This window comes from Huijunlia imazamoxiresistens, from assembly GCF_037132455.1.
In the GTDB taxonomy this organism is placed as follows: domain Bacteria; phylum Bacteroidota; class Bacteroidia; order Chitinophagales; family Chitinophagaceae; genus Flavisolibacter; species Flavisolibacter imazamoxiresistens.
Genome location: NZ_JBBBEI010000027.1, coordinates 1 through 57,671, shown reverse-complemented (window position 1 = coordinate 57,671; position 57,671 = coordinate 1). Strand labels below are relative to the sequence as shown.

The following is a 57,671-nucleotide window of genomic DNA, read 5'->3' as shown; positions in this document are numbered from 1 at the left end:
CAATACGCAGGACCACAACATCTCGATGACCGGCGGCGGTGCCAAAGCGCGGTACTTCGCTTCGCTGGGCTTCCTCAACCAGAAGGGCATCACCGTGGGCACCGACCTGACAAGGATCAGCACCCGCATCAACCTCGACTACAACGTGTCGGACCGCATCACCTTCCGCACCGACCTGTCGTTTGCCCACTCGGAAAACAACAAGAACTACTCCGACGGGGTGCGCAGCGTGGCCTATATCCGCATGCCCAACATGGGGATCTACGAATACGACGAGTACGGCAACCTTACGCCCAACTATTTTTCCCCGGCCGAAAACATCCAGGGAAAATACCCCGGCACCTACAACCCCGTGGCCCTAGCCTACAGCGCCACCAATAAAGTGGTCACCCAGCGCGTGATTCCTAAGTTCAACCTGCAGTACCAGATCATTCCCAAAGTACTGAACGCCACCGCCGACGTGCAGTTCGACATCAACAACACCAAGAGCAAGAACTTCCTGCCCCAGATCGCCACCGGGCGGCCCTGGACCGAAAACACCGTGAACGTGGCCTACGACGGCGACAACGACGGCTTCAACGTGCAGACAAAAACCTCTTTGGTGTACACCCCCCAGCTGAAAAACGACAAGCACAGCTTCATGGGCCTGTTGAACTTCATGACCTTCGACGGCAACTCGGTTTCGTACCAGGCAAAAAGCACCAACACGGCTTCCTCGGAGCTGCAGGACCCTGCCAGTGACAGCCGCGCCACCAGCAGCGGCGCCAACCTGACCGCCACCACCGGGCAAACGGCCAACCGCAGCGCCCTGCTCTCGGCCCAGTACGGCTACGACGACCGTTACATGGTAAACGTGGGCGTGCGCGGCGACGCCACTTCCAAGCTGTCGGCCGCCCATCGCTACGGCGCCTTCCCCTCCATCTCGGGAAGATGGCGCATCTCCGGCGAAAAATTTTTGCAGAAATCCCGCATCAAGCCCTACCTGGATGACCTGAGCGTGCGCCTCAGCTACGGCCGCAGCGGCAATGCCCCCCGCAGCGACTACAGCTTTTACAACACCTACGCCAACTTCGGCTGGAGCTACCTCGGCCAGGCCGGCGTTTACTCTTCCGACATGGAGCTGCGCAAGCTGCGGTGGGAAACCGTCATCGGCCAGAACCTCGGCTTCAACCTCGCGATGTTCAAAAACCGCATAGTGGTGGACGCCGAAGTGTACAAGAACCGTACAAAAGACCTGTTCTTCAACGGCCTCCAGATCGCCTCGCTCAACGGCTTCAACGACGTGGACATGAACGTGGGCACCATGGACAACCAGGGCTGGGAAGCTTCGCTGCAGACCACGCCGCTGAAAACCAAGACCTGGACCCTGGACGTGAACTTCAATATCGCCCGCAACGAGAACGTCATTCGCGAAATTTCGGAATTCTACCCCCTGGAAAAAGGCAACATCACCACCAACGGCCAATACAAGACCTATATGCAGGTGGACAACCCCTTCGGCTCGTTCTACGGCTTCCGCTACAAGGGCGTGTATAAGGATATGGACGCCACCATCGCCCGCGATGCCGCCGGCAAGCCCATCGTGCGCCCCAACGGCGAAACCGTGTACATGCGCTTCAACTACCCGGCTATCGACTACACCTTCCAGCCCGGTGATGCCATGTACGACGACATCAATAAAGACGGCACCATCGACTACCGCGACATCGTGTACCTGGGCAACTCCAACCCGCAGTTCACTGGCGGCTTTGGCCTGAACGCCGCCTACAAAGGCAAGTGGCGCCTATCGACCTTCTTCAACTTCCGCTACAACTACGACATCATCAACGGTACGGAAATGAAGAGCACCGCCATGTACAACTACGACAACCAGAGCACCACCGTGCTGAAACGCTGGCGCAAGGAAGGCGATGTGACCGAGATCCCCCGCGCCCTGTACAACAGCGGCTACAACTGGCTGGGCTCTTCCCGCTACGTGGAAGACGGCTCGTTCCTGCGCTTCCGCACCGTGACGCTGCGCTACAACTTCGACAAGAGCCTCGTCACCCGCCTGCGGATCAAGAACCTGAGTGCCTACGCCACCGCGGAGAACATCTTTACCCTGACCCGCTACACCGGCCAGGACCCCGAAGTGAGTGTTCGCGGCAGCGACCCTTTCCGCGTGGCCACCGACAACTCGATGACCCCGCCGGTACGCATGTTCACCCTCGGTCTGACCGGAACTTTCTAAGGCAACTAAAAACTTTCGAAAAAAATGTTTACGCAGAATATACTCAAAAAAACCCTTTGCGCCGCGCTGGTCGCCCTTTCCTTTTCTTCCTGCAAGAAGGGCCTCGACCTGAAACCCACCGACGGCATCGTGCGGGAAGATTACTGGAAAACCAAGCAGCAGCTGCACGCCGCCGTGATCGGCGCCTACTCCTCGCTGCTGGGCGACCCCAAGGGCAGCGACCGCTCCCTGGCCGAATTGCTGTTCCTCTGGGGTGAGCTGCGGGCTGACATGCTGGCCCCCTCGCTGGGCACCACCAACCAGGAACTGGAGGTGATGAACGTCAACACCGTGGCCAGCAACACCCTCGTGAACTGGCGTCCCCTCTATCGTACCATCAACTACTGCAATACCGTGCTGGACTTCGGTCCCCTGGTACGCAATACCGACCAGACCCTGAGCCAGGCCGAGCTGGACAGCTACATGGCCGAAGCCAAAACCCTGCGCGCCCTGATGTACTTTTACCTGGTGCGCTCCTTTGGCGACGTGCCCCTGAAGCTCACCTCCACCTCCAGCGACGAAGAGATCGCCACTATTCCTAAAACCCCGCAGGCAGAGGTGCTGGCCCAAATCGCCAAGGACCTGGCCGAGGCCGAGCCGAAGACACCCCTCACTTATGGCGACAACGCCTCCGATAAAGGCCGTCTTACCCGCTATGCCGTCAACACCCTACAGGCCGACGTGTACCTGTGGATGGACCGCTACCAGGACGCCCTGGAGGCTTGCAACAAGGTGATCGCCTCGCGCCGCTATGGCCTGCTGGCCCCCGCCTCTTCCTGGTTCAACGCCCTGTACCGGACCGGCAATACCCCGGAAAGCATTTTTGAATTCCAGTTCTATCCCCAAAAGCTCAATACCTTCTTCGACATGTTCGCCTCGGGTAAGAAGCGCTTCCTGGCCGCCAACCGCGTGCTGGACCAGGTGTACGGCGGCGATGATGCCGGCCAGCGCGACCTGCGCTCCGACGGCGCCTCCGTACGGGCCGAGGACAACGTGATCTGGAAATACGTGGGCCAGAACACCAAGGACCTGATCGCTTCCGGCGACTCTTATACCCACTGGTTCGTGTACCGCTACGCCGACATCCTGCTGATGAAAGCCGAAGCCCTGAACGAGCTGGACCGCGGCGCCGAGGCCCTGGAGCTGGTACAGTTTGTCCGCAACCGTGCCAACGCCCTGCCCGCCACCAACACCAACCCGCAAAACAAGGCCGGCATCGCCCAGTTTATTTTGGAAGAGCGCGCCCGCGAGTTCATGTTCGAAGGCAAGCGCTGGTACGACGTGCTGCGCTACGCCAAACGCAACAACTACGAGCACCGCGACTACCTCGAGGAAATGGTGTCCAACACGGTTCCGGCCAACATGGTGCGGACCGCCCGGCTGAAGATGCAGGACCACAATAGCCACTACTTCCCTATCTACGAATACGAACTGCAAACCAACAAGAACCTCGTTCAAAACCCCTTTTATAAATAGCAATTGCCTGTCATCATGAAAAAATACATTTTTATTATCCTGGCATCTGCCTCCGCCCTCCTGGCCGCCTTTGCCGGTTGCAAGAAAACCGAGCTCCGCGAAACCACCACCTCGGACGTGAACCTGCTGGAATACCTGCAACAGGATTCGCTGCAGCGCTTTTCTTCGCTGCTGTCCGTGATCCAGAAGGCCGGGTACGAGTCGGCCCTGAACGTGTACGGTACTTACACCCTGTTTGCGCCCACCAACGCGGCCTTTGACGCCTACCTGAAGCAAACGGGAAAAACCTCGCTGGACCAGTTCACCTCCGCCGAGCTGCAGGAGCTGCTGAAGTTTCACCTGCTGGAGGAGCAAATCCGCACCAGCGACTTTAACGACGGCAAGCTGCCGTCGGTGACCATGCAGGGCCAGTTCCTGGTGACCGGCATCACCAACAGCAACGGAACCTCCTCGTTCCAGGTCAACCGCCAGGCCGCCATCACCCAGCCCAACGTAGTACTGGGCAACGGCATCCTGCAAGTGATCGACCATGTGCTCACCCCTTCGCGCAGCTCACTGGCAAACCTGCTGGAGCTGGACCCCGAATACTCCATCTTCCTGCAGGCCGTAAAAGAAACCGGTTATTACGACCAGTTAAACGATACCGCCGGCGGGAAGAACCGCAAATGGTATACCCTCCTGGCCCAGACCAACCAGTCGCTGCGTGATTCGGGCTTTGCCAGCTACGACGCCCTGAAAGCCCGCTACTCCAAAGGCGACCCCAAAAGCACCACCGACAGCCTGAACATCTTCGTGGCCTACCACATCCTGCCGGATGTAAAATACCTGGCCGACATCGTGATGGCCGGTTCCCATGAGACCCTGGTGCCCCTGGAAGTGGTCACCAGCAAACAGGACTCCATCAAGCGCGTGCTGGTGAACGATGACGAATACACCACCGGCATGAACGAAAAGATCCACGAGACTGGCTTTGAGCTGGAGCAATCCACCAGCGACGTATCGGCCATCAATGGCGTACTGCACCGCGTAAAAGGCGTGCTGCAACCCAAGGTGCGCGCACCCTACGCCGTGTACTGGGACCTGTGCGCCGAAGTGCCCGAGCTGACCCGCCTGAGCGCTGTTTACCGCAAAAAGACCTTCCTGTTCGACTACAACGACGGCAATGCCTTCAAGGACATCAAATGGGAAAAAAGCTGCTTGCGCTACAAAACCGGCGTCAACGGCGTTTACGGCGACTACTGGCAGATGGGCATGGGCACCTCCGGCTCCGTTTTCGAGGGAGGCTCCTGCGAGGGCAACTCCTGGATTGAGTTCAACACACCGCTGCTGGTAAAAGGAAAATACAAGGTATGGTTCTGCTATTATGTACAGAACTCCACCCAAAGCGCGGTACAGGCCTCCTTTGACGGCGTGCCGCTGACCAGCGCCCTGATCCAGTTTCACCAGAAGATCGCCAAAGTGACGCCAGTGGAAACCTCCGCTCCGGAAATGGAGGCCTTGGGCTGGAAATGGTGGGGATCCGAATCGCTCCGCTCCGGATCCACCTCCGGCCGCATGCTGGGGATCGTGGATGTGAAAGCCACCGGTCGCCACAAGATCCGCTTCGACCTGGTGTCGGGCAAGAACGGGGACTGCAACTTCGACATGATCCACTTCATTCCCGTAGGCATGAACCAGCTCAACCCACGCTTCAATAAAGACGGCTCGAAGGAGTACAGAAATTATTGATGCTGCAGAAACCTGGCGGGTTATTAAAACCTGCCAGGTTTGGCAAACCGCCAACCAATATCTAAAGACCAATGACTATTGTCCCTAACTAATTTTTCCAAAATGCGTTCGATAAAAAATAACTTCCTGCTGTGGGGCCTTTGTGGCCTGGTGGGGCTGGCATCCTGCAAAAAGTGGGACGACCACGTGGCTGCCGGCGAGCAGGCCTTGAATGAAAACCTGATGGAGCACATCCGCACTGTGCCCGATCTGAGCACCTTTGGCCAGTACCTGGTAAAAACCGGGCTGGACCAAGAGATCAGCTCTTCGAAAACCTATACCGTCTGGGCGCCCTCCAACGAAGCGCTGAAAAGCCTGCCGGCCGAGGTGGTGGCCGATACCGCCCGCCTGAAGGCCTTCCTGCTGAACCACATCTCCGGCCAGCTGTTCTTTACCCGCCAGGCGACCGACTCCCTGCGGGTGCCGATGCTCAACGGCAAGCGGGTGGTCTTTTACCGCGGCCACTTCGACGAGGCCGTCCTCAGCAAAGCCGACGTGTACGTACGCAACGGCGCCCTGCATGTGATCGACAAGGTGATCGCCCCCCTGCCCAGCATCTGGCAGTTTGTCGACAGCACCAAAAACACTTTTCTCCAGAATGCCTACCTGGCCTCCCGGGTATATACCGCCCAGGATCCCACAAAAGCCGAACTGGACAGCATCAACCCCGCCACCGGCCAGCCCGTGTACAAGCCCAATACCGGCATCGTACGGCTGAACACTTTTCTGGACAAGGTCTATAACCTGGCCAGCGAAGACAGCCTGTACACCTACATCGTCCTGTCCAACAATGCCTTCCTGGCAGAGACCAACAAGCAGCGGGCGTATTTCAAGAGCCCGGAGCCGGCCTACAACAACAGCAACAGCCTCTGGAACGTGGCGAAGCACCTGGCCATCCGGGGCTACTATGGCCCCGAGCAGCTGCCGGCAGCCCTGCAGTCGAAATTCGGCGTGCGGGTCCCCATCAACAAGGCCGCCATCCTGGAAACCCGCAAACTGAGCAACGGTATCGTCTACGTGCTGGACGAAGCCCTCTTCAACCAGCAGGAAATGGTGCCCGTTACTTATGTGCAGGGCGAAAATCCCCTGGGCTTCAGCGCCACCATCGTGGATAAGTACCTGTCGAAAGTGTTTTACCGTAACCGCTTCGACTCGCTGAACAATAAACCCTTCAAAGACATTTACCTCAACCTCGGCAGCTCCGGCGCCAGCCAGTTCGTCGACTATATTTCCAACAACCTGTACTCGGTCAAATACAAGGTTTACATGGTGGCCTACAGCGATCGTACGGCTTCCGGCAACAGCCGCGACGACGCCTACGGCTCCGACTCCACCCTGACCCAGTTGATCCGCATCGGCGCCGATACCAGCAGCATGGCTACGCCCCCCTTCAGCATCACCACCAAGGTAAAGTCCCGGGATTATTCCGAAGTGTACCTGGGCGAGTATACCAACGACAGCTACAATTGGGATCTGTCCTACCCCGATCGGACACCGGACGGCAGGAGCTATACCCGCACGCCGGCCACCCGCCGTATCCGCCTGCAGGCCCCGGCCACCACGGTCAACAGCATTCCCTATAACCTGACGCTGGACTATTTGAAGTTTGTGCCGGTTATTCCTTAAAAGTTTACGAGTTCACGAGTTTACAAGTTCACGAGTTGGTTTCCGAAAGCGGACCCTTCACGATTCACGTTTAAATTATCCGACTGATGTTACGAAAAAATAAAAGCCTTGCGGCCGTGCCCCTGTTCCTCCTTGGTTTGTCGCTGCAGGCCCAGTCTCAAGATATCGCCGGCAAGCCCGCCTCCGAGCAGGCCGCCGGCAAAGCGGTCACCGGCACCATAAAAGATGCCGCTACCGGCAAGCCCGTTGCCGGCGCCCGCGTCACCTACGGCCGCCTGTTTGCCGCCATCACCGATGCCGCCGGCAACTTTACCCTGAAAGTGCCCCATTACGGCGTGGCCGTACGCGTGGAGGCCGAAGGCTACGGGGCCTCCGAGATCGCCCTCAAAGGCCGCAAAACGGTCAGCACCGCCCTGTTCGAAGCCGACTACCCCTCCTTTTACCAGGACGTGACGCTGCCCTCCGGTTCCGCACCCAAAAGCCAGCTGACCGCCGCCGCCGCTACGGTGCAAACCCGCGGCAACTGGAACGGTATCAGCGAAACCCCGGATGCCTACCTGCAGGGCCGGGTGGCCGGCCTCAATGCCGTGCGCCGCTCCGGTACCCCCAACGCCGGCGCCAACCTGTTCCTGCGCGGCACCTCTTCGCTCTATGCCACCAACCAGCCCCTGGTGGTAGTGGACGGCGTGCTGTACGACCAGGACAGCTACAACGGCTCCATCATCCCGGGCAACACCAACAATCCCCTGGCCTTTATCGACAGCAAGGATATCGACAACATCAGCGTGCTGAAGGACGGCTCGTCCATCTACGGCGCCAAGGGCGCCAACGGCGTGCTCCTCATCACCACGGCCCGCGCCCGCCAGGAGGCCACCCAGATCGACGCGGCCGTGTACGGCGGCGTGAACTTCGCCCCGGCGCAGCAGCCGGTAATGAACGCGGCCGACTACCGGGTATACCTGTCCGAAATGCTGCAGTCCAAAGGCCTCTCCTCCAGCCAGGTGCAGGCCCTGCCCTTCATGAACGACGACAAGAGCAGCCCGGATTATTACGCCAACCATTTTGACAACAACTGGCAGGACAAGGTGTTCCGCAACGGCAGCGCCCAGAACGCCTATTTGAAAATTACCGGCGGCGACAACATCGCCAAGTACGCCCTGACCATGGGCTACCTCAAAAACGACGGCTCGGTGCGCAGCACCAACCTGACGCGGTACAATACCCGCTTCAATGCCGACCTGAACCTGAGCAAACGCCTGACCGCGTCCACCAACCTCAGCTTTACCTACTACCAGCAGAACCTGCGCGACGGCGGGCCCGGCATCAAAACAAACCCCATGTACGCGGCCCTGGTCAAGGCGCCCTTCTTCGGGGCCAACCAGGTCACGGCCTCCGGCGTCGAATCGCCCGAAGTGGCCGACAAGGACACCCTGGGCGTGAGCAACCCCGCGGCCCTGATCCGCTATGCCCAGGGGCTGAATAAAAACTACCGCTTCAACGGCGCGGTGACCTTCAGCTATGCCTTCACGCCCAGCCTGTCGCTGGCCAGCACGCTGGGCGTCAACATCGACAAGATCCGCGAGTCGTTCTTCACGCCCGAGCTGGGCGTGGTGGCCGACACCCTCGACAATGCCGTGGCCCGCAACCGCTCCGGCGCCCAGGTGATGCGCGTGTTCGGCCTGAACACCGATACCCGCCTGGCGTATACCAAAACGTTTCACCATATCCACCAGCTGTCGGCCCGCCTGGGCGTGCGCTACAGCCGCAGCAGCTCCGAGCAGGACAACGGCCTCGGCTTCAACTCGGCCACCGACCAGCTCAAAGGCGTGGGCTACGGCCTCAACTCCCTGCGCCGCATCGGCGGCTCGCTGGGCGAATGGGCCTGGCTGAACACCTACCTGGGCGCCGACTACAGCCTGCTGGGCAAGTACTTCGTGTCGCTCAACATGGCGGCCGACGGCTCCTCCCGCTTCGGAAAAGAAATCGCCCCGGGCAACCCCATGACCGCCACCCTGGGGGAAAACGCTTTCGCCCTGTTTCCCTCCCTGGCCGGCTCGTGGCTGGTATCGTCCGAAAACTTTATGGCCAGCAGCCGCTTCATCAACCTGCTGAAGCTGCGCGCCTCCGTGGCCCTGACCGGCAACGACGATATCGGCAACTTCACCGCCCGCCCCTACTATGTTCCGCAAAACCTGCTGGGCATTTCCGGGCTGGTGCGCGGCAACATCAGCAACCCCGCCCTGCAATGGGAGTCGGTGACCAAGCTGAACGGCGGCCTGGACCTGTCGGTCTGGAACGAGCGCATCAACCTGTCGGTGGATGCCTACCAGCACCAGACCGACAACATGATCGTGTACCTGCCCGCCCCCACCGGCAGCGGCATGGACTTTACCCTGTCCAACGGCGGCGGCATGAAGACCACCGGCTGGGAAGCGGCCCTGAACGCCCGCCTGGTGAACGGCAAAAACCTGAAATGGGATGCCGGCTTTACCGTGGGCTCCTACCGGTCGAAAGTGACCACCCTGCCCGCCGGCACGGTGCTGACCGACTATTCCGGCGCCACGATGATCACCGAAGTAGGCGGAGCACCCAACCGGTTCTACGGCTACCAGACCGCCGGCGTATACGCCTCCGGCACCCAGGCAGCGGCCGAGGGCCTGAACCACCGCAAAGCCGACGGCTCGCTGGTGCCCTTCGGCGGCGGCGACCTGCGCTTCGTTAATACCAACAGCGACAACGTGATCGACGCGTCCGACCGCCAGGTGATCGGCGATCCCAACCCCGACTTCTTCGGCGGCGTGCACACCCGTGTCGCCTACAAACGGTTTTCGCTGGAAGCCCTCTTCTCCTTCAGCCAGGGCAACGACGTGTTCAACTTCACCCGCAGCCAGCTGGAAGCTATGAGCGGTTTTGCCAACCAGACCGGGGCCGTGGTGAACCGCTGGCATACCGACGGCCAGGTCACTTCCGTGCCGAAGGCCACCTGGGGCGACCCCATGGGCAACAGCCGCTTTTCGGACCGCTGGATCGAGGACGGCTCGTACCTGCGCCTGAAAACGGTGTCGGCCGCCTACAACCTGCCGCTGAAACCGGGCTTTCTGAAATACGCCACCGTGTACCTGAACGCCAACAACCTGTTCACCCTTACCCGCTACAAGGGCTACGACCCCGAGTTCAGCGCCACCTCCTCCTTCTTCGGGCAGGGCGTGGACGCCTTCGGCGAACCGCAGTACCGCAGCGCCCAGGCCGGCATCCGACTGGGATTGTAATCTTATTCATCTAATTATTGCCATTTTACTATGCGAGTTTTGAAATTTTTGAAGAATATCCTGCCCGTGGTGCTGGTACCCGTGGTCCTGGGCTCCTGCCGCAAAATGCTGGAAACCGATGCCGGGGATGTGCTGGAAGAGAAAAACATGTACCGCGACGTGTTCGACGCCGATGCCGCCGTGCTGGGCGTGTACGGCAAGTTCATGAACCTGGCGGAGCGCTACGTAGTGCTCAACGAGCTGCGGGCCGACCTGATGGCCCCCACCGCCAACGCTGACGAATACCAGAAGCAGCTGAGCGAGCACAATGTCAGCGAGTCCAGCCCGTATGCCAACCCGAGGCCCTTTTATGAAGTGATCCTCAACTGCAACGATGTGCTGTACCACCTCGACGGGATGCTGCGCGACAAAAAGCTGAAAGAGGACCAGTACGCCATGCGTTATTCCGACATCGCGGCGCTGCGCAGCTGGGTGTACCTGCAGCTGGGCATCCAGTACGGCAAGGTGCCCTACATCACCGCCCCCCTTTCCACCGCTGCGGAGCTGGAAAGCATCAACCGCCTGCCCCGCATCGGGCTGACCGCCCTGATCGACTCGCTGCAGAAAACCGTGGAGGCCCTGCCGACCCGCGAGCCCTACAGCGCTACGGCCAGCCTGGTGACCACCGTGGACGGCTACAAGACCAACAAGTTCTTTATTAACAAAAAAGTGCTGCTGGCCGAGCTCTACCTCTGGCAGGGCCAGTACAACAAGGCCGCCCGCCAGTATAAGGAAGTGATGGAAACCGGCACCGGCCAGCTGTACAACTACCGCATGACCGGCCTGTCGGCCGGCGACAACGACGACCTGGCGGTCTGGTACAAGCGCTACCGCGAACAGGACGAGACCCAGATCATTGACAACAACACCCAGGGCTGGCGCTCCATCTTTGCCCGCAACGACGATGCCCTGTTCAACTACGAGTGGCTGTGGTACCTGCCCTTCGACAGCCGCTTCCAGCCGGTGAACCCCTTCATCAACCTGTTTTCCAACCGCGGCGGCCACTACAAGGTAAAGCCGTCCGTAGCCGCCATGGAAGCCTGGAACAGCCAGAAGCAGAAGAACGATTTTCCCTTTGATGCCCGCGGACCCGTGTTCAGCTACCGCCAGCTCGACGGCCAGCCGGTGATCATGAAGTACCTGTACAACTACCTGACCGGTACCGGCTTCGCGCCCGCCAACCTGTTCGACAAGGGCGGCAAATGGTTCCTGTACCGCGCTGCCTCCCTGCACCTGGGGTTTGCCGAAGCCGCCAACCGCGACAACCAGCCGGCCGTGGCCTATGCGCTGGTGAACCAAGGGATGACCACCGTTCCCAACCGCATCACCAGCCTGCCGGCTCCCTACGATTTTGACGCCCGCAAAACCGACAACCCTTCCTATACCGGCGACTGGGCGCTGAACGTGGGCCTGCGCGGACGCGCCAACCTGTACTCGCAAAAGATCGACACCTTCAACGTGCTGCAGGTGGAAGACGGCATCATCAACGAGTCGGGGCTGGAACTGGCCTATGAAGGCCGCCGCTGGTCCGACCTGCTACGGGTGGCCCGGCGCCGCAATGACCCCGCCTTCCTGGCCGACAAGGTGTACACCAAGCTGCAAAAGGAAAACAATCCGCAGGCCGGGGCCGCCCGTGCCCGCCTGATGGACCCCGAAAAGTGGTACCTGCCCTTTAAGTGGCAATAAGCGGGGGGGAAGGAACAATGGAATTGGTTAATTGGTTAATTTGGGAATTGGGAATGTCCTTTCTGAATTTGCCTTACTTCATCCGCTCCATGGTTCCTTTACTGTTCACTTTTAACTATTCACCCTTAACCGACAAAACCAAACAATGAAATTATTCTCCCAAACTTTGGGCCTGCTGGCCGCAGCGCTCCTGGGCTCCGCTGCCGGCGCACAGGCACAGCAGCTGGCCTTTCCCGGGGCCGAAGGCTTCGGCCGGTTCGCCACCGGCGGTCGCGGCGGCAGCACTTATCATGTCACCAACCTGGCGGATTCCGGCAAAGGTTCGTTCCGCGATGCCGTCAGCCAGCCGGGCCGCATCATCGTATTCGATGTCGGCGGCGTCATTCACCTCAAAGAAAAGATCCGTGCCGCCTCCCGCCTCACCATCGCCGGGCAGACCGCTCCGGGTGAGGGCATCGTGCTTTACGGCAACGGCGTTTCCTTTTCCGACAGCACCATTGTGCGCTACCTGCGCTTCCGCGGCAGCGCGGGCATGCCCCGCGGCGCCTGCACCGTGGTGGCCGACAACCTGAAGGACATTATTTTCGACCATATCTCCATCCAGTGGGGCCGCTGGGACGACCTGCACATCAAGAACAGCAGCAACGTGACCATGCAGTACTGCCTCATTGGCGAATCCATCGACCCCCAGCGCTTCGGCGCCCTGTTCGAGGGACCGACCAATGTGACCATCCACCACTGCCTGTGGGCCGGCAACCAAAGCCGCAACCCCAAGGCCAAGGCCGGCATCGAGTACATCAACAACGTGGTGTACAACTGGGGCAAGAGCGGGCTGGTAGGCGGCCATTCGGCAGCCGACCACCACCAGGATGTGATCAATAACTACTTTGTAGCCGGACCCAATTCCAGCACCGACTTTATCAGCATGTTCTCCGCCACCGACCACGTGTTCCACGGCGGCAACTACGTGGACCTGGATAAGGACGGCGTGCTGAACGGCCGCCTGGTGGCCGACTCCGACTTCGTGCGGGAAAAAGCCACCCTGGTACCCCAAAAGCAAAACAATCCTTCCGTGGCCGTGGTAGTGGAAAGCGCTGCCGATGCGTTCTCTAGGGTGGTGGCCGAAGCCGGCGCCTCGCTGCACCGCGACGCCATCGACACCCGAATCATCGGTTATGTGCAATCGAAAGGAAAACAAGGACAGATCATCAAAAATGAAGCGGATGCCGGCGGCCAGGGCACCGTCAACGGCGGCCCCTCCCTGAAAGATACGGACCGCGACGGCCTTCCCGACGCCTGGGAAAAAGCCCACAAGCTGAACCCCAGGAAGGCAGGCGACGCCACCGCTATCGTCAAAGAAAGCGGCTACACCCGCCTGGAAGAATACCTGAACGAGCTGGTGAAGAAGCCTGCTGCGGACAGCAAGGTGGCCGGCAGGTAACGGCCCCTGTTTTTATAATTTGAAATGCAAAAGGAAGACTGCCCGCAAGGCGGTCTTCCTTTTTGGGGGCCGGGGAATTATCCACACCGGAAATAAATCGGCGGGATCACCGTTATGGGTGCTGGTTTTCCATTTTTTCACCGGTGCCGTGAGGATATTTGTTTTATGAAAAGTCAGCTTTGTCTCCTGTTCCTGTTCGTTCTAAGCACTTCTTTGCAGGCGCAATATTCCTTTGCCGGCTATGACCCGAAAGCGCCTGCTTATGCGTATCGTCCTTATTCGGAGGACCTGCTCCCACCCGGCTATAAAAGGAAGCTGTACCAGAGGAACAAGGGTGCCATCATCGGCTTGCAAAAAGGGTCGTCCACCTTTTTTGAAATGGGCGTCGAAGCCCACTGGCGGAAACTCGCGTTGACCAAACCCATTATCACCGGCGCCACGGCAAATCTCGAATACAATTTCGGCAACCATATACTTGGGTATAAAGCCGGCTTATGGCGGAAAAGGGGCCGGATCAACCTGACTTATGGCGCCAACATCGCCTATTTTACCGACTTTGACGGTAACCACAAGTACGGGATCAACCCGGCCGTGGGTTTCCGCTTTCTGGGCTTCCACCTGATCAACGGCGTCAACCTGCTGGTGGGCGACAAGGAACTGGACAAGGTCAACACCCTCTACCTTTCCCTGCGCTATTACTTCCCCATTGAAAACAAGTTTACCTGGGACCGCAAAACGATGCGGAAAAAAGAAAAGGCCAGAAAGGAACGGGCGAAGGCCAAAGAAAAAAAGCGGAAGGAACGGGAGGAACGCATGGAGGAAAACCCCACGCTCTGGGACCGGGTCCGGAAGCCTTTTATTAAAAAGTAAAAAAACAGTTGCCGAAGGGCAAGCCCCTTCTTTATGGCTACAGTGCCCTTCCTTTTTTTCGAATAAGGCCGAATCACGTACCCCGGAATTGCATTCCGGGTAAGGACGCTTCGATCTGTTGTTACTATTTAGGATGAAGTGTACTTCCCCGGGAATGCAATTCCGGGGTACGTTGTCCCTCCGTGCTGTGAAAAGCTTCTGAGACCATAGAGAAAGACTTTTTGTAACACCCCCAAAGGAGGGCAACAGGAAATAAACGCAAGACATAACTGAGGCGACCCAAGTACCCCGGAATTGTATTCCGGGGAAGGGCGCTTCGACCTATAACACTTCAGGATGCATGCCTTTCCCTGAATACAATCCTTAGGTGCATGATCTTACCATAAATAGATGGTGCATGGCACTACAATTCCGGGGTACAGGGTCAGGTCTGTCAATAATCCACGGAAAATTCATTGATCACATTCCGTTCAATGAATACGGAGTCGCGGCATTCTTGGGTGATACCTGCCTTTCTTACTGTCCAGAAAATATGGGTCATTTGCCCGGCGACAGCCTGTGCGGTATTGATGCCGCAGACGTCCTTGCCGGTCCAGTAATGCCCCCCATTGGACGAGACGGTACCGCAGTTTTCTTCCTTACGGTCCCATGGGCCTCCTGCCTGAAAATTACGATAGCCGTTGCATCCAAATCCCCCGACAGTTAGCAGCGTTATGATTTTCCGTTCGAAAATTGAAACAGGCTGTAGTCGTGGGTATTCTTTACTTTGCCTTATTTTCCACCGCTTTCCTATCGGTATCGTATGAATAAAGTCATCTTGTTTTTGGCACTTTTAATTGATCTGGCTGGTGCCGCCCAGTCCTCCAAAGGTAAATGGACCAGTAAGGTTACGGGTAAGGAGATTGTGTATACCGCCACCGAAGCCCCTCACCCCCTGCGGGATTTTGCGGGCAAATACCCCACCGTGGTGTACCTGGAGCAGCTGCAGGTAAAAAAGATCGGCAGGAACAGCAATGCCAAAAACGTGGCCTGGTTGCTTGCCCAGGGGTACCGCGTCATCGAGCTGAAGTATGCCCACCATGCCAACACGATCAGCCCGAAGATCAATGAGGACATCGTTGCCATCAATGATTCCATTGCGGCCGGGTCGTTTTGCGGCTTAACCAATTGCTCTACGTTTCAATCCTACGTGCTGTTTGAAGGGTACCGCATCCGGCGCAACCTGCCTTACTTCAGGGATGATCCAACGGTCTACAACACCCCTGCGGAATATACTACGGGAGATTCCTTATACATGGACATTATCTACCCGGCAAATGCAGCAGTGGCCGTTCCCGTTATTTTATCGTTCTCGTATTCCAACAGCTATGCGACTTACGATGAAGCGAAAAAGATGCTCACGGATGTCAACAAGCACCAGCGGTTAAACCTGGGAAATAGCCTAGCCGGTTTCAACGATTCGTTTTTGGAAGGTGCGCCCGCCAACGGCATTGCCTGGGCCATAGCCGACCATCCCAAATACTGTCCCTGGGGAAAAGGAAAGCCTGCACAGGGGCCTAACGACACCTACAAATCCTACCAGACCAATCCCGATGCCGCAAGAAAAGTAAAATCTGCCGTTCGGACACTTCGTGCCCAGGGCGCCCGCCTGGGCCTGTCGGGTAAGATCGGCATCTACGGATTCTCGCGGGGCTCCACAGCCGGGTCACTGGCCATCGGCGATAAGTCCGTTCCGGACTTTGAACAGGCAGGTTTTCATACCGGCACTTCCGATAACGTGCAGGCCGCGGCCCTGGGCCCCGGCGTATTTGATTACACCCAGATCTATAATGTTTTGGGAGATGGGGATACGAACCTGGAGACCCGGTGCCCCTGGGCCTGGGGAAAGCTGGAAGAAAATAAAGCCTTATGGCAATCCATGGGAGCTGCCCACCTGGTTCAATCTTCCGCTACCGCTCCTGCCCTGTTTTTCTACAACACTTCCGATGAACGGTACTACCAGGACCAGGTAGCGCACTTCAAAACCAGGCTGGACTCTATAGGAGTGCCTACAAAGGAGCTGGTTAATTACGGCAACGGTCATTCCGTGCCGCAAACCGGCGAATCATTAACCAGCCTCTATACGTTCTTTAAGCAATACCTAAAGCCTCCGAAAATGTAAGGAATTATAACCAACGGGGCATACAGCCAATCAGCCGCATGCCCCTTTGATCTGTTCACACAATTGGTTAACCGAAATTACGTTTGGCCTTACCGGGTAACGATAAACCGGGTACCCGGCAGAGGATCCTTTCCTTTCATTTTCAGAAAATAGGTGCCGGAAGGTAGCTGGCCGGTTTCCAGCGAGGCAAAGCCCCGGAAGCGCAGGGTGCGGACCACCCGTCCGTTCTGATCCACCACCAGCAGCTCATAGGAGTCCGGCGAGCCGGAACGGATGCTGACCCTTTGGCCCCGTTCAACCAGGTTGGGATACACCCGGAAGGCAGGTGCGGCGGTCACCATTTCGGCTTCGGCTTCCGCCCTGTCGGCGGTAAGCGATGCCGCCCCTCCTATTTCCACCAGGAAGGAATCGGCAATGCAGCCGTACTCGTCCACTACGCTGTAGGCGGTGGTGGCGCCGGGATTCACCCGGATGCTGCGGGAGGTTTCGCCGGTGGACCATTTGTAATTGCCCCGCCAGGAGGCCGTTAACTGGGTGGCATGTCCCCGGGCTGCAGGCACTTCCACGCTCCTGTTGACGCTGTGCATGAGGGTGAAGCGGTCGGCCGTAGTACCGTCCATGCGCAGGAACTTTCCATCCAGGCGGTTTCCTTCCACTTCCAGGAACAACGAGCCGCCATCGGCAAAGGCAAACGGCTGCGCCTTGTGCGGAAAATCCTTCTGCACAGCGCTGTAAGCGCCCGCCGAACCCGCCACTACGTACACGATGCCTTTGTCTTTGCCCGGCCCCGCATAGGTAACATAGGGACAGGAGTTGGACGAGCCGTTGTATTTAGCCGAGGAGTTGCTGGTGGCATGCTTGGAGGCCTTGAAGCTGGAGGACTGGTCGTAATGGCCGCGCAGCAGAAAGGAGCGTTCGTAGTTGTGGCTGTGGGCGCCGACCACCAGGTCCACGCCGTAGCGCTCCCAGATGGGCACCACCCGGGCCCGGATCCGCTTCAGGGCGCCTTCGACATCACTGTCATGGTCGCCCTTGGAGTAAGGCGGATGGTGCAGGATCACCACCACCCATTCGCGGGTGTTGGCCGCCAGGTCCTTTTTCATCCACGTGGCCTGCTTGCCCGTGGTATCGTAGAGGTAACTATCATCCGACTCCATGCCGTACGAATCCAGGCAAAGCACATGGATGTTGCCCCAGTCTACGGAATAATAATTTTTGGCCCCTGAAGGCACCCCGCCGCTTTCGCCATTAGTAGGAAAGGTGAAATTTTTGAAATATGGAGCGGTGCGGGCCGTATTGCTGGTGGTGTGGTAGTCGTGGTTACCGGGGGCGGGAAAGAGCACGTGGTTGCGCAAAATGTTGGGGCTGTAGACGTTGAAAAAGTATTTCTGGAATTCGGCGTCCTTGCCGTCGTCATAGGCCAGGTCGCCGGGGATGAGCAGCAGCTCGCCGGGTTTATTGCCTACGTAATCCTGGTAGGCCTTCAGGGTGCCGGTCTGGCGGTTCCGGGCGTTCTGGCCGCAGTCGCCAAAAACGGCAATGCGGATGTTGCGGTTGGTGTTGGCCGGCGGGGCGGTGCGGAAAAAGTGGGTGCTGTCGCCCTGCAGGATGGAGGCAGTGGAGCCGAAGCGGTAATAATACTTCGTGTCGGGCTTCAGGCTGTCGATGCGCAGGATGTGCTCGACGGTTTTGGTGGCATCGGTGGCCGACAGGGTGTAGACGCCGACCTTGGTGCCCACCTCTATTTTGGAGTCGGTGGCCTTGTCGGTGCGCCAGCGCAGGGTGACGCCGGTGGCATTGCCCACCTGCAGGTAGGGGCCGCGGGTAAGCTCGGCACCATCGCCGCCCGGGTTCTGGGGCTCTTCCTCGCCGCTGCCCCCTTCCCCGTCATTTCCTCCCGGCGGCTGGGACGAAAGCATCGTGGCGGCCAGTTCCAGGTCAAAGAACATATCGGCACTGCTGTTGGTGGCCTGGTGCACTTCCACCGCTATGGTATTGCGGCCGGGAAACAGGATGCCGGCGGGCAGGGATTTTTTGACCGGGCTGGCCCCATCGCCTACCGCATGGTCATTGGCCTTCGTGGTATGCGTGATGACACCGCCGGGCATGTTGGTGCGGTACACCTCTTTGCCATTGATATAGACCACGGCGCCATCATCGCGTTTTACACTGACGCGGTAGCCGGTAATGCCCGCCGTGTCGGCTACGGAAAAGCTGTAGCGAAAGTAGGAGGTGGTATGCTTTTGGGATTTGCTGCCGCCATAGCCGATGACTTTTTCCTCCTCGCCGCTGCCATAACCCAGGGGCGCCCGGCCGGTTTTCCAGGCGGCATCCGAAAAAGAAGACTCCTTCCAAAGGGTACCCTGATCGCTACCGTTATCCAGGTATTTCCAGTTGGCTCCAAAGGGAACCAGCGTGGTTTGCGCCGGCAGTTGCCGGCCCAGCAGGAACAAACAAATAATTGTAAAGATCTTTTTTTTCATAAAAATAGATTTAGGTGAGGGGCTTCCTTGGTCCCGCCTGTTGAGAAGCAAGGCATTAAAGACCGTGTAGTGGGGATGCAACTCCTATGCAGTAATGCATGCCCTGGAAAAAGCGAAAAACAAGCGGAAGAAAATAATAGCCGTGCAGCGGTTTTTTCGCCCGCACAGATAGGTATTTCCACTGAATATCAAGACAAACACATGCACAAAGCATTGATGCTGAAGATTCTGCAAGAATTCTGAACCGAAGCGATTCTTCCTCGCTTCAAAGTCCCTCCAGAATTCAGATTTTCTTCAGAAAGAAAGGAAGGAAGAAGGGAGCCGGTTAAAAGCGGCCTTGGGAATAAAGGAAAAAAGCAGGCGCGGCAGGCGCAGGAACCGGCTATAACGAAAGCCCTCCCAACTATTTTCAGAATGTATGTTTACGTTTATACAGCAATAGGATGCCACCTGTCCGGAAGTGAAGAGACTTCCGGACAGGTGGCATCCTATTGGCGTATTATCTTTTCAGGGTGATGGCCCGACTGCTTTTTTTGCGGGGAAGCGATAAATGCGCTTATGCATCATCGTTATAACAGGAAGCGGTGGCCGGTACGGCGCCGGGCAACATGAAGGCAGGCAGGAAACTTTATTCTTCGTTCTATTGGCTTTGGTTCGGCCCCCTGTATCCACCGGGGGCCTTTTTTAGGCTGCAACCTACCAGGCGTTTTTCAGCCCGTCGTTGGTGCGTTCGGCCGCCACCACGTCGCCTTTATGCCAGTCGGGACTGTAGCGTACGAAAAACCACAGCCAGATAGTGCGGGACAGCCGCATCAACGGGGGCTGCAGGGCCACCAGCAGCAAGGCGTTGAAGCCCATCCACCAGAAAAAGCGGTTGTCGGCCAGCGACAGCCCGATGATCACCCACCAGGCCAGGAAGGAAGCCACGGTGACGGCGATGGCCAGGGCATAGCTCACATAGCCGGTGCCGTAATAAAAGCCCACTTCCATGTCGATGGACTGGCCGCAGACCGGGCAGTGGGCATTCATCTGCATAAAGCCCTTGAGCTGGTAGGCGCTTTGGTGCTTATAGAGCTTACCCCGGCGGCAGCGCGGGCATTTATGGGTGAGCAGGGAGGACAGCAGGGCGGGTTTTTCAGAATGGGTTTGGGCACACATAGCGGTAAATTTTAGGCGTGGATAAATTGTTTGCGGAACTCTTCGGGGGTCTGCCCCGTTTCCTTTTTAAAAAAGCGGTTGAAATAGCTGTTGTCCTGGAAGTTCAGGTCGTAGGCGATCTCCGTCACCGTCTGGCCGGCATTGGTCAGCAGGCGGCGGGCTTCCAGCAGCACCCGGTCGCGGATCACCTCGCCGGCGGTCTTGCCCAGCAGGTCCTGGCAAAGGGCGTTTAGGTGGTTGGGCGTCACGTACAGCAGCGCGGCATACTCTTTCGGCAGGCGCAGGAGGCGGAAGTTGCGGTCCACCAGCTTTTGAAAGCTGCGCAGCAGGGTGGCCTTTTGGGGCGGCACCGATTTGCGGCCGGCGGAGCCGCAGCGGCGGTCCACCGCGATAAAGAAGTCGAGCAGGGCCAGCCGTACCCGGTCGAGGCTGAAGGGGTCGCTGCCGGCGGCTTCCCCTAAAATCGTCTCCATCAGGGGGAACACCTGCCGCAAGCCGTCTTCCGGCAGCTGGCACACGCCCTCGGCGCTGTTGCCGCTGAAAAACGGGAAGCGTTCGAGGTAGTAGGGATCCTGCAAAAACGAGCGGAACAGCTGGTCGGAAAAGTGGATGATGTAACCGTCCACCTCGCCTTCGAAATGCCAGCTGTGCACTTGCCCCGGCACCATAAAGTATACCTGCCCCGGCTGCACGGCAAACCGCTCGAAATCGATGGTGTGGCTGCCCCGGCCGCGGGTAAAGAGCACCAGGTGGTAAAACGAATGGCGGTGGGGCCGGTGTAGGTGCTCCGTATGCCGCTTCAGGTAGGCGCCGAAGCGCTCCGCCAGCAGTTCCTGCCGCGGGTCCTTGCTCTCGCTCAGCGAGCAGAGGTCGTAGACCGGGATGGCTTCTTTGGGGGCGCTGTGGTTCTTTCTGTTCACCTTACAAAAATACAGCAGGGAAGCCCCGCCGGTATGGCACTGTTTGCCGCCCTTATGGTACTTTTTACCGGCAGAGCTAAAAAATGGCAAGAAAATTTCACGGTATGCGTAAAGAAGCAACCGATGCTGGGAGCGCTTACTGCCTGGATATTGTCGCTGGCTTTCATACTGGTCACCCTGCTTCCGCTGGTCCGGAACGACTATTGGACTTTCCGCATCCTGGAATACCCCCGTTTCCAGAAGCTGGTGCTGGGCGGCATCTGCCTGGCCCTGCTGTATTTACTGCGTCCGCAGGTGGAAGGTGCCTTTCCTTACCTGTTTGGGGTGTGCGCCGCCTGTTGTGTGTACCAAATTGTAAAAATATTTCCCTATACCACCCTGGCACCGAAGGAGATGCTGCGGGCCCGCGAGCTGCGGCCGGAGGCCGCGCTGAAAATTTTTACCGCCAACGTGCTGCAGAGCAACCGCAAATTCGACAACCTGCTGCAGCAAATAGGGCAAACCGGCCCGGACCTGGTTTTTTTGGTGGAAACCGACCCGCTATGGGCGGAAAACCTGCAGGTCCTGGATAAAGACTACCCCTTCAGCATCAAGCTGCCCCTGGACAATACCTACGGGCTGCTGTTCTACAGCCGCCTGCCGCTGCGCCATTCGCGGGTGCTGTTCCGTACCGATCCGGAAGTGCCGTCGATCGAAACGGAGGTGCAGTTACCGGCCGGCCCCTGGGTAAAGGTGTTCGGCCTGCATCCCAAGCCGCCCGTACCCGGCGAGGCCCTTTACTCCACTGCCAAGGATAAAGAGCTGATGAAGGTGGCCTTTGCCGTGGAGCACGAACAGGAACCCTGCGTGGTGATGGGCGACCTCAACGACGTGGCCTGGAGCCATGTGACGCGGCTGTTCCGCAAGGTGAGCGGCCTGCTCGACCCGCGCCGGGGGCGGGGCTTTTACAGCACCTTTTCGGCCAACAACCCCCTGATGCGCTTCCCCCTGGACTATATTTTCTGTTCGTCCCATTTCGGGCTCGTCCGCATGCAGCGCCTGCCCCACAACGGGTCGGACCACTTTGCCATGTTCATCCATTTGCAGTACCACCCCGTCTTTGAGCGGGTACAGGACACCCCCGAAGCCAGCGCCGAAGAAAAGGCCGAGGCCGCCGATAAGGCCACCGACACCGTTCCGGCCGACTCATAGGCAAGCGCACTGCGCTCATCGAAAAAGCCGATCGGCTAATCGGCTAAAAGCCAATATTTTTGCGCGGTAATTTTTCGTTCATCATCTATTCAATCCAACGCATGTCCCGGATCGTCCTGAGCCTGTCGCTGCTGGTGGCCCTGTTTGCCCTGTTGAGCCTGACCACCCTGCAGCCCAAATCTTTTGAAGAAGTCAAAAAGCCCAACATCATCGTCATCCTGGCCGACGACATGGGGTATTCCGATATCGGCTGCTTCGGCTCGGAGATCCGCACCCCGCACCTTGATGACATGGCCCGCAGCGGCCTGAAGCTGACCCAGTTTTACAACGCCTCCCGCTGCTGCCCCTCCCGCGCGTCGCTGCTCACCGGGCTCTACCAGCACCAGGCCGGCGTGGGCGATATGGTGAACACCCGTCCCCAGCCCGCTTACCAGGGCTACCTCAACGACAGCTGCGTCACCATCGCCGAAGCTCTGAAAGCCGGCGGCTATGCCACCTTCATGACCGGCAAATGGCACGTGGGCGAAAAACGGCCCCACTGGCCCCTCGACCGCGGCTTTGACCGTTATTTCGGGCTCATCAACGGGGCCAACAGCTATTTCAGCCTCCGCCCCTACCGCCCCCGCCAGAAGCTCACCATCGCCCTGGACAACGAAGAGTTCGTGCCCGGCAAAGGCTTTTACTCCACCGATGCGTATACCGACTACGCCCTGAAATTTTTGGAAGGCAACCGCAACAGCAACAAGCCCTTCTTCCTCTACCTGGCCTACCAGGCGCCCCACTGGCCCCTGCACGCCCTGCCCGAAGACATCGCCCGCTACCGCGACCGCTACGCCAAAGGCTGGGACGCCCTGCGCCTGGAGCGCTTCCGGCGCATGCAGCAACTGGGCGTGCTGGACAAAAACGCCCAACTGTCGCCCCGCGACGAGCACGTGCCGGCCTGGGAAACCGCTTCCAAAGAAGTACAGCACGACTGGCAGGAAAAGATGGCCGTTTATGCCGCCATGGTGGACCGCATGGACCAGAACATCGGCCGCCTGCGCCAGTGGCTGCGGCAGTCCGGCCAGGAGAAAAATACCCTGGTGGTGTTCCTGTCCGACAACGGCGCCTCTTATGAAAACGTGGACGGCCCCGGCTTCACCCCCGAAATCCTCGAAGCCCGCACCAAACCCGCCTCCGACTCCTCCTCGTTCACGGCTTATGCCTATCCCGGCGCCAACGTCAGCAACACGCCCTTCCGCTACTACAAGCACCTCGTATACGAAGGCGGCATCGCCACGCCCTTCGTGGCCTCCTTCCCGGGCTTTATCCGGCCCGGCCGCTCCAGCAGCCAGCCCGCCCACGTGGTGGACCTGATGGCTACCTGCCTGGACCTGGCCGGCGTGGCCTATCCCCGCACCTTCCAAAACCGGCCGGTGAAGCCCACCGAAGGCATCAGCCTGAAGCCGCTGCTGAAGGGCACCGCCTGGAAAGGACACGACGCCCTCTTCTGGGAACATGAAGGCGCCCGCGCCGTGCGCCAGGGCAACTGGAAGCTCGTATCGCTTTATCCCGAGAACGTATGGCGGCTGTACGACCTCAAAACCGACCGCTCGGAACTGCGCGACCTGGCCGCCCAAAAACCCCAAAAGGTGCAGCAGCTGGCCGCCCTGTACGACAGCTGGGCCACCCGTGCCGGCGTCATTCCGTTCAAACTCATTGACAGGGGGGAAAACTGATGAAAGCACGTTGGATTCTCTGGCTGTTGCCGCTGCTCCTGGCCTGTGCCGGGCACCAGGCCCCGGGCAAAGCCACGCCGGTGCCCGAGGGTATGCTGCTGCTGCCCGCCGGGGAATTGCACTGGGCGGGCGAAGAGCGTACGAACGGGCTTCCCATCGCTTCCTTCCTGCTGGACCGCACGCCGGTGACGGTGGCCCAGTTCGGCAAATTCGTCAGGGCCACGGGCTACGTGACGGAGGCCGAAAAAGCGGGCAGCGCCGGCGTGCTGGACCCGGGCAAGGGCGAATGGACCCTTGTGCCCGGTGCCTGCTGGCACCATCCCCTGGGCCGGGGCAAGGCGCCGGCAGGGGCCGACTACCCCGTGACACAGGTGAGCGGGCGGGATGCCGAAGCCTACTGCCGCTGGGCCGGCAAGCGGCTGCCGACGGTAGCGGAATGGGAATACGCCGCCTCGGGCAACGGCCGCGTCACCACCCGCTATGCCTGGGGCGACGAGCTGGTGGTCAACGGCCGGTACGCGGCCAACGTCTGGCAGGGAAAATTCCCGGAAAAGAATACGGTAGCAGACGGCTATGCCCTAGCCGCCCCGGTGGGTATTTTCGGCAAGACCACTACGGGCCTCACCGACATGGGCGGCAACGTGTGGCAATGGACCGCCGACTCCACGGCCACGGGCGACCGCGTGCTGAAGGGCGGCTCCTTTCTCTGCGACTCCACCACCTGCAACAATTACGGCATCGCGGGCTTTACCACCTCCTCCCCGGAAACGGGCCTGTTCCATATCGGCTTCCGCTGCGCCAAAAACATCCACTAAGAGAAAAAGAGGGAAAAGAGACGAAGAGAAAGACGGCTTTTCCGGTGAAAAATGTCGCAATGACCACACTGACTACCAAGATCCAGTACCACCCTTTTGAAACGGGCGAGTTTACCGATGAAAGGGGCCGGACCTTATCCGACACCATAGACCTGATCCGGCAATTTCCCTGGAACGACCAACGGGCCAACAGCACCGTCGGCCTTACCGGTCCTTCGGTAACCATCGAAGGAAAACACGGCGATTACCTGAGACTGTCACCTTATTACCATGGGAAGTATGTCCTGCATTACTTTGACGCCGGGAAAAGGCTTTTTCTGAAAAGCTTCCACCAGCTTTCGGAAGCTGACCCCTACCTGGAGCGCTTCTTTGCCGCACCTTCTTTTGACCCGGGGGACTTTCGAAAGGAAAACACCTGGCCCCGGCGCCTCCTGCCGCATTTTATCAGTCGGGACTTTCACTACAGGGTTACCCCGGCCGTTGCCTGGAAGTACCTGTGGTCGACCTGCGGCCTGATCCTTGGTCTTTGGTTGTTCATGATTTTTAGCTTTCTGAATGTGGGCCGGGACCACTACGAGTGGGGCATCTTGATGGTCCTGGCCCCCTACCTGTTTCTGGTTGGTACGCATCTGCGGTTATTTTGGAACTATTACCGGTATGCAAAGGACAAGCTACTCATCATGTCCAAGGGAAATGAGGTCTTTTATTTCGGAACCCGGGACAACCCCGTCCGGTACCATAAATCCGATATCGCCCGTGCCACCTTTTGCCGGATAAAACACGGCAAAAGTTCGCTGGCCGCTTTTTCCCTGGTGGAATTGTACCTGAAAGACGGTACTGAATTCAGCCTTCCTAATATCCTGATCCCTGATTTTGAGCTGAGCGCTAAATTAGAGGGCATCGCCCGGGTCACCGTGCACGGCTATCCCCTGCTGCGGCACTGATGCCGCCGGGTTACGCCCGTTTCAACGCCACGCGGCGGCGCTTTTTCCGGGACCGCCTGACGAGCCCCAGGGCCAGGTTGACAGGATAAAGCAACTGCACGGCCAGGAAGGCCGCCAGCACCAGGGGCGGCAGGTGAATGGCGCGCAGGAAACCGTACACATCGGAAAAACTCTCGGCCTCCTCGGGCGTCCGCCCCAGCCCGCTTCCAAACAAATTCAACAGGAAATAAAGGACGGTAACAATGGTCAGGACCACATGAACCCAGGAAAGGACCCGCGCATACAGGTACTTCCGGGTGAGCCGGTACAACAGCCAGAACAACAACAAAGCCGTACCCGCGGAGCCGAACGCCAGGAACGCGTCCATGACCACCAGGCTGTCCTGCAGCCGGATATCCACGGGCCGCTGGGCGTCGAAAAAGGAAAACAGGATCAATACAAGCCCGCTGATAAAAAGCCAGGTGTAGGATTTCGAAAACAGTTTCATAAACAGAAATTTCCAGGTGACCGTAAAGAGGTCTGGGCTCCATTAGCGGGTGACCGGCCTGTCCGTCGACAGCAGGCAGGCTTCGTTCGATGGGGCACAAATGTAGAAAAAAACCCTCTACAAAATTCGCCCGCCCCGGCCGGTAGCCGACGGGCGAAAGCCACCTTCCCGACAGAGGTCGGCGGCTTACGGAACCGAACAATTACCTTTGCCCCGGAAAAGAAACCGGAGGCAATTTTACGTTTATGAAGAGAAGGCATTTTATCAAAACACTGGGAGGCCTGGCCGGGATGGGCCTGGCGGGCGGACTGTACGCCTGGCAGATCGAACCGTTCTGGCTGGAATTCGTGCGCCTGCCGCTGCCGGTAAAAAACCTCCCGGAGCATCTGGCCGGCAAGACGCTGATGCAGATCAGCGACATCCACGTCAGCAAACTGATCAACCGTTCCTTCCTGCTCCGCTCCTTTCAACGGGCAGCGGCGCTGCAGCCCGACTTCGTGGCGTACACCGGTGATTATATCAGCATCGTAGACGGCCATGTTCCCTACCGCGAGCTGGATGCCGTGCTGCAACATGCCGTGAAAGGAAGGCTGGGCACCTTCGGAATCCTCGGGAACCACGATTACGGGATCAACTGGAAGCAGCAACAGGTAGCGGACAACATTTCGGACCTGCTGCACCGCCGGGGCGTTATCCTGCTGCAAAACGACCAAAAAGAAGTTTCCGGCCTGAACTTTATCGGCCTGGATGATTTATGGGGGATCAACTTCGCCCCGTGGCGGGTGATGCAGCGATACGATCCCTCCAAAGCCAACATCCTGTTGTGCCACAATCCCGATGTCTGCGACCTGGACGTATGGAACCGTTACGAGGGCTGGATCCTGGCCGGGCACACGCATGGCGGGCAATGCAAACCGCCCTTTCTCGAACCGCCGGTGCTGCCGGTCCGGAACAAACGATATACCGCCGGCAAATTCGACCTCGCCGCCAACCGTACGCTCTATATCAACCGGGCCCTGGGCCACACCGTGCAGGTGCGGTTCAACGTCCGCCCGGAAATCACCCTGTTCGAGCTCCAGCGGGCATAACCTTTTCCGCCGGCACTAATTCCCCTTCACCACTACCTCGTACTGCGGTACCACGCTCATCTCCCGGATCTCCGCCGCGATCCGGTGCAGCAACGGTTCGCGCACCCCGGGTTCGAAGTAGATCTGCTTGTCGTCGGTCAGCGGGGTCACCAGCATCACCAGCTCCCGGGCGGCGGGGCCGCCCGCCAGCTGCCGCAGCGAAAGGGTGGCCGGCAGCCCGCAATAAAAATCATCCTGCACCAGCTTTTTATCGAGGTAGGCAGCATAGGTATCGCCGCGGTAATCCACCTTCAGGAAGGCGTCGGACAATCCCTGCAGCGCGTTGGCCGGCACAGTTGCCCGCCAGTACCGCACCTGCGGCAGGGCCTGCAACTCCGCCCCGTACAGGGGCATGGAGACCAGCGAAGAGGTATCGTAGATCGTCATCAGCGCGGTGTCGCGGTGGATGCGTTCGTCCTCGTAAAATCGTACAGCGATCTTCCGCTCCGGCAGCACGGTGGCATAGCGGGTAAAAATGCCGTTGGCGTCTTTCTTTACGACGCCCTTGCTGAAGGACACTTTGGCCGGGGCGGGATAAACCGACAGGCTGAAGGCCGGCGAACCGGTGCTTTGCAGGCGGACGCCTTCCGGAGAAAAGACCAGGTCGCGGTCGCTCAGGAACAGCCGCTGGGCACCCCAGGCCGCTCCCTTCCAGCAATGCTCCGCCTGCTGGTGGGTCAGCGTCAGCACCCTCACCCGGCTGCCGTTGGCCAGCCGCAGGCGCATCAGGCAGGAAGTGCCCGGCGCCGTGACAGCTACCCGGGTGGTGGTGCTGCGGCGGGCGGTAGTGCCGCCGGTTACCTGGATCTCCTGGATGTTTTTATGGGCAAACACATATTCGGGAAGCAGGCCATCGGGAGCAAAAAATACGTACAGGGGCTCCGCTCCTTCCAGCTTGCACAGGGGCTGGGCGGTGGCATACTGCAGCAGGGCGCCCCCCAGGTCGAAGTTGAACGGCCAGATCGCCTGGACGCCGGTTTTGATCGACACCTCGTTCTCGGGGAGGCCGAGGATGTTGCCGTCCTTCAGCTTCATGAGCAGTTGCACGTCCTTCTGGCTGGTGGTGGCCACCTGCCGCTGGTAGTTGTTGATAAATACGAATCCCCGGCCCTGGTCGTCGGCCCGCACCGCCCAGCGCAGGGTGTTGATGTCGTCGGGCCCCGAAGGCTTCTGGTCGGGGAAAGAGGCATAGGTGGGGGCCAGCCGGTCGCCAAAATCGTTGAGGAACAGGTGCAGCGTTTTAAATCCCCGGTACGAAGGCCGCACTTCGCCCCACTGGCCCAGGGGGGAAAAGAAGTCGTAATTGATGATCGGGTAGTCGTTGGGATAGCGCGTGGCTTTCGACTCCTGCAGGGTAGAGTTTTTGCCCAGGCCATTGGAGCCGCCATGGAACATGTAGTAGCCCATCAGGTTGGCACCCGAGCCGGTTTTGGCATAGGCCATGGCCACCACGTCGGGAGCGGCAATGAGGGGGCGGCGGTGGTAGGTCACCTGGTTACCTCCACCCATTTCCGCCGTGGCATAAGGGTACTGGTAGCCGGAAAAGTTGGTGGTATCGGCGGGGGCATCGCCGAAAATGTCGTTGCCGATGGTGCGGTCGACCCGCAGGGGGCCGAAGAGGTAATTTTCCGAAAGCGGCAGGCGGGTGGTGCGCTTGTCCCAGGGCGCCTCGGGATAGCCGCCCCAGACGGGGATCAGCTCGCGCTGGCGCGTATCCGAGCCGGGCCAGCCGGTGGCCGTATAATAAGGCACGTCCATGCCGGCAGCGCGGGCCATCCTTTTAAGGGTCAGGATGTGGTCGAGGCCGGCCGGGTTGTTGAAGCGGAATTCGTTTTCGATCTGGGCGCCGATCACCGGGCCGCCGTCTTTAAAATACAGCCCCTGCAACTGTCCGTTGATTTTTTGGAAAAAGCGGTCGACATAGGAAAGGTAGGTGCTGTCGTTCCGGCGGACGGCCGTTTTCTTCAGCAGCCAGTCGGGGAAGCCGCCGTTGCGCACCTCGCCATGGCACCAGGGGCCGATGCGGGCGAACAGGTAGATGTGGTGGCGGGCGCAGAGTTCGGCAAATTCCCGCAGGTTGCGGTTGCCGGTCCAGTCCCAGGCGCCCTCCTCCTCTTCGTGGTAGATCCAAAAAACGTAGGTGGCGATGACGTCGATGCCGGCGGCCTTCATTTTCAGGATGGATTCCTCCCACTGCTCGCGGGGGTAGCGCGAAAAATGGAATTCGCCCATGACCGGGAACCAGGGTTTGCCGTTGCGGGTAAAATACAGGCTGTTGGCGTCGAGCACTTCGCCCCCGGGGCTGCGGTTGGCGCCCAGTTTCAGGTGACCCGTCAGGATGCGGGGCACGCCGCCCGAAAGGTCGATGCTGTAGGTGCCCTGCGGCGGCCTTAAGCCGGAAAGAACGGCCCAGGCCAGGCAAAGAACAGCGAAAAGTACGGAACAATGTTTCAGCCACTTCATATATGCAGAGTTAATCCAATAAAGGGGATGGGACAAGATACAAACTAGCGGCAGAAAAGTTGGAGGTTTGTCGTTTGTGGTTTGTCGTTGGCGGAACGGCCTGAAAAAATTGTGCATAAAAGCGGCGCCACTTGCGTGCCGCTGCCGTTTTTTTATAAGTTTGTACGCGTCCGTTTTCAAAACCAACTGCTTTATCATGAATCATTCTGAAATCACTCCTCCTGCGGAAGCGGAGGGAATACTTGCCTCCCTGCTGCACAAATGCCGGCAACTGGCCCCCTTCCGCCGGTACTACCTCGTCTTCTTCCTGTATGCGTTGCCCTTCCTGTTCCTGGCGCTTTTTATCCTGGACGAGTACACGCTGAACAAGACCGGCATGTTGTTCTGGCTGCTGTTCCTGGTAAGCCCGGTTCCCTGCGGCACGCTGGGATTTGTGCTGGGCCTCACGGGCTGGATCAGGGCCCGGAAAAAGAAAAGCCGGGTGAATAAGGTCATTGGAATGATCGCCATGCTGCTGGGAGCCGGCGGCCTGATTGCCGGCATCTTCGGCATCCTCCTCATCATTGTGGTGATCAGTTAAACCTGCCCGCTCCCAACAAAAAGGCGTAGCCCTTACGGCCACGCCTTTTCTATAAACAAAAAACTAAATAATGCATTCACCACTTCCGAACCGAACTCAGGAACTTTGGAACTCTGGAACTTCTCAGACCACCCACTCCTGCCGTTTCTCCTTAAAGTGGATGTCGCTGAGGCTGCGGAGGCGTTCGGCTGCCCATTCGGGAGTAACGTCGCGCTGGGGGTTGGCCAGCATTTCGTAGCCCACCATGAATTTTTTGACGGTGGCCGACCGCAGCAGCGGGGGGAAGAAGTGCATGTGCCAGTGCCATTCGGGATGGTCGCCGTCGTTGACGGGCGCCTGGTGCATGCCCGCCGAGTAGGGAAACGAGATCTCGAACAGGTTGTCGTAGCGGGCCGTGAGCTTTTTGAGGAGGTCCGCAAAGGCGGTCTTTTCTTCCGGGCTGAACTCCTGGATGTTGCGGACATGCCGTTTGGAAACGATCATGGTCTCGTAGGGCCATACCGCCCAGAAGGGCACCAGGGCCACGAAGTGTTCATTCTCCAGCACGAGGCGCTCCTTTTGTTCCAGCTCCAGCTGCACGTAGTCCGACAGCAGGCTGCGGCCCTTTTCGTCAAAGTACTTTTTCTGCTGGATAGTTTCCTTGACGACCTCCAGCGGGAGGGAGGAGGAGGCCCAGATCTGCCCGTGGGGGTGCGGGTTGGAGCAGCCCATGATCTCGCCCTTGTTCTCAAAGATCTGGATGTATTTCAACGAGGGGTCGGCCGAGAGGTCGGCGTATTCCTGCTGCCACAGCTCGATCACCTTTTCGATGCCTTCCTGGGACAGCAGGGGCAGCGTCAGGGAGTGGTCGGGTGAAAAAGAGATTACCCGGCAGGTGCCTTTTTCGCTTTGCGCCTGCAGCAGCCCGCCCACGTTGAGGGCGCCCGGAGGGGCGTCGGGCAGCAGGGCGGCAAAGTCGTTGGTGAATACGAACGAATCGGTATAAGCGGGGTTCTGGCTGCCGTCGGCCCGGCTGTTGCCGGGGCAGAGGTAGCATTTGGGGTCATAGGAAGGGCGGTCGTCGGGGGGCACGCTCTCCACCTTCCCCTGCCAGGGCCGCTTGGTGCGGTGCGGCGACACCAGGATCCATTCGCCGGTAAGCAGGTTCAGCCGCGTATGGGGGTGTTCCTTCGGATCAAATGCCTGCATATGCTTCGGATTTGATGACGGAGGTACCTTCTTCGATGCGGGCCACGATGGGGGTCAGTTCCAGGCCCGTGGCGGCCTTGTATTCTTTGGAAAGGCGCTCCACCAGCGGCTGGATGGCTTCTTCCCGGATGAGGTTAATGGTACAGCCGCCGAAGCCGCCGCCCATCATGCGGGCGCCCAGCACCGCCGGGTTGTCCTTAACGGCATCCACCAGGAAGTCGAGTTCTTTGCAGCTCACTTCGTATTCCTGCGACAGGCCGTAATGGGTCTGGAACATCTTTTTGCCCAGGGCGGCCACGTCGCCTCTTTTCAGGTCTTCGCAGCCTTCCAGCAGGCGGATGTTTTCTTCCACCACGTATTTGCAGCGTTTGTAGATCAGCTCGTCTTTGGGCAGCACGTGCTGGATCAGCATTTCGGGGGTCACGTCCCGCAGGCTTTTCACTTCGGGCTGGTGTTCCTTTACCCAGGCCACGCCCTGCTCGCACTGGCTGCGGCGGGTGTTGTATTCCGAGGAGGAAAGGGAGTGTTTTACGTTGGTGTTGAGCAGCAGCACGACGATGCCGGCCATGTCCAGGGGTTCGTATTCGTATTCCAGGGAGCGGCAGTCGAGGCGGATCACGTGGCCGGCTTTGCCGAACATGGAAGCGAACTGGTCCATGATGCCGCAGAGTACGCCGGCAAAGGTATGCTCGGCTTTCTGGGCCATTTTCACCATCCGCATTTTATCGATGCCCAGGCCGAACAGCTCGTTCAGGGCGTAAACGGTGGCGCATTCCACGGCGGCGGAAGAGGACAGGCCGGCGCCGATGGGCACGTTGCCGTCCAGCACCAGGTTGAAGCCGCCAACGGCCAGTCCGGCTTTCTGGAATTGGTCCACCACGCCCAGGATATAGTTGGGCCAGCCTTTATCCGAGGGCTGGATGGCGTCCAGGCCGGCTTCAAACGATTCGGAAAAGTCTTCGGCGTAGAGGTGGATGCGGTTGTCGGCGCTCTTGCTGACGGCCACGTAGATGGCCTTATCAATGGCGGCGGGCAGCACAAAGCCTTCGTTGTAGTCGGTATGCTCGCCAATAATATTTACACGGCCGGGGGAACGGACGATCAGGGGTTCGGCATTAAATTGCTCCTTAAAGCGGTTTTGAATGCGGGTCACATCGTATGACTGTAACATCGTTTGAGGGTTGTTATAATTTGAAATGGGGTTTGCTCGTTCATAAATCATCCCTGGGCAGGCAGGGTGGCCCCTTGCAGCGCCTGCTGCCCTGCCGCGAAAATATGGGAATTGCCGCAGAGCGGTGCAATATTAAGCGGAAGGGAGCGGAACCCCAAGGGGCAAAATGGCTTAAAATGGGGGTAAACTCATCCACATATCCATTCAGAAGGACTCTGACCTAACCCATAAACCCGTAAACTGGTAAACACGTAAACTCCGCCGCCCCGGCGCCGGACAGCGCTGAAATTTTACCGGAAAATGTTAAAATTCAGCGGGCGACCCTTCGCTTTGGCGGGATTTTTTCTTTACAAAACGCGTCGGCAACCGCAGGCGGAGGGCATGAAAAAAGGACGCATCCCAGGAAAGAAGGCCGGCCTGCTTTTCCGCTCCCGCTGAAATCCTATACGAAAAAAAAATTGTGGCCATTTTGGGGCCATTTTCGTTCCTGCTTTCCTATATTACTGACGCGGCAAAGCGTTGTTCCCGAACGGGAAGTTACTGGTACCGGCAATAGAAAAAGGGAAGCGATTATTAAACTCATCATATGCATAAGGTGTATTTACTTCTGCGCAACAACCGGCAAAGCGGGCCCTACAGCCTCGAGGAGCTGCTGCAGGCAGGCCTCCGCCCGATGGACCTGATCTGGATCGAAGGGAAAAGCTCGGGCTGGTCGTACCCGTCCGAGATCGAAGCGCTCCGCCCCTACGTGCCGGCTGGGTCTTCGCCCGCCTCCGGTCCCGCCCAGCCGGCAGCCCAGTCGCCGGCGGCTGCCGTTGCGTCGCGGACCAACACCCCTCCGGCCGGGGGCAAAAAGATCCACGTGATCCTGCCCGGCGGCAGGACGCAGCCGACCGCACCGGCCGCATCGGCTCCTGCCCGCAGCCGGGAGACCTCGCCCGAACGGGAACTCGAGCGCAAGGCCGAGGAGCTCCGCCAGCGGGCCCAGGCTTATAATGCCACCCGGACGGAAGCCGCCCCTGCGGCCGCTGCGGCAGGCGCCGCCCTCAGTGCCCCGGAGGACAAGGGTACGCTGGAAATGAAATACGCCCGCCCGATCGAGGAAGTGGAAGAAGAGTATACCGACTGGGTTTTTGCCCAGAAGTCGCGGAAGAAACGGCTGCCCATCCAGGAGATCGGCACCCTGCTGATGGTGGTGGTGCTGCTGGCCGGCGGCTTCGTGGTGGTGCGTTCGCTGCTGGATAAAAACAAGGAACCCGATTCCGCCACTGTGGAAGCCATCCCTTATACCGAACCGGCACCCGCCCCGCAACAGGAGGCCGCCCCTTCGGAAGACCAGGGCGCTTCGGAAGTGCCCGCGTACTATGATGAAACCACCCCGGCTTCGCCCCAGGGCAACGGTAACCTGCCCGGCGCTGCCGCCGGCAATACGGCCGCTGCCGCCAAAAACATCGATAACAAACCCGCCGCCGGGCCGGAAGCCCAAAAAGCAGCCCCGGTGACTGCCGGCGTGAAAACCCCGGCCAACGCCCGCCCCGAGCCGAAGGCCGCTACAGGATCCGCAGAGCCGGCCGCCGCCCGGACCGAAAACAAAAAAGAACCCGCGAATGCCACTGCCGCTTCCGGGGAAAAGAAAACCCTGGGCCAAAAGCTCGACAATTTCCTGGGCAAGTTCAAGCGGGATAAAAAAGAGGAAGCCGTAGTAGCGGCTCCCCGGGAAGCCCACCCACCGGCCGCCGGCAGTGTTAGCCCGGCCACCGAGGAACCCGCCCGGCAGGAACCCGCAGTGCCGCTGAGCGAAATGGTGGACCTCACCTCCAACCAGGCCGCCGGTGACGGCTGGATGATGGGCGTGCAGGGACTGAAGCTCACCCTGCACAACCGCAGCAGCCAGACCGTTCAGAATGCGGCCGTGGAAGTGCGGTATTACAATGACCAGAACAGCGTAGTCAAACGGACCACGGTCCGCTTCGGCAATATCCCGGCGAAAAAGTCCGGCACCGTTGCCGTTCCCGACGAGCGCATTGCCGACCATGCCGATTTCCGGATCGTGTCGGTCAGCGGGGCGGAATAGCCTGGAAACAGCTATTCCAAGCCGGCTTAAAGGAATAATAAACCCAAAACGCGACAAAAACTTCTTGTAAGGCGCCACTTGTTTAAGGCGCTTTTTCATAAGCCCACAGGCAACTCCTCTGTTTTGCCTGTGGGCTTCTTTATTACCTACGTTATATTAACTTTAGCCGCCTAACGGAAATGAGCTGTGCCTCAGGTGGCGAAGCTTTGACCGGCTCCCAGGAAAACTTGTGCCTTTTTCGATTCGCGTATTGGGTATTTAATTTAGTGAAGATGAGTTTCCGGTATAAAGGATTGGGATGCATATGACAGGAACTGAAAATAAGAACGGAATTAAAGTAATCAAAGACTATTCAGGGGTTGGACAGGACAGAGTAGTATTTAAGATGAAGGTTGAGCGCAAAAAGTCCGAACCGCGAACATCTGCTCTTGCTCCTTAAAGCTGTTTATGGCAGTGCTTAAGCCGAAACCGGTAAAACGTTAGCCGAACTTGGTCGGTCTTTTCTGAATTTAACCAGATAATTTTGTTTCTGTATAATCAACTGCACATGAGACGTATTTTAGGTTATTGCATCTTTACCGTTTTGTTCTTCACATCCTGCGGTTCCCAACATCCGGGTGAAACAAAACCCACACTTGCTTCCAATTTTTTGAACATCACCGATAACGAAGACAAAGGAATTAAAGAGATTACCGGGCTTTATGGCGGCGAATGCGAATATGGATTTTCCAAATCCGCCGGGATTAACAAAGAGACAAAAAACGCATTTTGGTTAGAAGTCCGGAAAAGCCGAACAATCGACAACTCCAAAGTCCACCCGGAATTAATTGGTTCCAATATAGCCTATCTCTTTTATCGAAATCTGAAGGACGGCGAAAAAGACAAGTACACCGAAATCCAAGTGAAAGCAAAACGAACGAATGGCGAAACTTTTGATTTCACTTTTCCGGTTTCCGAACTCGAACTTGTAACAAGACGAAGAGCGGTCGTAGAGCAAATTTATTCTTATGTCAAGAACAGGGACTTTAAGAACTTAGGGGACCATATAGAAACAGTCCCCGCTATTACACAAACATCACCGGAGGAAATGGTTAGCAACATAAAGCAGGCTGAAATTAGCTTTGGAGCAACAAAGGAATTAGTCCCCTACGGTTTTCGTTTCATTAAATCCAATGACGGACAAGAGCTTCTTTATTTTGCCGGAATTATGTTAAGAGAAAAGGAAAATGTCAAAAATCCCTTTATAGTACTTTTGGATCCAAAAGCCAATGATGACAAAATTTACGCACTCAACTACGATTTTTAAATAAACGTCCGGCGGAAGCTCTTTAAAGTAATATCTTTTAGGTTAAATTTTCTTATGGCCACCAGGGGTGAGTTGCATTTGGTTTTTCTGGCAGCTTTGTTTTTGCCCTGCTTTCCCGCTTTAGGGCAAAGAACCGGCAGCACGGAATTTTTCGATAAATCAAACTTCTACGGGGATACCTTGTTCATCAAAGCAAGATTTATGGAATGTGGTGAATGGGGCGGCCATTTAGAAACAACAAAGGTTTTTCTAAGGGGCGACAACTTTCATTTTTCTTATCGGAAATACAGAACCGATTGCAGTAAAGTCAACGATAGTAATGCAGAGCCTCCCCAAATATTGGAACAATCGGAGGAAAGACGGCTTTCTGACAAAGGAAAGCAGGTGATAAAGCAATATGCTTGTTCGTTGATTGCTGCCAAGTTTAAAGAACCAGCCACGATGCACGCTGGCTATATCTTCGAAATGAAGAATAAGGAGGAGACTATAAATATTCATGTATATACGTGGGGCAGAACTACGAAAAATGAATATTTAATCTTTATAGCAGAACTGCTACACTGATGCTGCTGTCACGCGGAAAGCGGTCTTACACGGGATACAATAATATATTCCCTACAACCAACAACAAACACATTATGGGACTATTCAATAAGATTTTCGGCAAAAGAAAAACAAGCCATAAAACGCAAAATTGGGCAGAACCAGAGACGGTTCAATTGCAAAAAGACGAGGTAATTATTCCGACAGGAGACCATTATGGCTTTAAAGTTATCCGACCACTTACGGAAGAAAAAAGGGAGCGAATTGACAAATCAACAATCCTGCTGAGAACTGGTCAGCTGTACACGCACTACTGGACAGACAATTTGGTTTGCACCGACAGGAACGACCCGGAATGGCAAAATAAAGTGATGTTCTTTTGGAAAGCAGAAGAACAATTTCCTCAGAAGTCATTGCCGCCAATTTTTGAGACATTTAAAGTGAAGCACTTTCTTTTTACAACCGGCACTTCAGGTATTTCATTGCGGGTGGGTAAAGCCATGCCCTGGTTTGGCATGCCGGGACTAGGCGAAAAGCACGCCTGTGAAATGAATGGAGAAAAAATAACCATTCCAGAGCTTTACAAGCTTGGATTAGTGGAGTACCTGGAGCCAGTAGAACTTACCCCTGACAACCTGGACATCCTGACAAACAGAGAAAACTACTTCTTCCTGATTGACAATAGGATAACGTCTTTCCAGAATGGCAATTTTTATCTAAAAGACAAACCAATTCCTATTGACGTTGCCTACAGCATTGGCGGAATTCACCTACTTAAGAAAAGTACCTTAGAATAATAAGAAGGACAAAAATACTATCGTCCATTAAAGCTATAAATCGCTGACTTCAAACTGCCAATAATATGACGCCAATAAGTTACATGATCCTCCTTACGACCTCCCATCAAAGCGCCGAATTAACACTGAAGATTCTAAACACAGCAGGACGGGGATATGCTTTTTACGGAGAAACAAACGGCAATGGCACCTCGGAATTCTGGATCATTCAGAAGGGCAAGAACAACCAACAGGAGGTAACGACGCAACTACAAAGGGTACCATCCATTCGAAGCGTGTCGGTTGTTGCGCTCAGCAGGCCGGTTACATCAACGGAACTAATCCAAATAAGGAAACTGTTCGCTGTTGTTGGCTGGGATACCACCAGCGTTAGTGAGGAGGAATTGGCACTGTTTGTTAATGGCGAACTTCAAGGGAAGAACGCCTATTTTATTGAATTTGTCCCTAAAGAAAGAAGCAACGCCCCTGTTAAGATAAACATCAGGAGAATAGAAGAACACCCTCATTTTTCTCCCGAATGGCTGAAGGAGCAGGATTCCGCCCAGGAAGAAATAGAGGACAGGGAACTTACTATGGATGATTTGGAAATATGCTCCGTGGTAGTTCAATCGGTGGAGCACGAACCGCTACCACCGCCTCCTCCACCCCCATCTGTACCTGGTAACCCTAATGAGATGACGGACGAATAAATAAGGATGATGCCCCCATCCTCCGGTCACTTCGCTGAATCCATTGTTATATAGAGACAGGCGATGCCAAATACAACCTTATAGCAGGCAAATTATTACCAACAGCCCATAAGGCTTTGAAAAAATGGGACCGAAAGTTTATCTTAAAGCTTTAAAACAATATTCAACCGGGATGCAGCTGTGAAGGAACAAAGTATGTGCTGCGTACAGGCATCATGTACCGGCTGAATGAACCTCAATAAGAACCCCTGGGCGGCAAACAAAAGAGCGGCGCTCAATAACTCTTTTCCAGCAGGTGGGGCACCAGCTGCATCAGGTCCGGCACGGCCACTTTGTGGTAGCTGCGTAGCGATGGGTGCATGACCACCAGGTAGAGGTCGCGTACCTTCAGGCCGTAGTGCTTTTCCAATATGTACCGGTACACGTTCTGCTGCAGGCAATAGCGGTTGTAGGGCGTATCGGGCAGCCCGGAAAAAATGCCGATGCCGGTAGTGCCGGAAGGATTGGTGGTTATAGGCCGGCCGGTAACGGGATTGACCACCTTTTTCGACCGCTTCCAGTCGTACAGGTCCACGGTGCCGTTGCCGTTATCGGCCACGAAATCCACGATGCCGCTCACCAGGAATTCCTCGTCATAAATACGCCAGCGGGTGCGGTAGGGCCGCAGGTTCAGGTGGCTGGAATGAAAGGCCAGGAACTGGTAAAACTCCGGCGCCGGGGTGAACTTCGCCCCCTGGAAATGCTTTTCTACGGACTCATGCAGGGCCGTGCTCAGCTGCCGGGCGTCCTCGGCATCCGTCTTCCATTGGGCCCGCAACTCCTCCTGGCAACAGTTGACCTGGGCGGACCGGACGGCGGCCCAGTATTCCTCGTCGAATACGGGGAAGCCGGCTTCCACCAGGTCCGTTACCTGCCGGGCCGGCACGCCGGCAATGAAGCCCTGCCCCCCGGCATCCTGGCGAAGCTGCCCGTCGCGGGGATGGCGGTTTTTTTCATTGATCTTCAACAGTGCCTTTTCCTCCACCAATGCATTTTGGCTTTCCGCCAGCAAGGCTTCCACGGCCCGGTCCTGCCCGCTAAGGCCGGGAATCTCCCCTGGCGGCGGCGCCTGCCGCTCTTCAATATTATCAACACCTAAATATTCCTCCCGGAAGCGGGCCTGCTCGCGCTTCTGCGCCTGCAACACCGTCCACTGGTGCTCCGCCAGCGGTTCGGGCAGCAGCTCCAGGGGCGCAGGCACCACGTAAGCCGGGTAGACCGAACGGATCAGCCGCGCAATCAGGGCCAGGCAGTTCTCGGGCTGCAGCGCTACCTGCCGCTCGGTCAGACGCACCACCACCCAGCCGCGGTCGGTAAAATAGGCGTCCCGGCTTTCGTTCGCGCCCTTCCCATTCAGGGGCAGGCGCTTCACGGCCGCATACGGCTCGTCTATTTCAATATCCAGCAGCAGGTGGATCGGACCATCGTGGACCACCAGTGTAATGTCGGGCTCGTAAGGCAGGCTGCCGGCGGCCGTGGGCAGGCACAGGCTGCCGGAAACGGTAAAGCGGGGAAAGGCCGCCTGCAGCAGCAGCTGGAAGCTGTCCTCGGTATAGCCGCGCAACTGCCGGCGAAGCGGCTGCGGCAAGCGCACCGAGGCACCCGCCCGGGGCATTTTTATAAGGGGGTAACTCCAGTTGCTGCCCTGCGAAAACTGGCTGCTGGGGGTATAACCGATAGAGACGATTCCCGGGCCGGCGGGTTCCTCCGGGACCTCCGGGGCAACAGGGGATCCCGGTTCGGCTTCGGGCAGCTCTTCCGGCACCGGCAATGCCGGCGGTTCCTGCTCCAGCACTTCCGTCCTCCCCTCCGGCACCGTTGCCGGCACCGCCAGGGTCCGGGCCGGGGACACCAGCACAGGGGCGTTTCCCCGGGCAATGACCACCACACCCGACGTACGTTCCCGGGCGGGCCGGGAAGGCGGGAGCAATGCGGCCGTTTCGGTCGCCAGGGACGGGACCATCAGTGCCTCTTCTTCGGCCCCGGGCACTGCCAGCGCCCTGCCGCCACGCAGGCGGCGAAAGCCGTCAAAAAGAAGGTAGAAGAGCAGGACCACCACTACAAAGCACAGGAAAGCAGTGCCGTAGAATAAGGGTTGATTTTGTCGGAAGAAGGCCTCCCAGTGGTGCAGGTCCATAACGGTCGGTTTTGGTTGTTGGGGTAGCAAATGCCCGGATGCGGGCTTACAGGCTTCAAAGTAAGGGAAATTTGCCGTACCGCCCTGAGCAGCAGGTAGGTTTCGGAAAAAATAATCCCGTTCTAATAGGGATAAATGAATAATTTGCCCCCGATCGAACCACTATGAAGCTGACTGCCGTTGCCCTTACCCTGCTTTTGGCCGCCCTGCTGCCGGCCACCGGCCTTTTGGCCCAATCCAGCAGGCCCCGCATTGAAAAAGAACCTTCCTGGATCACCTCCCTGCCGGTGAACTACCTCCAGCATTCCCTGGACGCCGAAGCCGAGGACGGTGTAGTGGACCTGGCCTTCGAACAACAGGTATCACTGGCCGAAGAAGCCGAATACTGCAAAAAAGCGGTGCGCCTCCTGACCGAGGCCGGGGTACAGAACAATGCCCAGGTTTCTGTTTCCTTCGACCCCTCCTACCAGCAGCTGGTGTTCCATTCCCTGTGTATCGTACGCAACGGGCAGGTGCTCAACCGGCTGGATCCCGCCCGCATGAAAACCATCCAGCAGGAAAAGGACCTTGACCGTTCGCTTTACGACGGGTCGCTCACCACCGTCATTTTCCCCGAGGATGTCCGCAATGGCGACGTGCTGGAATACAGCTACACCCTCAAAGGCTTTAACCCGATTTTCCGTCACAAATATTCCGGCAGCTTTACCACCCGTTTTTCGGTACCCGTGTACCGGGTGCTGTACAGGCTGGTGGCGCCTGCCGGACGGCCGGTACACCTGAAAAACTGCGGCGCCGTGGTAGCCCCTGCCGTGGCGGCCAACGGCCAGGAAACGGCGTACACCTGGAACCTGGAAAACGTGCCGCCCCTGCACCCCGAGGAAAGCCTGCCGGAATGGTTCGACCCTTATCCGTCGGTAGAAGTGTCGGAATTTTCCAGCTGGAAGGAGGTGTCCGACTGGGCCCTCGAGCTGTACCCTTTTCCCAAAATACTGCCCCCGGGCCTGCAGCAGAAGGTCGCCAGCCTGCAAAAGGCTTATCCTTCTTCCGAAAGCCGCCTGCTGGCAGCCCTGCGCTTTGTGCAGGACGACATCCGCTACCTGGGCATCGAAATGGGACCCCATTCCCACCGCCCGCATGATCCCGGCCGCATCCTGGCGCAGCGCTTCGGCGACTGCAAGGACAAATCATACCTGCTGTGCCTGCTGCTCCGGGGCCTGGGCATCGAAGCTTGGCCGGTACTGATCAACACCTCGGCCCACCATACCCTGAACGACCGCCTGCCGGCGCCCTCCGCTTTCGACCACGTGACCGTGGCCGCAAAGCTGGCCGGCAGGATGTACTGGTTCGACCCGACGATCTCCTACCAGCGCGGTCCCCTCGGGCAACTTTCCTTCCCCGACTACGGGGCGGGCCTGGTGGTTTCGCCCACGACCACCGGCCTTACCGCCATCCCCTTCCGCCCCACCGGCGGCATCGACATAAAGGAGGTGTTCCAGGTACCCGACATGTCGGGAAGCGCCCGCCTGGTGGTGACCACCCGCTATACCGGCGCCCCTGCCGACGACATCCGCTCCGATTTCAACACCAGCAGCCGCAACCAGATGTTGCAATCGTTCCTGGAGTATTACCAATCCTATTTTGAAAGTATGACCGCCGACAGCATCCTCACGAACGACGATGCACAAACGGGAACCTTTACCACGGTGGAATACTATACCCTGCAAAACTTCTGGGGCGCGGAAAACTCCTTTAAAAAACTGTCGCTGGAACCTTATGTGATCCGCGGCGCGCTGCGCCGGCCTAAACAGCAGTCCCGCACCATGCCCTTCGCCCTGCCCTTCCCCACCCGCTTCCATGAGGAAATCGAAATCAACCTGCCGGAAGCCTGGGACCTGGAGGAAAGCTCCGAGGAGGTTTCCTGCCCCTCTTTTATCCTCCGCTCCCGCTATACCTGCTCGGGCAGGCGGATGATCCTGCGCTACGATTATGAAAACCGGAAGGACCACGTACTCCCCACCGAAGCCGCGGCTTATTTTGCCAGCCTGAAGAAAGCCGATGAGCAACTTGCCTATGACATAACCTCCACGGAGGTGGCTGAAGTGACCGATGGCAGCGCCCTGTCGCAAGTACAGAGCAACCTGCCGGCGCTCTACGTGCTCCTGGCCCTCTGCGTGGCCATCACCGCTGCGTCGAGAAAGCGAAAGACGGGAGGGTGGTGAGAAAAGTTTACGCGTTTACAAGTTTACGGGTTTACGGGTTGTTTAGGCGAAACATGCCTTCATCCATGGAACTCGTAAACTTGTAAACGCGTAAACTTAAAAAGAAAAACCCGCCGTAGACACAGCGGGTTATTCGATTATTAACCTCATTATATTAGCCAACAAAAGACCGTTTAAAAAGCTCCGCAGGAGTTCTAAAAAAGAGCCTCACCGGTTCCTTACAACTGGGAGGCTCCCGTACACATAAGAACTGATGAACATGAGCAGAAACAGGCTGCCGGTTGCAGGGTTTTCAATCTTGCCGTTACGTCCACTAGCCCTGAAGCCGGCATTCACGTTACGGCCTGTCTCTGTTCTATAGTGTCCAATTTTGCGGCCAGGCCTTAGCGGGTTTAAGGGGAAGGGTGAAAACGAGGGATTTGCATCAAAGGTTCCTCATAAGCGTACCCGCTCCTCCTCAATTGAAGGATGGGCCGGGTGGAAACGCGCTTATGCACATACGGCCTGCTGTATGGGTGCGCAGGGATGCAGCGGGCAGTGTGCAAAAACAAGAGCCCGGGACGGGCACTTAAACCGGGAAAAAGCAGGAAAAAACGGACCCGCGCCCCTCTTCACTGTGGGCGGTGATAAAGCCGTTGTGGATCTCCATGATCTTTTTGCAGATGGCAAGCCCCATGCCGGTTCCCTGGTAATGGTGCCGGGGATGCAGGCGCTGGAATACCTGGAAGGCCTTGCGGATATATTTCTGGTGGAAGCCAATGCCATTGTCCTGGATCGACACCCGGATAAAGGCGGTCTCATCGCGGCTGGGGATTTCCGGGGGGAGGTCGTCACTGCTGACCGTGGCCGCGGAGATTTCGATCACGGGCGGGTTGCCCACTGCCTGGAACACCAGGGCATTGTGCAGCAGGTTTTTAAAAAGAAAGAACAACTGGCTTTCGTTGCCCTTGATAGCCGGCAGGGATTCGAACTGGATCCGGGCCTTCGTTTCCAGCACCAGCGGATGGAGCTCTTCCTGCACATGCCGCAACACGGTGTTCAGGTCGACCTGGCTCATCCGGCTCCGGTCCGAATTGATACGGGTGAGCACCATGATCTCCCCGATCAGCGCATCCATGCGCTTGACGGCATCGGAGATCCGGTGAAAATATTCTTTACCCTTTTCCGATAAATGGGCGGCTTCCTTTTCCTCCAGCCAGTGGCTGTAGGTATGAATTTTCCGCAGGGGCTCCTTCAGGTCGTGGCTGGCGATAAAGGCAAAGGAAGAGATCTCCTCGTTCTTTTCCTCCAGCTCCTTGTTCTTTTCTTCCAACGACCGGTTCAGCTCTTTCAGGGCTTCGCCCGCCTTGACGGCCTTGGTCACGTCGTGCAGGATGCCGATGACCGAATACACCTCTCCTTTTTCATTTTTGATCGGCACATAGAAGCGTTCGGCGATGGAGTTGGCATAGATCTCCTGCTGGGGCGGCACGTAGGTGCGCTCGCCGGTAAACGCCCGCAGGATGGCGTCCAACACCAGGTTCTGCCCCTGCACCTTGGGAAAAAAGTCCAGCAGGCGGCGGCCCATGACCTCGCTTTTTTTCAGGCCGTAATATTCTTCGCACTTCTTGTTCCATACCAGGATCCGCAGGTCGGGATCAAAAGCCTGGATACGGTCCACGCTGTTGTCGATCATCGAGTCGATGAATTGCTGGCGCTCGGTGAGCTGCTGGTGCAGCAGGGCCTCCTGGGTCACGTCCTGCAGGATGCCCACCATGTTGTCGGGGTACCGTTCGTCGAAGCCCAGGGAAGCATAGACGTGCTTGATGCCGCCGCCCTTGGGTTGGATGCGGCAGCGGTAGCTGACGTTGGTGCGGGTGGCCAGGGCATGTTCGGTCATCTGCACCATGAGGCCGAAATCCTCGGGAAATACATGCTGCTGTACCAGGTCCAGCGAGGCCTCCACGGCATAAGGCTCGTAGCCGTAGATGCGGTACACCTCGGCCGACCATTCTACTTTGCCGGTTTCGAGGTGGTACACCCAGCTGCCGATATGGGCAATAAACTCGGCCCGGGCAAGGATGGAGAGGTTGTGGTTGAGTTCTTCCTTGGCCTGCATTTCCTCGGTAACGTCCTGTACCAGTCCGATGATCTGCGACACCCGGCCGTCTTCGTGCCGCTTGAATACCCGGTCCTGGAAGCGGAACCAGTGCCAGCCGCCGCCGGCCACCCGCAGGCGCAGGCGCAGCTCTTTCTTTTCGTTGTTGCGCAGTCCTGCCAGCTTGTCCAGGTGCTCCCGCATGCGGGCGCGGTCGTCGGGGTGAACCATTTTTTCAAACAGGTTGAACTGCTGGTAGCCGGTGGTTTCCGCTGTACCGAACACTTCGTGGATGCGGTTGTTGGCATACACCATTTTGTTGAAGGTAATGTCCAGCACGTAGGTGATCTCGGGGGCCGCGTCGGTGATCTCGCGGATAAAATGGCGGCTTTCCATCAGCTCGTTCTCCACCTTTTTCATCTCGGTCACATCGCGGGAAACCGACAGGATGGTTTCCACCGCGCCGTCGGGACCGAACTCGGGCACCATGCGGGTAAAAAAGTAGACGGTGGTCTGGTCGCGGGCGGGGTAAAAGTCATAATCCTCGGCAGGGACGCCGCTGTCGAACACCTGTTGCAGCTTGCGCCGCCAGCGGTGGGCAATTTCCAGGGGCAGGCCGGTGCCGGGGTCGGTGCGGCCCGAGAGGTTGGGGTGGCCCACGCCGATCTTCTGGCTGAAGGCGGGGTTGGAATAAATCAGTTTGAGCTCGCGGTTCCAGCGGGAAATGGCATCCGGGGTATTTTCCACCAGGGTGCGGAAGTGTTCCTCGCTTTCGCTGAGCATGCGGTGGGCTTCCCGGGCTTCCTGGATATCGTAAAAGTGGAGGTAGAGGCTGTTGCCGTTGGGCATGATGGAGGAAAAAATATAGCGGCCGCTGGACGGCAGCAGGAATTCGCCACGCAGGGGGATGCGTTGGCTGCAGGCCTTTTCGATGGCCAGGAACAGGGGGGTGCCGGCGGCCTGGGGAAACAGGTCCCAGATCAGTTGGCCCATCATCTCACTCTTCTTCCTGCCGAAAAACTCTTCCGTTTTGGAATTCACATAAATGATCCTGCAGTCGTTGTCCAATTCCAAAAACCCTTCGTTCAGTTTGTCTAATATTTCGGTTTTGTCTTGCATTATATTGCCCTGTTTTCTGTTATGCAGGTAGCGTAAAACCGGTACCTATCCCAGGAAGGCTGCGGGCGGAACCGTTTGCCGGCGGTCCTGATACCGCCCCGCCGGGCGCTGCCACCACCGTGATGCCTCCCCTTCCCTGCCTGCCCCGCGGGCAGTTTCCGGACAAGGGTAATGAAGTTATTTTATTTTACCAAAGGTCTCCGGGAAGAACGATCCTGCTCAGGGGTGTACCCCCCCATTTCCCTTGTTCCGGGCGTAATCACAGGGATAGAAGGAGCTGTTTCAGAATCAGGAAGCCGGTATGTCCAGGGAAAATACAAGGAAGCAGGTTTCGCTGATGCCTTTTCTCCTCTACGTCACACCCTTTGCTACACCAGGCATTTGGGCTACTGCGCATGAGCAATTTGGACAATTCCAGCTATAAATGTACACTTTTAAAAGAACCCGGCATTAAAATTCCGGCAGGAACCCGGCCGCGGGAAAAGAGACAAAAACCCCATCCCGGCGAGCCGTACAGGGCCTTGCCGGCCCCGATCCGGTCCCTCAACCGGCCGAGGTAATGAGGGGCTCAGCCGGCCACGCCGATTCCCTGGGCAATGTTTTTGAGGGTGCCGGCCAGCTCGATGGCACCCGCAATTTCAAACAGCTTTTCGTGGCACGAATGGGCGCCCACCCCGAACAATTTATCCTTCAGCCCCGGGGGGATACTGGTGGAATAAACAGAAACGGGAATATGGCGGAAGGCATCGTGCTTTTTCAAAAAGCTCAGGGCTTCCATGCCGTTGATCTTGGGCATGTTGTAGTCGAGTACGATCAGGGAAGGAAAAGAAGTATCGGGCAGGTTTTTGAGGTACTGAAAAAGCTCTTCGGGAGTACCGAAAAATTTGACATGCTCCGCCCAGCCGATCCGGGAAAAAGCATGGTTCATGATGTAGCGCTCATCTTCATCATCGTCCACTAATACAATATAGGGATGGGGCTTGTAGAGTTGCATGGTGGGGTTTTTAAGGAAGCAGCCAATTGCTCATCTGTCTTCCGACTGTTAAGATACAGTAAATATTGCAGAGTTCGACATCTTCTTTTCCCGCCCCGGCAAACCGCCGTTCGCGGCCCATTGCGGGGAAAAGAAGCTACCAACCTCTGCCGTGACGGCTTCATTTGGGGAGATTTTTCTTCACTGTCCAGCTAAGAAAAAAGCAAAAAAGAAGGACCCGCAACCGGAGTGCGGCCCTGCCGATCCGCATTCCACCGCCGCCTCCAGGAAGCGCTTCCCGGCCCCGGAGGCGGCAACTGCCTGACAACCGGAACGCTACAGCAACAGGGTCCGCAGGGGCAGTGCCCCCTCGAAGGCCCTGGCAACAGGCCGCCGCCCGCCGGCCCCTTCGGGCCGGCACAGCCGGGCGCCGGGGCACCAAGTTTGTCACTGATCAGTTATGACATTTGTTTATTATGGAATTCATTAGTGTTACCCTGTTCCAGGGAAACCTGGCCCATTACAATGTTTCCAGCCTGGACGGCACCTCCTTTGAAGCGAAACTGCTCCGCTACAAGGGCGCGCCCGAAACCGTGCCCCCCATCGTATTGAAAGGCATTTTGGGCGGCCGGCACTGGAGCGGCAACGAAGAACACCAGGACCTGCTGGACGACCTGGGATATGCCACCAGGGAACAATTTAAAAGCGGGGAAGCGGTAAAAGGAACCGGGGCGAGAAGCGATCCGGGCCGCCGCTGAGCGGTAACCTCGGACCTGCAGGAAGCGTTTTTGGGACAAAAGACTGTCCCGTCCGCCCTATAGCCACGCACCCTATCCCTCACGCCTGCTTCCGCCAGTGCCACGGAAAGCTCTTTTGCCGGGCTGCTTCCCAATAAGCCCCTGTAACGGGCGCTGATGGGTCTGGCCGCTACCCGGTTGCCGGGTTACAAAACGGACCAAAAAGAATAACCTGAAAAATCCAGAGGATCATTAACCGGAGCCGCCTTTAGGCAGGCTCGATGCTGTGGTACATGCTCATGTCTTCGGCAGCCTGCTCCTGGAGCTCCAGGTCGGCCAGGCCTTCAAATGTCCAGTTGGCTTCCTGCCGCTGGGCATAAAAAGAAGGGGGATAAATGTTCCGGTTGGTGTACAGGGTCGGCTTAAAAAAGTACTTGCGGGTAGCCTTGTCCAGATAAATATGGTAACTTACCGGGTTTCCGTGTACATAAAACGTTGTGGAAAATAGGAACGACATATGGTTTACGATAGTTAGTAGGTCTCTTTCGAAACTGCAAAGCTACAACCTCTGCGTTGAAGTTTTCCCAATCTTTACTTAAATAATTATCAACATAAATAAAAACCCTCAGTCCAATTGCCGGCCGCGGGACCTGTTGATATCCATGGGGTTGCAGGTAGCCCGCCCTCCTTGTGGCCGGCGCGGCACGAAACTTTAAGCAGGAGCAAAAGGGCCTTGCCGTGCCCCATTTTCCCGTGCCCATTTCTTCATTTTTAACCATAGGAACATGAACTGGCACTTGATGAGTATTGGGGACGCCCTCCGCCAACTGGAAAGCGACGCCACGGGCCTGGCGCCCGCCGAGGCTGCCCGGCGCCTGGAGCAATACGGGCCCAACCGGTTGTCGGAAGGTAAAAAACGATCGCCCGTCCTGATGTTCCTGCTGCAGTTCAAGGACGTCATGATCCTCATCCTGATCGCCGCGGCCATCGTTTCGGGCGTGATCGGGGAAATGAAGGACGCCGCGGTGATCCTGTTCATCGTCATCATCAATGCCATCGTAGGGTTCGTGCAGGAGTACCGGGCCGAGAAGGCCATGGAAGCCCTGAAGAAAATGTCCACCCCCTTTGCCCGGGTCAAACGCGACAACCGCTTTGTCCAGATTCCTTCCCCTGAACTGGTGCCGGGCGATATCGTCTTCCTGGAAGCCGGCGACGTGGTCCCTGCCGACCTGCGGCTGCTGGAAAGCCATGCCCTGAAAATAGAGGAAGCCTCCCTGACCGGCGAATCGCTGGCGGTGGATAAAAGCACCGACCTCCTGCAGGAAGAAAAGACCCCGCTGGCCGAACGGGTGAACATGGCCTACAAAAACACCCTGGTCAACTACGGGCGGGGCCAGGGCATCGTGACGGCCACCGGCATGCAAACCGAGATCGGTGCCATTGCCCAGATGCTGCAGGAGGGGGAACAGGCGACGCCCCTGCAAAAACGGCTGGCCGACTTCGGCCGCAAGCTGTCGATAGGCGTCATCATCATCTGCTTGGTCATTTACGTGTTCGGCCTCATCCGGGGTGAAGACCCCGTGCGGATGCTGCTGACCGCCATTTCGGTGGCCGTAGCCGCCATCCCCGAAGCCCTGCCGGCCGTCATCACCATCGCCCTGGCCCTGGGGGCCCGCAACATGGTGCGCAAGAACGCCCTGGTGCGCAAGCTGACGGCCGTGGAAACCCTGGGCTCCGTCACCTACATCTGCACCGACAAGACCGGCACGCTCACCCAGAACAAAATGAAGGTCAAACAGGCATGGGAACCCAAGGGATTTGTCCCGGCCGGCCTGGAGCTGACCGGCCGCGAACTGTTCCTGTTCGGCATGGCCGCCAACCAGGACACCAAAAAAGCCCCGGACGGTACCCTTCAGGGCGACTCCACCGAAGTGGCGGTAGTGGAATACGCCCGGAACCAGAAAGAATACGATCCCTCCTGGCTGGACCGCATGGAACGGGTATTCGAGCTGCCCTTCGATTCGGGCCGCAAAATGATGACCACCGTGCACCGGCGCCCGGAAGGAAAGTTCCTGGTGCTCACCAAGGGCGCCCTGGAGTCCGTCGCCGCCAGCTGCCGCCCCGACACCCTGGCCAACAGCCGTGAAAAAGCCGATGAATTTGCCCGCGAAGGCGAAAGGGTGCTGGCTTATTCGTACAAGCTGATCGAGGCGCTGCCCGGCAAAGAAGAAGCCGCCGGCCTGGAAACCGGACAGGTGCTCCTCGGACTGGTGGGCATCAGCGACGCCCTGCGCACGGAGGTGAAACAGGCGGTGGAAGAATGCAAAACGGCCGGCATCGTACCGGTCATGATCACGGGCGACCACCCCATCACCGCCGGCGTCATTGCCCGTGAGCTGGGACTGATCTCCGGCAAGGACGACCGGATCGTGACCGGCACGGAGCTGGAAGCCCTTCCGGAGGAGGAACTCAGCCGGCAGGTGCTCCACATCAAGGTATACGCCCGGGTATCGCCGGAACAAAAGCTGAACATCGTCAAAGCGCTGCAGCAGCAACACCAGTACGTGGCCATGACCGGCGACGGCGTCAACGACGCCCCCGCCCTGAAACGGGCCAACATCGGCGTGGCCATGGGCATCACCGGCACCGACGTTTCCAAAGAAGCCGCGCACATGATCCTGCTGGACGACAACTTTACCACCATCGTCAACGCCGTGCGCGAAGGCCGCCGGATCTTTGACAACATCCGCAAATTCATCCGCTACATCATGACGGGCAACAGCGGCGAGATCTGGACCATCTTCCTGGCCCCGCTCTTCGGCCTGCCCATCCCCCTGCTGCCCATCCACATCCTGTGGATCAACCTGGTGACCGACGGCCTGCCGGCCCTGGCGCTGGCCAACGAGCAGGTGGAACGCGACGTGATGAAGCGACCGCCGCGGCACCCCAACGAAAGCATTTTTGCCGGCGGGCTGGGCTGGCACATCCTGTGGGTGGGGCTGCTGATCGGCATCCTGACCCTCAGCACCCAGGCCTGGGCCATGGAGGCAGAAAATCCGCGCTGGCAGACGATGGTGTTCACCGTGCTGTGCTTTTGCCAGCTGACGCACGTGCTGGCCATCCGCAGCGACAACCGCCTGCTGTTCCGCAACGCCTTTTTTGCCAACAAGCCCCTGTTGGGCGCCGTAGCCCTCACCTTCGTGCTGCAGTTGTTGCTGATGTACACCCCGGCGCTGCAGGACGTCTTTTCCATCGAGGCGCTGTCGCTGAACGAGCTGCTGGCCTGTATCGGCATTTCGCTCATCATATTTTTCGCCGTGGAGCTGGAAAAATTTATCCGATTCAAGCTGTATAAAGGAAGAAGGTAAGAGGGGAAGTTGGGTGCTTTTATTAATTTAGTAGCCGCAAATCCACCTAAAACAATTTTCGATACCGCATGGCCGACAGCCTCCTGATTATATTGCTGTGCATGGGCATCCTCATCCTGATCGTGCAGTGGCTGCTGTTTTTATTCCAGGTAAAGACCGACCGCTACTGGGACACGCCCACCAAGAAGCACCAGCAGGCCATCCGGCAGGAGATCTACAATTACCTCTACCGCTATCCCTCCAGCATCATCCGCTACCAATACCCGCACCTGGCCGAGACCGCCGAGGCCACCCACGCCTACGAACAGCTGAACCTCCTGTACCAGGAAGGCAAGATCGACGAAGGGGAATACAACCGCGAACTGGAAAAGCTGCTTCCGAAAGTGAATATCGAACAGGACTTCTGAGCACTGGTTTACGAGTTGGAAGGAAGTTCCTGAGTACCTGAGTTGGCGTAACTGCGAGAGGAAGCTGCCTGAAAAAACAAAAACTACAAAAGTCTCAAAGACTTTTGTAGTTTCTTCCGTCCGGCAAATTCGAACACAGGAGAACCATGAACTCAGGAACTTCCCTCCAACTCGTAAACTACTCCCGCTCTCCGGACATTTTGATAAAGTCCGTGACTAAATAACTAATCAGCTTTCCCGTATGGTCTTCCTGGATGCTGTTGGCCATGCGGGCGGCGCCTTCGCAGATGTGGAGGTAGCAGGCGTTGGCATGGGTGGCGCAGAGGTCCACGTACTGGCGGGCCTGGATGGTGGAAATACCGCTGGGGGTGATGGCGCTGCTAAGGGTTTGTTCTACGGCGTCGAGGTCGAGTTCGATACCGCAGAAAGAATCGTCGGTAAAGCCGATGCCATCCATGACGGCCTGCTGGAAGGTGCGCTTTTCGTGCACGAAAATGTCTTCGAAGGTGATGCAGTCCATGAAGGGGTTGTTCACCAGGTCGTCCCAGATGTTCTGGGGCAGGTAGTTTTCGTGCAGGCCTACGACGAAGTACTTTTGCAGGAAGCCGTCGTCCTCGGCATAGCGGAAGGCGTTGCCGCTGTGGCGTCCTTCGGCGGGGCGGTAGTCGCTGTGGGCGTCGAGGTTGATGCAGTTGATCTGCGTCAGCGGCACCTTCTGCAGCTGGTACAGGCCTTTGGCGGCGCCTTTCAGCAGCGGGTAGGCGTTGTTGTGGCCGCCGCCGATGACGATGGGGAACTTGCCGGCGGCGACGATGTGTTTGATCAGCCCTTCCACTTCCGCGTCGATGGTATTGACGGCATGGCGGTAGGCGTCGATGCGCTCCTCATGGGTGGTGGCGTTTTTGTCGATGACGAACTTCAGGTCGTCGAAGTCGAAATAGCCGGCCAGGGCGATCTCGTCGCCGGATAAAAAGTCGTTGCTCTGGATGTTGAGGAAAGCTTCCAGGAAGGAAAGCCAGGCGGTGCTGGTGCCGGCCTGTCCCATGTTGGCGAGCACGCCGATGTCTTCGGGTATGCCTAACAGTACATACTTAGCTTTCAAATTCGGTATGGCGGCAGCAACGTCTTTGTCGGCAAGCACTTCCAGTCGCTCACCCAGCTTGGTTTCGAACCGGCGCTGGTTGGTCAACGACAAAACCTGCTGCCGGGCGTACGTCTTAAAATGTGGTATATGCATGCAACAAGATAAGCTATTCTGATGATTCACATAGGCGGGATTTCCCGGAAAAAAGTGTGGGTGATGCGGCGGTGCTCCCCCGAAAAGTGGGTCCCCATACTCCTTAATTTCATTCCGGCCGGGATCGGCACAACCGGCCCGATTCGTTAATATTCAACCAGCAGGCATATTACGGCAGCCCCAATGGACAAAAAAGCCAAAAAATCCCTCACTTATTGAATAAATTATAAAGTTTCAAAAGTTTGGTTGAATTATTTTGAAGGAATGGATCGGGCTCTTAATTTTGTGCTCACAAAGAACAACAAGCTCTTTACACTGTGGGGTGATGAAATTTTTGGCAGACATGCCCTCTTGTCTCGGGGGTGGGGATCACCGGATAAAAACAGCACTTGTGCTGCTTCTAATGGCCCCGTGGAGGTTCGACTCCTTCCCCTACAGCATTTATAAAAAGGCCTTGCAGGTTATCCACTTGCAAGGCCTTTTTGTTTTGGAAGCGCTCCAAATTCCCAATTATCCAATACCCCCATTAACCAATTCCCTCCCCGTTAATCAACACCTGTTCGATCAGGTTACTGCCGAAAGCATAAGGCAGGAAGGCCAGGGAAGGCAGGGGCCTGGTGAGCATAAGGTTTGCTTTTTTGCCCAAGGCAATGCTGCCCACCTCCTGCTGCACTTCCATGGCGCAGGCCCCGTTGTGGGTGGCGGCGTTCACCGCTTCCTCGGGAAGCAGGCGCATCTGGATGCAACTGAGCGCCACCACGAAATTCATATTACCCGAGGGCGAGGAACCGGGGTTGTAGTCCGAGGCCAGGGCCAGGGCGCAGTTCCGTTCGAGGAGCTCGCGGGCCGGCTGGTAGGGCATGCGCAAAAAGAAGGCGGCCGTGGGCAGCAGCGTACCCACGGTAGCAGAACCGGACAGCGCCGCTATAGCGGCATCGTCCATACACTCCAGGTGGTCTACGGACACGGCCCCCAGCCGTACGCCGGCCTGTACGCCCCCGGAAGCGTGCAGCTGGTTGGCGTGGATCTTCGGCTTCAGGCCGTACCGCAGGCCGGCACGGCAAATCTGTTCGGTTTCTTCGGGGGTAAAAAAGCCCTCTTCGCAAAACACGTCGATGTAGTCGGCCAGCCGTTCCGCCGCCACCTGCGGCAGCATGTCGTTCAGCAGCAGGTCGATATAGCCCTGGCGGTTGTCCTGGTAAGCGCGGGGGATGCTGTGGGCGCCCAGGAAGGTGGCTTTGATGGGGATGGAGGCCTTTTGCCGCAACCGCCGGATAACGCGGAGCATCTTCAGCTCCCCTTCTACCGTCAACCCGTAGCCGCTTTTGATTTCGATGGCGCCGGTGCCCTGGGCGATCACTTCCTGCAGGCGCTGCCACGACTGCCGGAACAGCTCGTCCTCGGAAGTGGCGTTCAGCCGGGCGGCGGAATTCAGGATCCCTCCTCCCCTGGCAGCGATCTCGGCATAGGAAAGGCCTTTTAAGCGGTCCACGAACTCCTCTTCCCGGCTGCCGGCAAATACCAGGTGGGTGTGGCTGTCGCACCAGCAGGGCAACAGAAGCCGCTTCGCGGCATGGATATGCTGTTGAAAGTGCCCGGGAGGATACGGGAGCGTCTCCATGCTGCCGAAGGCGGCAATGACGCCGTCTTCCACGATCAGGTAGGCGTTGTCCAGGCAGGGCAAATGCGCCAGCTCCCGTCCGCGCAGCGGGGTGCTTTCCTGCCGCACATTTACCAGAGATTTGATATCGGAAATAAGGGTCGTCACTGCAGTCGTTTTTCCAGCAGCAGGTCGTGCTGCTCCGCGATTTTTGCAGCCTCTTCGTAGCCGGCGTCGGCATGGCGGATCACGCCCAGGCCGGGGTCGTTGCGCAGCACCCGGGAGAGGCGGGCCGCCGCCGCCTCCGTGCCGTCGGCCACGATGACCATGCCGGCATGGATGCTGTAGCCCATGCCCACGCCGCCGCCCTGGTGCAGGCTGACCCAGCTGGCGCCGCCGGCGGTATTCACCAGGGCGTTGAGCAGGGGCCAGTCGGCCACGGCATCGCTGCCGTCCGGCATGCCTTCGGTTTCGCGGTAAGGCGAGGCCACCGAGCCGGTATCCAGGTGGTCTCGTCCGATGACGATGGGCGCCCGGACGCGGCCGGTGCGTACCAGTTCGTTAAAGGCCAGGCCGGCCTGCTCCCGCTCGCCCTGTCCCAGCCAGCAGATGCGGGCGGGCAATCCCTGGAAGGCGATCTTTTCGCGGGCCAGGTCGAGCCAGCGCAGCAAGGCGGTATTATGGGGGAAGAGCGAGCGGATGGCGTCGTCGGTAACGGCAATATCCTGCGGGTCGCCGCTGAGGGCCACCCAACGGAACGGGCCCTTGCCCTGGCAAAACAGCGGCCGGATATAGGCCGGCACAAAGCCGGGAAAGTCAAAAGCGTTGGAAAGGCCGGCCTCCTGCGCCCGGGCCCGGATGTTGTTGCCGTAATCGAAGGTGACGGCCCCCCGGCTTTGCAGCTGGAGCATCAGCTGTACATGGCGGTACATGGAACGGCCGGCCAGCCCGAGGTATTGGGACGGATCCGCCTGGCGCAGGGCCAGGGCTTCTTCGAAGGTTATTTCGTGGGGCCAGTAGCCGTAGAGGGGGTCATGGGCCGAGGTCTGGTCGGTCAGCACGTCGGGGGTCACCTGGCGGTCGGCCAGCCGCTGCAGCAGGTGCACGGCATTGCCCATCCACCCGATGGACAGGGGTTCTTCTTTTTCCTTTGCCTCCAGGGCCCGGTCGATGGCGGCATCGAGGTCTTGGAAAAACAGGTCGCAGTAGCCTGTTTCGATCCGTTTTTCAATGCGGGAGCGCTCCACTTCGGCCGCCAGCAGCACGCCCTCGTTCATGGTCACGGCCAGCGGCTGGGCACCGCCCATGCCGCCCAGGCCGGCGGTCACGGCCAGCCGCCCTTTCAGCGAACCGCCGAAATGCCGGGCCGCCACGGCCGCAAACGTCTCCCAGGTGCCCTGGACAATCCCCTGCGAGCCGATATAGATCCAGCTGCCGGCGGTCATCTGCCCGTACATCATCAGGCCCTTGCGCTCCAGCTCGTCGAAGTGCTGCCAGTTGGCCCAGTGCGGTACCAGTTGCGAGTTGGACAGCAGCACGCGGGGCGCATCGGGATGGGTTTTGAAAATGGCCACGGGCTTGCCGCTCTGCACCAGCAGCGACTCGTCGTTCTCCAGCACCTTCAGGGCGGCAATGATGCGGTGCAGGGCTTCGGGATTGCGGGCCGCCTTGCCCCTGCCGCCGTACACGATCAGCTCGTCCGGCTTCTCGGCCACCTGGGGATCGAGGTTGTTCAGCAGCAGGCGCAGCGCCGCCTCCTGTATCCAGCCTTTGCATTGCAATGAACTACCGGTTGGGGCTTTCATTCTTTTTGAGTTTACGAGTTGGTTCCTGAGTTTCTATGTTCCTGAGTTCCTGAGTTGTGCGTGCTCCTGTTTATCAGATTTGCTGATGGTTCCGGTTAAAAAGTTACAGGAATTTTTCCATTGCCCATTGTCTATTGTCTATGGCCCATTGTCTATTGCCTATTGTCCATTGCCCCTTCACCCTTCCCGGTTCACGAACACCCGGGCCAGTTGTTTTTTGTCGCCGACGACGAAGACGATATCGCCGGTTTGCAGGGCGAATTCAGATTCGGGGTTCAGGAAGCGCTCGCCGCCCCGCTCCACGCCGACCACCAGCGCCTTGGCTTTTTCCCTTAAGCCCGTCTGGCGGATGGTGCGGCCGCTGACCGCCGAATCTTCCCGGATCACGTACTGGTGCAGGGCCACTTCGCTGCTGTGGCCTTCCAGCACGGCGGTTTCGCCTGCCCGCAAAAACACCTTCAGCCGCTGAACCTGGTGGTCGGTCCCCAGCACCAGCAGCCGGTCGCCGGGAAAAACCACCTGTTCCTTGCCGGGCACGGGAATGGAATGGTCTCCGCGGCGGATGAGCACCACGTTGATGCCCGTGGTTTCGCGCCAGCGCAGCTCCAGCAGGGTTTTGCCCACGCAGGGCGCAAAGGGCGGCACATCCACCGGCACGATATGGGCATTCCAGGGGGCCAGCTCCTGGCGGTTACTCTGGGCGGCCTCGATCTCCCGCTGGTTGAGGTTGGAAAAGAACCGGCCCTCGATCCATTTGTAAAAATCCCGGATGCGGTCCGAAAACAGCAGGATCAGCGTGATCATCAGGGCCGTCACCAGGATGCCCGCATAGGGATTGAAAAAGCGCTTTAACAGGAAGCCGATAAAAAAGGCTGCCAGTCCCAGCTTCACCATCCGCACCACGAACACCAGTCCTTTGTAGCGGGCGGTAAAGATCACGTTGGCGTGGGCCTCCGAAGCGCCTTTTACCGCCAGGGCCCACAGGAAGGGCATCAGCACGACCAGCGTCAGGAAGGCGGTGCCGATCTTCAGCGCCAGCGACCCGCCCTCCCGGTCGATCCAGGGCAGGGCGTATTCCGAGGCAATAAAGATGAGGGCTACGATCAGGATGGAGAGCAGCAGGGTATTGATAATGGTCGAACGCACATACACCTTCCACTCGCTGGACAGCGTAATCTTTTTCGTTTCGGAGCTGTAGCGGTCCATCCGGGCCACCAGCCGGCGGGGCAGGCGGTGGTAGAGCCAGTGGTAAAAGCTGCCCGACGACTGGATGAGGTAAGGGGTAGTGAGGGTAGTCACCGCCGATACCGCTACGGCTATGGGATACAGGAAGCCGCTGGTCACCTGCAGGGTCTGGCCCAGGGTGGCGATGATAAAGGAGAACTCCCCTATCTGGGCCAGGCTGAAGCCCGCCTGGATGGAGCGCTGCAGGGGCTGCCCCGACAGCAGGGCGCCGATAGCGGTGCTGAACACCTTGCCCACGATGGTCACGGCGCAGAGCAGGAAGATGGGGCCGGCGTAGGTAAGCAGCATGCCCGGGTCGATGAGCATGCCCACCGATACAAAGAAGATGGCCCCGAACAGGTCCTTTACAGGCTTTATGAGGTGCTCGATCTTCTCGGCCTTGGTGGTCTCGGCCAGGATGGAGCCCATGATGAAGGCGCCCAGGGCCGGGGAAAAGCCCACCGCATTGGC

39 protein-coding genes (1 of these 39 running past the window's edge) are annotated in these 57,671 nt (G+C 58.0%); 24 read left to right on the top strand and 15 right to left on the bottom strand.

Features of this window, described 5'->3' with window-relative positions; all coding sequences use genetic code 11:
- From V9K67_RS22710 to V9K67_RS22670, 9 genes are all read left to right on the top strand, one after another.
- On the top strand, nt 1-2,230 hold the 3' portion of the coding sequence (locus V9K67_RS22710) for a SusC/RagA family TonB-linked outer membrane protein (protein WP_336726580.1). The gene continues 1,034 nt to the left of window position 1, outside the view; the window shows 2,230 of its 3,264 coding nt (coding positions 1,035-3,264); its start codon lies beyond the left edge, outside the window; its stop codon occupies nt 2,228-2,230.
- 24 nt (nt 2,231-2,254) lie between these two features.
- A complete protein-coding gene (locus V9K67_RS22705; RefSeq protein WP_336726579.1) occupies nt 2,255-3,745 on the top strand; it encodes a RagB/SusD family nutrient uptake outer membrane protein in 1,491 nt (496 codons plus the stop codon).
- Nucleotides 3,746-3,760: 15 nt separating this feature from the next.
- Entirely contained in the window at nt 3,761-5,473 is a 1,713-nt protein-coding gene (locus tag V9K67_RS22700) for a fasciclin domain-containing protein (protein ID WP_336726577.1), read from the top strand.
- A gap of 102 nt (nt 5,474-5,575) precedes the next feature.
- Entirely contained in the window at nt 5,576-7,138 is a 1,563-nt protein-coding gene (locus V9K67_RS22695; RefSeq protein ID WP_336726575.1) for a fasciclin domain-containing protein, read from the top strand.
- An 86-nt stretch (nt 7,139-7,224) separates the two neighbouring features.
- Nucleotides 7,225-10,407, top strand: a complete 3,183-nt coding sequence (locus V9K67_RS22690; RefSeq protein WP_336726573.1) for a SusC/RagA family TonB-linked outer membrane protein — start codon at nt 7,225-7,227, stop codon at nt 10,405-10,407.
- Between the two features lie 30 nt (nt 10,408-10,437).
- Complete coding sequence (locus V9K67_RS22685) at nt 10,438-12,132, top strand: RagB/SusD family nutrient uptake outer membrane protein (protein WP_336726570.1); 1,695 nt, start codon at nt 10,438-10,440, stop codon at nt 12,130-12,132.
- A gap of 145 nt (nt 12,133-12,277) precedes the next feature.
- Nucleotides 12,278-13,573 (top strand): pectate lyase family protein, encoded by a 1,296-nt coding sequence (locus V9K67_RS22680; RefSeq protein WP_336726567.1) that lies wholly within the window; start codon nt 12,278-12,280, stop codon nt 13,571-13,573.
- 165 nt (nt 13,574-13,738) lie between these two features.
- Nucleotides 13,739-14,443: a hypothetical protein gene (locus V9K67_RS22675; RefSeq protein ID WP_336726565.1), complete on the top strand. Its 705-nt coding sequence runs from the start codon at nt 13,739-13,741 to the stop codon at nt 14,441-14,443.
- 802 nt (nt 14,444-15,245) lie between these two features.
- Complete coding sequence (locus tag V9K67_RS22670; RefSeq protein ID WP_336726562.1) at nt 15,246-16,604, top strand: alpha/beta hydrolase family protein; 1,359 nt, start codon at nt 15,246-15,248, stop codon at nt 16,602-16,604.
- Nucleotides 16,605-16,693: 89 nt separating this feature from the next.
- Here the strand turns inward: V9K67_RS22670 and V9K67_RS22665 are convergent, their stop codons facing one another.
- From V9K67_RS22665 to V9K67_RS22655, 3 genes are all read right to left on the bottom strand, one after another.
- Nucleotides 16,694-19,087, bottom strand: a complete 2,394-nt coding sequence (locus V9K67_RS22665) for a metallophosphoesterase (protein WP_336726560.1) — start codon at nt 19,085-19,087, stop codon at nt 16,694-16,696.
- Between the two features lie 696 nt (nt 19,088-19,783).
- Nucleotides 19,784-20,245, bottom strand: a complete 462-nt coding sequence (locus V9K67_RS22660; protein WP_336726558.1) for a DUF983 domain-containing protein — start codon at nt 20,243-20,245, stop codon at nt 19,784-19,786.
- Nucleotides 20,246-20,256: 11 nt separating this feature from the next.
- Nucleotides 20,257-21,165 carry an AraC family transcriptional regulator gene (locus V9K67_RS22655; protein ID WP_336726555.1) on the bottom strand — a complete coding sequence of 303 codons (909 nt, stop codon included), beginning with the start codon at nt 21,163-21,165 and terminating at the stop codon, nt 20,257-20,259.
- Nucleotides 21,166-21,288: 123 nt separating this feature from the next.
- Here V9K67_RS22655 and V9K67_RS22650 point away from each other — a divergent pair, with 123 nt between their 5' ends.
- From V9K67_RS22650 to V9K67_RS22635, 4 genes are all read left to right on the top strand, one after another.
- Nucleotides 21,289-22,356: an endonuclease/exonuclease/phosphatase family protein gene (locus tag V9K67_RS22650; protein ID WP_336726552.1), complete on the top strand. Its 1,068-nt coding sequence runs from the start codon at nt 21,289-21,291 to the stop codon at nt 22,354-22,356.
- A 101-nt stretch (nt 22,357-22,457) separates the two neighbouring features.
- Entirely contained in the window at nt 22,458-24,074 is a 1,617-nt protein-coding gene (locus V9K67_RS22645; protein WP_336726549.1) for an arylsulfatase, read from the top strand.
- Nucleotides 24,074-24,889 carry an SUMF1/EgtB/PvdO family nonheme iron enzyme gene (locus tag V9K67_RS22640; protein WP_336726547.1) on the top strand — a complete coding sequence of 272 codons (816 nt, stop codon included), beginning with the start codon at nt 24,074-24,076 and terminating at the stop codon, nt 24,887-24,889. The genes V9K67_RS22645 and V9K67_RS22640 overlap by 1 nt, the downstream gene beginning before the upstream one ends.
- 59 nt (nt 24,890-24,948) lie before the next feature.
- Nucleotides 24,949-25,833: a PH domain-containing protein gene (locus tag V9K67_RS22635; RefSeq protein ID WP_336726545.1), complete on the top strand. Its 885-nt coding sequence runs from the start codon at nt 24,949-24,951 to the stop codon at nt 25,831-25,833.
- Between the two features lie 10 nt (nt 25,834-25,843).
- Here the strand turns inward: V9K67_RS22635 and V9K67_RS22630 are convergent, their stop codons facing one another.
- Nucleotides 25,844-26,320 carry a hypothetical protein gene (locus tag V9K67_RS22630; protein WP_336726542.1) on the bottom strand — a complete coding sequence of 159 codons (477 nt, stop codon included), beginning with the start codon at nt 26,318-26,320 and terminating at the stop codon, nt 25,844-25,846.
- A gap of 245 nt (nt 26,321-26,565) precedes the next feature.
- On the opposite strand from V9K67_RS22630, the gene V9K67_RS22625 reads away from it, so the two are divergent.
- Nucleotides 26,566-27,408 (top strand): metallophosphoesterase, encoded by an 843-nt coding sequence (locus tag V9K67_RS22625; protein ID WP_336726539.1) that lies wholly within the window; start codon nt 26,566-26,568, stop codon nt 27,406-27,408.
- Between the two features lie 15 nt (nt 27,409-27,423).
- Here the strand turns inward: V9K67_RS22625 and V9K67_RS22620 are convergent, their stop codons facing one another.
- Complete coding sequence (locus tag V9K67_RS22620; protein ID WP_336726536.1) at nt 27,424-29,910, bottom strand: beta-galactosidase; 2,487 nt, start codon at nt 29,908-29,910, stop codon at nt 27,424-27,426.
- A 196-nt stretch (nt 29,911-30,106) separates the two neighbouring features.
- Between V9K67_RS22620 and V9K67_RS22615 the strand changes: the two genes are divergently transcribed.
- A complete protein-coding gene (locus tag V9K67_RS22615; protein WP_336726533.1) occupies nt 30,107-30,490 on the top strand; it encodes a hypothetical protein in 384 nt (127 codons plus the stop codon).
- Between the two features lie 123 nt (nt 30,491-30,613).
- Here the strand turns inward: V9K67_RS22615 and V9K67_RS22610 are convergent, their stop codons facing one another.
- Nucleotides 30,614-31,678 (bottom strand): UDP-glucose--hexose-1-phosphate uridylyltransferase, encoded by a 1,065-nt coding sequence (locus V9K67_RS22610; RefSeq protein WP_336726531.1) that lies wholly within the window; start codon nt 31,676-31,678, stop codon nt 30,614-30,616.
- Entirely contained in the window at nt 31,665-32,849 is a 1,185-nt protein-coding gene (gene galK, locus V9K67_RS22605; protein ID WP_336726529.1) for a galactokinase, read from the bottom strand. Before galK ends, V9K67_RS22610 begins: the two co-directional genes overlap by 14 nt.
- 586 nt (nt 32,850-33,435) lie before the next feature.
- Here galK and V9K67_RS22600 point away from each other — a divergent pair.
- The 5 genes from V9K67_RS22600 (at nt 33,436) to V9K67_RS22580 (ending at nt 38,258) form a co-directional block, all read left to right on the top strand.
- Nucleotides 33,436-34,923 (top strand): FxLYD domain-containing protein, encoded by a 1,488-nt coding sequence (locus tag V9K67_RS22600; protein WP_336726527.1) that lies wholly within the window; start codon nt 33,436-33,438, stop codon nt 34,921-34,923.
- Between the two features lie 547 nt (nt 34,924-35,470).
- Nucleotides 35,471-36,229, top strand: a complete 759-nt coding sequence (locus V9K67_RS22595) for a hypothetical protein (protein ID WP_336726524.1) — start codon at nt 35,471-35,473, stop codon at nt 36,227-36,229.
- 54 nt (nt 36,230-36,283) lie between these two features.
- Nucleotides 36,284-36,793: a hypothetical protein gene (locus V9K67_RS22590; RefSeq protein WP_336726521.1), complete on the top strand. Its 510-nt coding sequence runs from the start codon at nt 36,284-36,286 to the stop codon at nt 36,791-36,793.
- A gap of 74 nt (nt 36,794-36,867) precedes the next feature.
- A complete protein-coding gene (locus V9K67_RS22585; RefSeq protein ID WP_336726520.1) occupies nt 36,868-37,569 on the top strand; it encodes a hypothetical protein in 702 nt (233 codons plus the stop codon).
- Between the two features lie 65 nt (nt 37,570-37,634).
- Complete coding sequence (locus tag V9K67_RS22580; RefSeq protein ID WP_336726518.1) at nt 37,635-38,258, top strand: hypothetical protein; 624 nt, start codon at nt 37,635-37,637, stop codon at nt 38,256-38,258.
- A 274-nt stretch (nt 38,259-38,532) separates the two neighbouring features.
- Here V9K67_RS22580 and V9K67_RS22575 read toward each other — a convergent pair whose 3' ends face one another.
- Complete coding sequence (locus V9K67_RS22575; RefSeq protein WP_336726517.1) at nt 38,533-40,434, bottom strand: hypothetical protein; 1,902 nt, start codon at nt 40,432-40,434, stop codon at nt 38,533-38,535.
- Between the two features lie 164 nt (nt 40,435-40,598).
- Between V9K67_RS22575 and V9K67_RS22570 the strand changes: the two genes are divergently transcribed.
- Entirely contained in the window at nt 40,599-42,653 is a 2,055-nt protein-coding gene (locus tag V9K67_RS22570) for a DUF3857 domain-containing protein (protein WP_336726515.1), read from the top strand.
- A gap of 568 nt (nt 42,654-43,221) precedes the next feature.
- On the opposite strand, the gene V9K67_RS22565 is transcribed toward V9K67_RS22570, so the two are convergent.
- Entirely contained in the window at nt 43,222-45,849 is a 2,628-nt protein-coding gene (locus tag V9K67_RS22565; protein WP_336726513.1) for a PAS domain-containing protein, read from the bottom strand.
- A gap of 568 nt (nt 45,850-46,417) precedes the next feature.
- Nucleotides 46,418-46,843 carry a response regulator gene (locus V9K67_RS22560; RefSeq protein WP_336726512.1) on the bottom strand — a complete coding sequence of 142 codons (426 nt, stop codon included), beginning with the start codon at nt 46,841-46,843 and terminating at the stop codon, nt 46,418-46,420.
- A gap of 455 nt (nt 46,844-47,298) precedes the next feature.
- Between V9K67_RS22560 and V9K67_RS22555 the strand changes: the two genes are divergently transcribed.
- Nucleotides 47,299-47,580, top strand: coding sequence for a hypothetical protein (locus V9K67_RS22555; RefSeq protein ID WP_336726511.1), 282 nt, complete (start codon nt 47,299-47,301; stop codon nt 47,578-47,580).
- A gap of 247 nt (nt 47,581-47,827) precedes the next feature.
- Here V9K67_RS22555 and V9K67_RS22550 read toward each other — a convergent pair whose 3' ends face one another.
- Complete coding sequence (locus V9K67_RS22550; protein WP_336726509.1) at nt 47,828-48,076, bottom strand: hypothetical protein; 249 nt, start codon at nt 48,074-48,076, stop codon at nt 47,828-47,830.
- A 268-nt stretch (nt 48,077-48,344) separates the two neighbouring features.
- Between V9K67_RS22550 and V9K67_RS22545 the strand changes: the two genes are divergently transcribed.
- Both V9K67_RS22545 and V9K67_RS22540 read left to right on the top strand, forming a co-directional pair.
- Nucleotides 48,345-50,927, top strand: coding sequence for a cation-translocating P-type ATPase (locus V9K67_RS22545; RefSeq protein ID WP_336726508.1), 2,583 nt, complete (start codon nt 48,345-48,347; stop codon nt 50,925-50,927).
- 68 nt (nt 50,928-50,995) lie between these two features.
- Nucleotides 50,996-51,334 carry a hypothetical protein gene (locus V9K67_RS22540; protein WP_336726507.1) on the top strand — a complete coding sequence of 113 codons (339 nt, stop codon included), beginning with the start codon at nt 50,996-50,998 and terminating at the stop codon, nt 51,332-51,334.
- Nucleotides 51,335-51,512: 178 nt separating this feature from the next.
- Here V9K67_RS22540 and V9K67_RS22535 read toward each other — a convergent pair whose 3' ends face one another.
- From V9K67_RS22535 to V9K67_RS22520, 4 genes are all read right to left on the bottom strand, one after another.
- On the bottom strand, nt 51,513-52,571 hold the full coding sequence (locus V9K67_RS22535; protein ID WP_336726505.1) for a formimidoylglutamase: 1,059 nt from the start codon (nt 52,569-52,571) through the stop codon (nt 51,513-51,515).
- 526 nt (nt 52,572-53,097) lie between these two features.
- Nucleotides 53,098-54,339 carry an imidazolonepropionase gene (gene hutI, locus V9K67_RS22530; protein WP_336726503.1) on the bottom strand — a complete coding sequence of 414 codons (1,242 nt, stop codon included), beginning with the start codon at nt 54,337-54,339 and terminating at the stop codon, nt 53,098-53,100.
- Nucleotides 54,336-55,976 (bottom strand): urocanate hydratase, encoded by a 1,641-nt coding sequence (gene hutU / locus V9K67_RS22525; RefSeq protein ID WP_336726501.1) that lies wholly within the window; start codon nt 55,974-55,976, stop codon nt 54,336-54,338. The genes hutI and hutU overlap by 4 nt, the downstream gene beginning before the upstream one ends.
- 177 nt (nt 55,977-56,153) lie before the next feature.
- On the bottom strand, nt 56,154-57,671 hold a 1,518-nt coding region (locus V9K67_RS22520), incomplete at its 5' end, for a TrkA C-terminal domain-containing protein (protein ID WP_336726499.1).

Bases quoted from the DNA above. Each gene is read 5' to 3' on its own strand.
- V9K67_RS22545 (WP_336726508.1), top strand. From the start codon at position 48,345: ATGAACTGGCACTTGATGAGTATTGGGGACGCCCTCCGCCAACTGGAA.
- V9K67_RS22580 (WP_336726518.1), top strand. From the start codon at position 37,635: ATGACGCCAATAAGTTACATGATCCTCCTTACGACCTCCCATCAAAGC.
- V9K67_RS22625 (WP_336726539.1), top strand. From the start codon at position 26,566: ATGAAGAGAAGGCATTTTATCAAAACACTGGGAGGCCTGGCCGGGATG.
- V9K67_RS22615 (WP_336726533.1), top strand. From the start codon at position 30,107: ATGAATCATTCTGAAATCACTCCTCCTGCGGAAGCGGAGGGAATACTT.
- V9K67_RS22650 (WP_336726552.1), top strand. From the start codon at position 21,289: ATGCTGGGAGCGCTTACTGCCTGGATATTGTCGCTGGCTTTCATACTG.
- V9K67_RS22640 (WP_336726547.1), top strand. From the start codon at position 24,074: ATGAAAGCACGTTGGATTCTCTGGCTGTTGCCGCTGCTCCTGGCCTGT.
- V9K67_RS22695 (WP_336726575.1), top strand. From the start codon at position 5,576: ATGCGTTCGATAAAAAATAACTTCCTGCTGTGGGGCCTTTGTGGCCTG.
- V9K67_RS22700 (WP_336726577.1), top strand. From the start codon at position 3,761: ATGAAAAAATACATTTTTATTATCCTGGCATCTGCCTCCGCCCTCCTG.
- V9K67_RS22620 (WP_336726536.1), bottom strand. From the start codon at position 29,910: ATGAAGTGGCTGAAACATTGTTCCGTACTTTTCGCTGTTCTTTGCCTG.
- V9K67_RS22680 (WP_336726567.1), top strand. From the start codon at position 12,278: ATGAAATTATTCTCCCAAACTTTGGGCCTGCTGGCCGCAGCGCTCCTG.
- V9K67_RS22645 (WP_336726549.1), top strand. From the start codon at position 22,458: ATGTCCCGGATCGTCCTGAGCCTGTCGCTGCTGGTGGCCCTGTTTGCC.
- V9K67_RS22635 (WP_336726545.1), top strand. From the start codon at position 24,949: ATGACCACACTGACTACCAAGATCCAGTACCACCCTTTTGAAACGGGC.
- hutU (WP_336726501.1), bottom strand. From the start codon at position 55,976: ATGAAAGCCCCAACCGGTAGTTCATTGCAATGCAAAGGCTGGATACAG.
- V9K67_RS22565 (WP_336726513.1), bottom strand. From the start codon at position 45,849: ATGCAAGACAAAACCGAAATATTAGACAAACTGAACGAAGGGTTTTTG.
- V9K67_RS22595 (WP_336726524.1), top strand. From the start codon at position 35,471: ATGAGACGTATTTTAGGTTATTGCATCTTTACCGTTTTGTTCTTCACA.
- V9K67_RS22570 (WP_336726515.1), top strand. From the start codon at position 40,599: ATGAAGCTGACTGCCGTTGCCCTTACCCTGCTTTTGGCCGCCCTGCTG.
- V9K67_RS22690 (WP_336726573.1), top strand. From the start codon at position 7,225: ATGTTACGAAAAAATAAAAGCCTTGCGGCCGTGCCCCTGTTCCTCCTT.
- V9K67_RS22630 (WP_336726542.1), bottom strand. From the start codon at position 26,320: ATGAAACTGTTTTCGAAATCCTACACCTGGCTTTTTATCAGCGGGCTT.
- V9K67_RS22555 (WP_336726511.1), top strand. From the start codon at position 47,299: ATGGAATTCATTAGTGTTACCCTGTTCCAGGGAAACCTGGCCCATTAC.
- V9K67_RS22535 (WP_336726505.1), bottom strand. From the start codon at position 52,571: ATGCATATACCACATTTTAAGACGTACGCCCGGCAGCAGGTTTTGTCG.
- V9K67_RS22600 (WP_336726527.1), top strand. From the start codon at position 33,436: ATGCATAAGGTGTATTTACTTCTGCGCAACAACCGGCAAAGCGGGCCC.
- V9K67_RS22685 (WP_336726570.1), top strand. From the start codon at position 10,438: ATGCGAGTTTTGAAATTTTTGAAGAATATCCTGCCCGTGGTGCTGGTA.
- V9K67_RS22670 (WP_336726562.1), top strand. From the start codon at position 15,246: ATGAATAAAGTCATCTTGTTTTTGGCACTTTTAATTGATCTGGCTGGT.
- V9K67_RS22585 (WP_336726520.1), top strand. From the start codon at position 36,868: ATGGGACTATTCAATAAGATTTTCGGCAAAAGAAAAACAAGCCATAAA.
- V9K67_RS22665 (WP_336726560.1), bottom strand. From the start codon at position 19,087: ATGAAAAAAAAGATCTTTACAATTATTTGTTTGTTCCTGCTGGGCCGG.
- V9K67_RS22705 (WP_336726579.1), top strand. From the start codon at position 2,255: ATGTTTACGCAGAATATACTCAAAAAAACCCTTTGCGCCGCGCTGGTC.
- V9K67_RS22575 (WP_336726517.1), bottom strand. From the start codon at position 40,434: ATGGACCTGCACCACTGGGAGGCCTTCTTCCGACAAAATCAACCCTTA.
- V9K67_RS22660 (WP_336726558.1), bottom strand. From the start codon at position 20,245: ATGTGTGCCCAAACCCATTCTGAAAAACCCGCCCTGCTGTCCTCCCTG.
- V9K67_RS22610 (WP_336726531.1), bottom strand. From the start codon at position 31,678: ATGCAGGCATTTGATCCGAAGGAACACCCCCATACGCGGCTGAACCTG.
- V9K67_RS22675 (WP_336726565.1), top strand. From the start codon at position 13,739: ATGAAAAGTCAGCTTTGTCTCCTGTTCCTGTTCGTTCTAAGCACTTCT.
- V9K67_RS22540 (WP_336726507.1), top strand. From the start codon at position 50,996: ATGGCCGACAGCCTCCTGATTATATTGCTGTGCATGGGCATCCTCATC.
- V9K67_RS22560 (WP_336726512.1), bottom strand. From the start codon at position 46,843: ATGCAACTCTACAAGCCCCATCCCTATATTGTATTAGTGGACGATGAT.
- V9K67_RS22590 (WP_336726521.1), top strand. From the start codon at position 36,284: ATGGCCACCAGGGGTGAGTTGCATTTGGTTTTTCTGGCAGCTTTGTTT.
- V9K67_RS22550 (WP_336726509.1), bottom strand. From the start codon at position 48,076: ATGTCGTTCCTATTTTCCACAACGTTTTATGTACACGGAAACCCGGTA.
- galK (WP_336726529.1), bottom strand. From the start codon at position 32,849: ATGTTACAGTCATACGATGTGACCCGCATTCAAAACCGCTTTAAGGAG.